The organism is Carboxylicivirga caseinilyticus (genome assembly GCF_050589785.1).
Classification (GTDB): domain Bacteria; phylum Bacteroidota; class Bacteroidia; order Bacteroidales; family Marinilabiliaceae; genus Carboxylicivirga; species Carboxylicivirga caseinilyticus.
The window spans coordinates 57,672-105,010 of the sequence record NZ_JBNGOX010000016.1 but is presented as its reverse complement, the minus strand read 5'-3'; the positions used below and the strand labels follow the sequence as shown (position 1 = coordinate 105,010).

The window sequence follows — 47,339 nt, the reverse complement described above, 5'->3', positions numbered from 1 at the left end:
TCCCTTTTAGGGGAGGTTTGGTGGGGTATAATGAAAGTAAAGTTACAATTTGAAAGATTCCTTATTTGCAGAATCACTTTTTGGACACCCTCTTAAATGTTTATTGTAAAGTAGTATTAGAAAAATATGGCAAATCCACCACTAAGAGCTACTCCACTAATTATTGTTTTATCTTTACTATTATCACCATCAGACATAGTTATTGATCCATAGCCTAATCCAAGGTCAAGTGAAATAAAATCATTCAGGAAAAACCCAAGGCCAACACCCAGGTCCCATGCAGAAACATTGTTTTTAGATTCACCACTCATATTTACTCCTGAATAATCATACTTTGATTTTTGATTGCCAAACAGAAAATCCCCTTGTATATATGGTTTTATATTTCCGGATCCAACATAATAACGTGCGAATGGACCAAATAAGAGTGAATTGGATGTATAAGAGTCAGAAGAAACTTTTTGTTTTGTGCTTTCAAAGTCAATTGACAATCCTAATGCCAGATTGTCAATTACGAAGTAGCCCAAGGAAGGAGTTATGTTGAATTGTGTGGATTTAATATCATCACTATATGACTCTCCATCATATTCAAATTTAGTTGTTGTTGATGATAACCCCAAGTCAGATGTGCCTGACATAATGATTTTTCCTTTCTCAGTTTGAGCGAATGAACTTAAGTTAATAGCTAAAAACGCTACAATAAAAAATACTTTTTTCATATGTGTTCTAGTTTATAATTAAAAAGGTTATTCAAAAATAGATTAAATTAATTAAATAGTAAGATAGTTTATGATTAATTAAGTCAATTTAATCAGAAAATGAATAAACAATGTTCTATCTTGCTTATTCATTTGATGTTATAATATTGTTTTGATTGAAAGTCTAATCACGCAGATAAAATTCTATTAAAAAAATAGTATTACTTTTGAAGGAATAAAAAACTGGGCAACCTGATCTTATAATGGACATTGAACAAATCTATAAGTTAATTACCTTAATTGCTTTGGTATTTTTAAGCTCTAATGAAATGAGGGCTGATGATGGGGAATTGGCAATTGCGGAAGATTCAATTGTTGGAAAAGCCATTGAACTAATTCAACTTGCCTCTGAAAATCCTGATAGCTGTAAGGAATTGGCTTATGATCTGTTAAATAATCCCTCTTCAAAAAAGTTGAAAGCCAATGCCTATTCTAATGAGGCGCTTGCCGAGGCTTATTTTTATTTGCAAGAGTTTGACTCAGCTAAAGTATATTATCAAAGAGCTTTATCCAGCTACCAGGGAATAGGGGATAAGGAACAACAAGCTACCTCTTACAATAATATAGGATTGGTGTTTTATTATCTGGGGCAGTACGCTGTAGCGTTAGAGAATTTCAATTCTGCTTTGGAAATTCAAAAAGTGTTAGGTGATGAATTAGGAATAGCCCGTGCTCATCATAATATAGGCATGGTTTATGGAAAGTGGGAAAGGTATGATCAGCAGTTTGAGCACTATAATATTGCATTAAAGCTATATGAAAAGAACAAAGATCAGGAGAGTATAGCGGGTTTAACCAATAACATGGGAATCACTTATGCAATGCTGCATCATTACGATAAAGCCTTGGAGAGTTACCGGAAGGCTTATTTTGCCTATAACGAATTAGGCAATAAGGATAGAATGGCGGCGATTTCAACAAATCTTGGATGTTTATTTGTTTACAAAGGTGAAAGTCAACGAGCCCTGGATTATTTTAACGAAGCCATCAATCACTTTCGTGAAACGAATAATTATATGCTGTTGATATCGACCTATTCAAGTACTGGTGATGCATACAAAGAGGTTGATAATTATAAGAAAGCACTGGAGTATTACATGCTGGCTGAAGAAGTGAACGAAAAGCTGGATTTATTAACCCTGAAGAAAGATAATTACTATTCACTTTATCTCGTTTATAAAGAGATGGAGGATTATCAGAAGGCATTGGATACTTACGAACGATATAACAGTATTGCTGATTCAATTTTTACAGCGGAGAAATATGAACGACTAATTGAATTGGAAAAAAAATATCACTCTGAGAAAAGTGAAAAAGAGTTGTTGGAGTTGAAAGCCAAAGATCATCAGCATGAACTTTTATTATGGGGTTTATCTATCTTTTTTATGTTCTCGGCAGTACTTGTTTTAATTGGAGTTTATATTCTGAAAATTAAAGAAAAGCAGCGACGTCAGATAATGGAGCATAAGGTGCTGCGCACACAGATGAATCCTCACTTTATATTTAACTCACTTTCGGCATTGCAATGTTTTATTATTGAAGGAAATCAGGATGAAGCCATTGATTTTGTAGCTGATTTTTCATCTTTAATGCGTCTGGTGTTGCAGTATGCTAAAGAAGAAAATATTACACTCAAGAAAGAGAAAGAAATACTGGAGAAATATATGAGTTTGCAGAATCGAAGGTTTGAAAATAAGATAAACTTTTCGTTGCAAATAGATGAACAGTTACAAATAGAAAAAGTAATGGTTCCTCCCATGTTATCGCAACCATTTGTTGAAAATGCCATTGAACATGCCGGATTATCCATGAAGGAAGATGGATTTATTAAAGTTACTTTTAGTAAGGATAAGAATAAGCTCGCAATATCAATAGAAGATAACGGTATTGGTATAAAGATGGCTCAGCAAAAGAAAAAGTTAATCACACATAAATCTGTAGCCATGCAATTAACAAAAGATCGTATCAGTCTTCTTTATGAACATCAGGGGAAGAAAGCAGAAGCGTTGGAGATTGAAGATCTGTCTGATTATGACTTATGTGGAACAAGAATCACTTTCCGGATCCCATACATGGAAATTAACTAACTACTTTCTGCCAAAGTCAGCAGGAATCTCACCCCAGTTTTTTGTGTCCCATTTTAGTATTTTGGTTGAGTAGGTATTATTTTTCAGCCATGCTTCAGCCCTTCTTACAAAATCAAAAAGCTCTTTGGTTTTGGCAGTCTCTTCCAATTTTGATTTACATTCTTTTTTTTCAACCCAACCCATGGCAATTTTCGAGTCGGTATAAATTGGAATAGGCAGGTTATGTTTTTTTAGATATGACAGTCCATGAACAATCCCTAAAAACTCACCAATATTATTGGTTCCAATGGGATATTTCATATGAAAAAGTTGTTCCTTGGTCTGAGTGTTTACCCCCTGATATTCCATCACTCCCGGGTTTCCACTGCAAGCAGCATCAACCGAAATGCTTGGGATGATAATATTACTTTTGGGATTAAATTTAGGAGTGGAAGAGGTCTTACTGCCTTGTCCTATGAATTTATGTGGCGGACTTTTAAAAGCTTTTATTGCTTCACTTTGCGATTCAAATCCTTTGTATAGGGCACCGGCAAATCCTTTTATCTGAGCCTGGCATTCGGCCCATGATCCATAAATACCCGGTTTCGCACCTTTCCAAACTACATAGAATTTATTCTTCGCCATATTTCCTTTTTAATTCAATTGTAAAACTACAGCATTGACATGATTAAACAAAAAAAAGCCGACTCGTAAGCCGGCTTTATCGATATGATTAAAAGAGTTTATTCTTTAACCAGGGTCATTTCGTCAATCAGGTTGGTTGCACCAGCGTATTTCTCAATAACAAAAAGCACGTAGCGGATATCAACATTGATACACTTCTGTAATTCAGGTTCAAAAGCAATATCTCCACTCATAGCCTCCCAGTTACCGTCGAAAGCCAGACCAAATAATTCGCCGTTGGCATTTATCACAGGACTTCCGCTGTTACCTCCGGTAATATCATTGTTTGTAGTGAAGCAAACATGTAGTTTACCATCTTTATCAGCATATTGGCCATAATCTTTTGCTTTCCAAAGATCTTTTAATTTTTGAGGTACAATAAACTCATAATTATTCGGATCTTCTTTCTCCATAATACCATCGATGGTTGTGTAATACTTATATTTTACACCATCGCGTGGCTCATAGTCACCTACAGTACCATAACTTAAACGCATTGAGAAATTGGCATCTGAGTAGTAAACTTTATCAGGATGCATTTCCATCAGTCCGGCCATAAATAATCGGTTAGCTTTAGAAATGGTGCTGGTAGTTTCTTTTAACTGTGCCACTATGTTTTTATACGTTTCACTTATTTCAAGTCCAGCTGAAAATGCTAAATCAGCATTTAACTTCTTCAATGAAGGTTTTGCAAGGAAGGCATTGAATTTATCTTCACTTGAAAAAATCGATTTGCTGAAAACAGTATTCGCATATTTCTCGAAATCTCCCTTGAATTTCTTATTGATAGTTTGATAAAATTCAGGATGAAATTGTTTGTCAATTGTATTATAATATAAGTCGGTTAAAGCTGCTAATACTTTACGATCTGTTTCAGGATAATAATCTTTATAAAACCCTTTGCCAGCTTCAGTTAATTTCTTTACCGCAGCATCTATTTCCTCCTGATTGTCATTTTCTAAAGCTGTTTGAAGTTCACGTGCACGCAAAGAGAAACTATAGATTTCAGTTCCACGCAACAAACATTCAAGAACATAACTGCGGGCTTTTCTGTATGGAGCCTGTGCTTCATAAGCTTTTTCAAGGTCGGAAAGTACTTCGCCATATTTTGCTTTACGCTCATCAGATCCGGCAGCCCATTCAGCAAATTCAGCTTCCAGAGCACGTTTTTTCTCCAGTACATTCAATTTCTCCAGACCACGGTTCATACCGATACTGTTTTTCCAGTAGTTTGAACTTCTTGAGAATTTTGAAGCATACTGAATACGTACTTTTTCGCTGGCCATCATATCTTCGTTCCAGATGTCCTGCTTGATACCACGTGGAGTAATCATTGCTTCGTTGGTGATATTCATTCGTTCTTCAATACCCCATGAAGTTAAATAACGTTCAGTGCTTCCCGGGAATCCGATAGTCATGGCAAAATCATCCATTTCCACACCCTTTAATGAAACAGGTAAGTGGTGTTTAGGCTGATAAGGTACATTGTCTTTTGAGTAATCAGCTGGTTTGCCATCAGGTCCGCAATATACACGGAACATGCTGAAGTCACCAGTATGACGAGGCCACATCCAGTTGTCAGTATCGTGACCAAATTTACCAATTGATGAAGGAGGTGCACCTACGAAGCGAACATCAGTAAAGATTTCATATACGATCAGAAAAAACTGGTTTCCTTCGAAATAGTCTTTTACAATGGCTCTGTAATTATTACCTTCAGTTGCTTCTTTTGAAATATTAGAAGAAACTTCCCAGATTTTTGCCTGGCGTTCTGTTTCGCTCATATCATCCGAAAGTTCTGCATTAATCCGCTCAGTAACATCTTCCATGTATTTCATGAAAGTAACCTTCAAGCCTTCAGCAGGTAACTCTTCTTCTTTTGTTTTGGCCCAGAATCCATCTTCAAGATAATTGTGTTCAATAGAACTCAATGCCTGAATGCTACCATATCCACAATGATGGTTGGTTAAAATTAAACCCTGGTCAGAAATTAATTCTCCCGTACAACCTCCGCCAAAAATCACAATAGCATCTTTTAAACTTGAATTGTTAATGCTATAAATATCTTCGGCTGACAATTTCAATCCAAGCTCATTCATCTTATTCATGTTAAGCTTGTTCAATAATGGGAGTAGCCACATCCCCTCATCAGCTTTTGCTAATTGAGCAAAGCCGATGCATACTATAAAAAATAGTGATGCAATTCTTTTCATAAATTACTATTATTTGGTGTTCATATTGATTGTATTCCCTTCTACTTATCTAAACATAGGAAATCAACATTGATGGATACAATTTGTTTAGTATCATCAGCTTGTTTAAATCAGGTAACAAAGATATAATTTTCCAAATAACAATAAAGTGAGCAAACATACATAAAGAAAAACCGGATAATGTCTTATCCGGTTCGCTTTCCTGACAGCAGGAGTTGTTTTCCTACTTGTCCCCTATTTTGTATTACCGACCAGTCAGGCCAGTTGTTTTTTATTAATAAATAATCCTTTTGGACTGCTATTCATGTACCCGTTTGAGTTATTACGTTTAGCTTTAACTAAAGCAGGATAGTTAAGAAATGTTTCGTAAAACTTCACCTGTTCGAAATAGTTGAGTTTTAACTTAGTTGGGCTCATTAAATATTTACGAGTCCAAAAACTAACCGGATCATAAAAGTTTATTACTTGTAATCCTTTTATTTTTAAAAAGTAATCCAATAGTTCTTCATTGGTATATTTCTCTTTGGTAATTTCCTTCATAGAAGAAATGATGGTTTCCTTTTGTTTGGCACCATTACTAAAAAGTATCGATTCCAGATCACCAACAGCATAATGTTCTGCCAGGATAAAAATTCCTTTTTTCCATAACCAGAAACCTGCAGCAGCAAGTGGGATTAATATGAGAAATATGGTTGTCATTAAAATCTATTTTAGTGTTGTGTTGCTTTGTTTAATTATGTTGTTGGCGATCATACGTTCATCTTATTAAAATGGTTATGCTTGTTTGCATTTTTTAATACTTAACTACTTAATGTTTAGTTAGCCGGATTTGATGAATTCAATAAAATGCCTGACAAAATAATTGAGTTCAGCCTTTAATGAAGATGAGACTATAACTTGTTAAGTGGGGGTAATTGGAAAGAATTGGCATAACTGTTTGCCGTGGCTTTATAGGTATTGATTCCAAAGGCCAGCCGTGAGGTTTTAAGGATCTTTTTTTGTGTTACAACCGTGAAATGGAAATGTTTTTTCATGTGCATGGCCAGGTATTCCTGCTCATATTGCCCGGGTGTGGGAATTAAAATAGCTTTACGGTTAACATGGAACAGATCCATTAAAGTAGAATAGCCCGAACGACATACAATTTGTTTACTTTTGTTTAAAAGGTAGTGATATGTGTTGATATCACAATGCTCAATAAAGGTTACTGATCCATGCTTTCGGGGCTTTATAATACTGTCGGGTCTGCCGCGAAGTAAAATTACATTCAGGTCACTGTTGATATAACGTCTAACAATTAATTTTTCGAAAATCGATCGTTGAGGTTCTGGTCCGGATAGAATGATTAGTACATCCGGATTTTTTAAATAACCAGGGACTTCTGTTGGATTGTTTGCCAGCTTAAGTCGTGATGTTAACCCTATTCGATGGGTGGAGCGATGCATTACTTTATTACCCAGTTGACCTGCAATGGAAGGGGTATCTTTTATATCAGGAATCCAGCACGAATCAAAACGTCTGATCCAATATTGTAAGGTAAGCTGAACGATGGGTTTTGACCAGCACATTAACCGACCTGTTCTGATATTAGTTTGATGTGTTATAAGTACCGATGTAATTTTGCGATGACGAAAACCATAGCGATTGTCGGAAATGATAAAATCAATATTGAAACGATTTACCAGTTCTTTTACTGTTCTTTTATCTCTGTTTAACGATTTTAAAAATCCTGGAAGTTGCCAGGTGAGTTTTAAAAGTTGATTGTTAGAGCCGGATAACTTGATTTGAAAATCTTTCAGGATAATAAAAGTCAGATTTGGAAAGGTCTGTTGAATAACGTTAATGGATGGTTTTTCTCCGGCTACATAGCATTGATGTCCATCTTTGATTAAATTATCAATAATTGGTAATAAACGTGTGGCATGACCCAAACCCCAGTTTAATGGGCTTATAAGAATTCGTTTTTTGTGGGTAGCCTTTTCTTTCATATCCGTTTATCCTGAAACAGATACCTCAAAGCCTTGTTGTTTAGCTTGGTCAGCAATCTGGTTCAGTAAAGGTAACGATACTTTTTTAAGATTACTATAAGGTGTATCTCTCTCGATGGTGTAAATCATTACCTTAGATGGTCTGATCTTTTGTAATGCCTGAATCCACGAGTCAATATCCTTTTGAGTGGTATTGTCAATAGTTACCCCATCAATTTCTCCTTCCACAAACATGGTTTGAATAATTACTTTGCCTTTAAAGGCCTTTAATTGGTTGATTGTTTGATCCAGATCAAAAGGATAGTTGGGTTGATCCAATCGAAGGATAGTTTCTTTTAGGCCTGAATCAAGTTTTTGTATGTTATCATCAACCTTTAAAAGAGCTGAAACAACTTCAGGTTTGTATAAGCGCGATGCATTGGAAAGAACTGCAATTCGGGCTTCCGGACAGTGAGCATTTCGTATTTCAATAGTGTCATCAATTACCCCTGCAAAATCGGGGTGAAGAGTAGGTTCACCATTGCCTGCAAAGGTGATAACATCAGGCTTCAAATTTTCGTTAAGCATATCTTCCAACTTCTGTTTTAATGCTTCTTTAACCTGCTGGCGAGTAGGCATCTGACTTGTTTTGTCACCTAATTCACCATTTAAACCACACTCGCAATAAATACAATCGAATGAACAGAGTTTTCGATTATTGGGTAATAGATTAATTCCCAGTGAAACACCTAAACGGCGACTCCTGACAGGTCCGAAAACAGTTTTGTCGAATAAAAAGGTTGACATGCTTAAAAATTTTGTCAAAGGTAGTTTTTTGTATTAAAACACCCTTATTCATGGCAGATCTGCTTAAATTATTCTCGTTTGAACAACCAACTAATTTGTTATCTTTGAACTTGATTTTTTCTGACCTTGAAAGAAGGCAGAAAACTTGCTGAGAGAATAATTTGATCAGGAAAAAACTGATCAGAAGTGAATTGATTTAATATGAAGTTTGCAGAGGTTATAGGCCACGATCATATAAAAAAACATTTGATTAACATGGTGAACGAAGAGCGTGTCAGCCATGCTCAAATGTTTACCGGACCAGAAGGTAATGGTAAGTTAAATATGGCATTGGCTTTTGCTCAATACCTCAATTGTCATAACCGGCAGGAAAATGACTCGTGTGGAGTTTGTCCGTCATGTGTTAAATACAATAAACTGGTTCATCCTGATTTGCATTTTGTGTTTCCGGTTGTTAAGAGTCCGAAACATAAAAATCCGGTGAGTGATTCTTATTTGCAGGAATGGCGTCAGATTATTCTGGAAAAAAGGTACTTTAACCTTGGGCAGTGGTATACATTTCTTGAATCAGACAAACAAGGTTTAATTTACAGTGAAGAGAGTCAAAATATCATCAAAAAACTAAGCCTTAAGACATTTGAGGCCAAGTATAAAGTGATGATCATTTGGTTGCCGGAAAAAATGCATGTGGCAGCATCCAATAAATTATTAAAACTGTTGGAAGAGCCACCACAAGGAACGGTTTTTCTATTGGTGTCGGATAATCCGGCCGATGTACTGGGAACAATTCAGAGTCGAACACAGATGTTAAAAATTCCGGGGATCAGTAACGAAGACATTGCCACATCTTTGGTTAAAGAGTTTGGTATTGGTTCCGATGAAGCCGGCCAGTTAGCCAAATTGGCTGTTGGGAATTATGTGGCTGCACGCGAATTATTGGATCAGAGTGATGAACGAAGGTTCTTCTTCGATAAATTTGTGGCATTAATGCGTCAGGCCTATCAGCGAAAATTATTTGATCTGATTGAATGGTGCGATGAAATGAACAGCCAGCCTAAGGAACAATTGAAAAGTTTTCTGGATTTTTCGCTTCGGTTAATCCGCGAAAACTTCATAATGAATATACAGGAAGAAGATTTATTGTATCTTACGGCAGAAGAAAGAAATTTCTCAACACGTTTTTCGCCATTTATAAACGATAATAACGTATTACAATTGAGCGAAGAGATCAGTTTAGCCCATTCTCATCTTGAACAAAATGGGAATGCTCGAATTATATTAATGGATTTGTGTCTGAAAATTATCATGCTGTTAAAACAGTAAGGGTGATTTAGCGAATTCACAAGGTCAGTGAGCCTTTTATTTATTGAAATTATGGAAGAAGTTAAGGAACAGGAAAAAACGGGTTGTACCAACTGTACCAGTCGTTGCGGAAAACTAAATGTTTTCGACTGGTTGGGCGATTTACCCGAAAGCATAAATAGCACAAGTATAGTTGAGGTTCAGTTTAAGAACACACGTAAAGGTTTTTTCAACAATAGCAACGGATTAAAACTCTCGAAGGGAGATATTATTGCAGTGGAGGCTTCTCCGGGTCACGATATTGGCACCGTAACCTTGACAGGCGAATTGGTTTTACTTCAGATGAAGAAAAACAATATCTCACCAGATACCTACGAGTTTAAGCGTGTTTATCGAAAAGCAAAACCTGCTGATATTGAGAAGTGGGAAGAAGCTAAAAATCTGGAGCATGAAACCATGCTGGAGTCCAGGAGGATTTCGGAACGTTTGAAACTGGATATGAAAATTGGTGATGTTGAGTATCAGGGTGATCGTACAAAAGCGATATTCTACTACATTGCCGATGAGCGGGTTGATTTTCGTGAACTGATAAAAGTGTTGGCCGATCGTTTTAAGGTGCGTATTGAGATGCGTCAGATCGGAGCCCGTCAGGAAGCTGGTAGAATTGGTGGTATCGGGCCTTGTGGTCGTGAATTGTGTTGTTCAACCTGGATGACCAATTTTGTTTCGGTTACAACTAATGCTGCACGTTATCAGGAGATTTCATTAAATCCGCAGAAGCTGGCTGGTCAGTGTGGAAAACTTAAATGTTGTCTTAACTACGAACTGGACGCCTACCTTGATGCACAGGCTGATTTTCCGAATACGAATACTGTTTTGGAAACGGATGAAGGTCCTTATTATCACTTTAAAACAGATATCTTCAAGCGTATCATGTGGTACAGTACCGAAAAAGAATTTCCGGCCGGAATAGTGGAGGTGCCTGTTGATCGTGTGAAAGAAGTAATTAAGATTAACCGCAGGGGTAAAAAGATTGATAAACTGGTATCTGACGAATTCAAACGTACGGCTATTCATGCTGAACCAAGTTACGAAAATGTTGTAGGTCAGGATGATCTTACCCGTTTTGATGAAGATAAAAAGAAAAAGAAACGTCGTCCGGCCCCTAATAAAAATGGAGCAAAAGGATCACGAAATCAGAATAATAACAGACGACGGAGACCTAATAATCAAAACAACCCGAACAGTCAGAATAGTCAAAACCAGCCAAAGAAAAATGAAGGTAATAAGCCAAAATAGCATTCTATTGGCTATTTTCTTAGCCATTGGATTTGTTAGTTGTGATAAAAACGCTGTCTTCGATCAATATGTTACCATACCCGACGCAGGATGGAACAAAGATTCGATGGCTGTTTTTATGGTTGACATTGATAATGCCCAAATGAATTATAATGTTTACCTGAATATCCGTAACCGGTCGGAATATCCCAATAGTAATTTATGGTTGTTTGTGGATGTGATGAGTCCATCGGGTAAGACAATGCAGCAAAAAGTGGATTGTATACTTGCCGACGATAACGGACGATGGCTGGGATCTGGTTGGGGCGATCTGTTTCATGTAACCGTTCCTTATCAGATGGGTGTGAAGTTTGCCGAAGAAGGTGAATATACCTTCAGAATAGTTCAGGGGATGCGAACCGATGATTTAACAGGGATACACAATATTGGTTTACGAATAGAAGAAGCTGAATAGTTGTCAAAGTACATAAAGTGGGAAAGAATAAGTTGAAAAAGTTCGCCGAGATGGCAACTTACGATCATGTGTTTCAGGCTAATTACGATGATTTAAAAGAAGAACCTTTTGCACTGAAAGGTAAGTGGAACAAAGACTTTTTTAAAAACGATAACCCTGTAGTCCTCGAATTAGGCTGTGGTAAGGGTGAATATACCGTAGGATTGGGAGAACTTTATCCTGATAAAAATTTCATAGGAATCGATATCAAAGGTGCCCGAATGCACAGGGGTGCTACCGATTCGAAAAATAAAGGAATGACCAATGTGGCTTTTATAAGAACACGAATTGAATTAATTACCAAATTTTTTGAAGCGGATGAAGTGGATGAAATCTGGCTTACCTTTAGCGATCCACAAATGAAACGGGTTAATAAACGACTGTCATCAACACGTTTTATGAAGTTGTATCTAAGAATAATGAAGCCCGGAGGCATCATACATCTCAAAACAGATTCTAACTTTTTGCATACCTACACCGAAGCTATGGTGAAGGAAAATAATCTGCCTGTTTTGGTTAATGAGAATGATTTGTATGGTTCGGGTTATGATGATGAGATACTGAGTATTCAAACGCATTACGAATCGAAATGGATTGCTCATGGTTTAAATATCAAATACCTTAAATATAAACTGGAGCCAAGAGAAGAGTGGATTGAGCCTGAAATTGACATTGATTATGACTCTTACCACAGTGGTGGTCGTGGTGTGGTAAAAGAGCGCGAACCCCGAAATCAAAACAATGCCAAAAAATGATTTCTTCGAACAGGTTTACCAGGTTGCGGAGCTGATACCCTACGGCAGAGTTACCAGCTACGGTGCTATTGCCAGATACCTTGGTGCTGTAAGAAGTGCCAGAATGGTGGGGTGGGCCATGAATAAATGCGGATCGTGGCACAATTATATTCCGGCTCACCGAGTGGTTAATCGTAATGGATTATTAACAGGTAAACAGCATTTCCCAGGTGGAGAAACCATGAAGGAATTGTTAGCAAATGAAGGGGTGAAAGTTGAAGAGAACCAAATCGTCAATTTTAAAGAAGTCTTCTGGGATCCTTCGGTTGAGTTGATGTAAATTCATGATAAATGACACGATAATCAACGGTTGAGAACATAGTTTCTCAATTTTTTTTACCTTTGATATAATTTTTAAAAAGTTTAAATAAAGATAATATGGAATATTATCCTAACTTAATATTAGATGCACTTAAACATGTGGTGCATCCCGGAAAAGGGAAGGACATCGTTTCGTTGGGGATGGTTGAAGATGATTTGCGAATTGATGGAAAAAGAATCAGTTTCAGTTTACTATTCGATCGGGCCAACGATCCTTTAATTGGGTCTTTAAAAAAGGCATGTGTAAAGGCAATTCATTCATATGTTGATGAAGAGGCTGATATTGAAGGGAATATTTATGTTAAGGTTAAGCCAAAAGCGAAACCTGTTGAAACCAAAGCTCTGCCGAGTGTAAAGAATATTATTGCGGTTGCTTCGGGTAAAGGAGGAGTTGGTAAATCTACCATTACATCAAATCTTGCTGTGGCATTGGCTAAGGCCGGTTATACGGTTGGTTTGCTCGATGCCGATATTTTTGGACCGTCGGTACCTATTATGTTTCAAACAGAGGATGCTCGACCGGTTTTAGAAAAGATTGAAGGAAAAGATAAAATTATTCCGGTTGAGAAATACGGAGTAAAGATGTTAAGCATTGGTTACTTTGTTAATCCGGATGATGCCTTGATATGGAGGGGATCTATGGCTACCAATGCCATTCGTCAGCTTATCAACGATGGAAACTGGGGCGAACTCGATTATTTATTATTGGATTTACCTCCTGGAACCAGTGATATACATCTTACGCTTGTTCAAACCATAAGTATTACAGGTGCTGTGGTGGTAACCACACCGCAGAATGTGGCGCTGGCTGATGCAGTAAAAGGAGTCAGCATGTTTAAGAGTAAGAATATTAATGTGCCTGTATTAGGGCTAGTTGAAAATATGGCCTGGTTTACACCTGCTGAATTACCTGAAAATAAATATTACATTTTTGGAAAAGATGGAGGAAAGACCTTAGCAGAAAAACTTCAGGTGCCTTTATTAGGACAAATACCAATTGTTCAGAGCATACGCGAAGGTGGCGATAATGGAGAACCGGCTGCACTGAACGAAGCTTCCATTATAGGTTTAGCTTTTGCTGATTTGGCACAAAAGGTGGTTGAACGTGTTGAACTACGTAATGCTGCAATGCCTGAAACTAAAATTGTAGAAATTAAAAAGTAAGCCATGGGAGGAGAGGAGAAAGCAAAATTGCTTAACGAAGTTGAAGAAGCTCTGGAGTCAATTCGACCATATCTGCAGGGTGATGGTGGTAATATTACTCTTCTTGATATTACCGACGACTTTGTGGTACAGGTTCGCCTTGAAGGATCGTGTCATGGCTGCCATTTGAGCATGCAAACACTGAAAGGCGGAGTTGAGATGGTGGTAAAAAAATCGGTTCCGCAAATTGTTGAGGTGGTTGCAGTTGATTAATCGCAGTTATCTTTATTGGATATCAGGTGGTGCATTTTGCTTTTAATTTTTAAATTTGCGCACCTGAATAATAAAATGTCTTGTTAATAAAGGCATTTTAGTTTTTTGAACTGGTCCCATAGTTCAATGGATAGAATATCAGATTCCGGTTCTGACGATATGGGTTCGAATCCCGTTGGGATCACAGATTGAATATTGATTTCAGTTCAAAAGCACTTAAAGTTAACACTTTAGGTGCTTTTTGTTTTTTGTGAAGGTGTCAAATTTAGCCATAAAAACACATGCTAAACGAGACTAAATCGAGACCCTTCTATCAATAAGCATGATCCCTCCTATAGGTCTCGATTAAATAGATTAACACTCTGATATTTTGAAATTTAAATTAGCGTGTTTTGATGCGATTTGGGTTTTAAAAATAGTAATTCTTCTGCATAACTTAGATACCATCAGAACACAGAATCTTTAACTTTTAAAACTGTGTGTTATGAGAATTACAACAAACTTCCTTTTAAAAAAGGCAAAAAGAAGAAGTGATGGAACCTACCCTATTTACATTAGAGCTACTTTGGATGGCAGGCGTATCGAATTGTCAACAGGAGTCTTTGTTTCTGATGAAAGCTGGAATAAAACAGAACAGAAAATCATTAACAAATATCCTAATGCAAAATTGTTAAATAACCGACTTTCTAAAGTTGTTAATAAACTAATCGAAATCTATTATCAGTTGGAAGCGCTGGGCGATGAATACGATATTCAATCCATAAAAGAACATTTTAGCGGAACACCCAAATTTTATTTGGTTAATACCTTTCAAATAGTAATTGACTCTATCGAAAAGAAAGTTGGGTTTGGCTATTCATACGGAACCTACAAACACTATAAAACCACACTCAAACGTCTGAAGTTATTTTTAAATGATTCATACAATAAACAAGATATTTCGCTTAACAAGATTGATTATAACTTCCTTAATTCTTTTGATACCTGGCTGAAAGTGAAACATCAGGTTTCGGGACATACCGTTGGGAAATATCACAAACAGCTTAAGAAAGTGCTTAATGATGCTATAGCCCTAAAATTATTGGACAAAAATCCGTATACCAACTTTAGAATTAAGAGTTATCAAGGAAAGCGGGATTTTCTAACCATGGAAGAAGTCAATACCATTGAAGGAAAACAATTTGAGTTCGCCAGAATAAATGTAGTAAGGGACATTTTTATTTTTGCATGCTATACCGGATTATCTTATTCAGATATAGCCAATCTCACACTAAAGCACATTATGCGAGGTGATGATAATGAAGAATGGATTGTAGTTGATCGCAAGAAAACAGATAATCGTTGTCGTATACCCTTATTACCCAAAGCTAAGTGTATCATTGAGAAGTATAAGGATTATCCGGTCAGTAATAATAAAGGCAGACTTTTACCTGTTAATTCCAATCAAAAAATGAACGCCTATTTAAAAGAGATCGCAGATATCTGTAAAATCAATAAGAACTTATCTATGCATGTTGCCAGACATACTTTTGCAACTTCTGTTACATTAGCTAATGGTGTACCTATTGAGACAGTCTCCAAAATGCTTGGGCATGATTCGCTTAAGACAACTCAGATTTATGGAAAAATCATTGATTCTAAAATCAGTAAGGATATGAAAAAGTTGAAAGCACTTTTGTAACTTACTAGATATTTTGAATAATTAGCTCCTCGCTTTGATTATAACTTAAGAGTTTTTTTATAGACTCTCGGAGAGCAAGATTTTCGTTTTCAGGTACTGAAAAACACATCTTGCATTTGTTTTTAAGCAGGTAACTTTTCAGAATTAGTTAGCTAAACTCTTTTTCTTTTTATTCCGGTTTCTATCTTTAAATACATACATCATTGCTTTTTTACATGCGTAAGCCACCCATCAATTAAGGGTATGGTTTGGCAAAAGGAAGCGGAATAAAAAGCCCTTGCGTTGGCAGGAGAAATCAATTCAAATATATTTTGAGCGGTCAAAGCAAAGGGCTTGTATTATGAGGAACGAGATAATAACAAGCTTTTTGCTGTCGGGGTTGTGTGTTGGGTAAGAAAATTTTTTTGATTGATTTTGGCGGGTTTATGCCGAACACTTTTGTCAGAACCATGACCGAAAACATTTTTGCTGAAGCATGGATAAAAAGCGTGTCTAAAAATAAGATTTTCGATAATTATTAAATGTAATTTAAACCTGTGTATTTTGAAGCAATTATCAACTTTACACTTAATTCTTTAATTAACAATGGTAATTAAACAAATCCTTTCTATACCAATAATCAAACACCTTTGAAACATATGCATTCGAGCGAGGGGGGGGGAAATCCCTCACTTGTGAATAATATGCCTAGAGGTTGTACCAAAAATTTTAGTCCATTCCAATGCAAAAATGACTCAAAGTTATGCAAGAACAACCGAGAGTTTGATTAAAAAGAATATGGATAAGATTATGGATTTATACTAACAAACAACTGGCTCCTAGTTATTAGACTTGGGAGCCTTTATTAGATAATCAAATTTGCTATAATTACTTTCAACACCCACAGAAAATACAATAATATGGAGATTACTAAATGAATGTTCTACCGTCTGTAATTAAATTCATCTTATTGAATAGCAAATTACAAGGGTCAATAATGGATAATAAAAATTAGTGCTTATTCTAGACATTTAATAACACACTATTTTTCCTTTTCATTGAATAAATGCCTAATACCATAAGAAGTATCTTTATTGGCCTTTTTTTCTCTTTTATCAGCCCTCTTCTCCTTTGCACTTTTCTTAGGCTCTTTCTTCACATTTTTAAGTGTTTCATGAAACTTTGACATGGCTTATCAATTTATAATGAATATAGTAACTCACGAATACAACTTGTAAATTTACATTAAAACAATTCATATAATAAAAAAAGAATGAAAAAATATAGATGTTATTATCCAACTAAATCTTTACCTTTTTCTAATCTTTAAAACATTGATCAACCATACAATTTTAGTTTTAAAAATCATTCTGGTGTTTTGAAATTTCATACATTCGCAACTGTCAATTCCCGTTTTATTTATTGCAGATTAGAAGCTAGCATTTGTGTTTATTTTTGTATACGGTTTATGACAGACAAATTTAGAAATGGTAATACTGTTTTACCTCCTATTGCAAATCGTTATGATAGAACATTATTGGAACACGGCCATAATCGTAATGATCCATATTATTGGATGAGGCTTACTGATGACCAAAAACACAATAATGAACCTGACGCACAAACAACTGATGTTCTTAATTACTTAAATGGCGAAAATTCATATTGTGAGCAAATATTAAAACCTACCGAGCAATTGCGTGACGACCTCTATATCGAATTATCAGAACGTATTCAAGTGGATGTTGAATCCATTCCTGTTTTTGAAAATGAATATTGGTATTACACGAGATACAACGAAGGTTCTGAATATCCTATTTATTGCAGAAAGCATAAGACAATGGAGGCAGAAGAACAAATTCTACTTGACGCCAATATTAGAGCCAAAGATGTTTCTTTTTACAACGTGGTAGGACTTACTGTAACCTCTGACAATAGAATTTTAGCCTTTGGTGAAGACACAATTGGACGACGAATATATACCATTCGTTTTATCAATCTAGTAACCGGAGAAATATTACCTGATAAAATAAAAAACTCCACTGGCATTGGTGTTTGGGCTAATGACAATAAAACTTTCTTTTACACCACTAAAAACAGTGTTTCTCTGCTTTCCAATAAGATATGGCGACACAAATTGGGTACGGTAAAAAAGGATGAAAATCTGGTATTGCATGAGAAAGATTCCTCTTTCTACATAGGTGTCAGTAAATCTAAATCGGGCGAATATATTTTTATTCACGAACAAAGTACACTATCAAGTAATTTCTATTTTATCAATGCCAATACTCCCGATGAAACATTTACACCATTAACTCCATTACTTAAAAACCACAAATATTACATTGACCATTATCATGATAGGTTCTATATCAGAACCAATCTGAATGCAGAAAATTTCAGGTTAATGTCAACCGACATACATAATCATACTATCGAAAACTGGAAAGAAATTATACCTCATGATCCGGAGGTCTTTATTCAATGTGTTGAGATTTTCGAAGATTTTTTGGTACTAGAAGAACGATGTGATGCTCTACCCCAAATTCGAATCATTAATCAGCGAACAGGAAAAAAACATTATATTAAATTTAATGAAGAAGCATACAAAATAAGAATCGAAACCAATCCGGATTATTTTACTCATACATTGCGATTTAAATACTCTTCAATGACAACACCTGATACAATCATTGATTATGATATGGAAAGTCGCGAGCAAACCTTTCGTAAATCGACCCGGATTCCAGGACATAATTCAAATGACTTTATTACTCGCAGACTTTATGCCAAAGCCCGAGATGGTGAATTAATACCAATTAGTTTGGTTTACAAAAAAGGATTAAGTAAAAGTGAAAATAATCCCTGCTTGATGTATTCCTACGGAGCTTATGGCGAGTCCGTGGAAGCCTCCTTTAATGCTAATATATTAAGTTTACTAAACCGAGGTTTTATATATGCTGTAGCCCATGTACGGGGAGGACAAACCAAAGGGAGGATCTGGTATGAAAACGGAAAACTATTAAATAAAAAAAATACATTTTACGATTTTCAGGATTGCGCCCGTTTTTTGATTACAGAAAGATATACATCCCCCGATCATCTGTATGCTACTGGAGAAAGTGCAGGAGGATTATTAATGGGTGTGACAGCCAATATGGCCGACTGTCTTTTTAACGGTATAATTGCTGAAGTTCCGTTTGTTGATGTGGTAACAACAATGTTAGATGAAACTATTCCACTCACCACAAATGAATTTCATGAATGGGGTAACCCAAAAATTCTGGAATACTATAAATACATGCTTTCATATTCTCCTTATGATCAGGTGAAAGCTAAACCTTATCCTAATTTATTGGTTACAACTGGTTTCCACGACTCTCAAGTACAATACTGGGAACCTGCCAAATGGGTCGCCAAATTAAGACATTATAAAACAGATAATAACCTTTTACTATTATCAACCAATATGGAAACTGGTCATTTTGGTGCTTCCGGAAGATTTGAACGGATGAAAGAACTTGCTATGAATTATAGTTTTATTCTGATGCTTGAGCAAAAAAATAAAATTACATCTGATTGCATGAAATCTGAATAATCAGAAAAGGAGATCTAATCAACTGGAATTTCTTTACGAATTGTATTTAGTTGAAAGGGAAAACAACGAACAAGCACAGCTATTCCAAAAATGATAAATAAATTGAAATTACCCAATACAAGATTCACATGATTAAAAATATTTTAGAATGCATACAGCTTATAATCAGGTATCATACTGATACTGCAAGGCTAAATGTACAAGACCAATGATTAAATCAGAAATCTTAAAACGTAAAGCTTAGTGTTTCAATTTTCTAACCAGGTAACCCTAAATTTTATTTCAATTGCTATACAATTACAGGTTCTTCTACTAATTCAGGAGGATTTAATAATGTATCATTATTAAGAGTATCCAAATGTTCTTCTATTAATTTGGTTTGTTGAGATTTGCCAATATGAAATAATGCCTCACCTTCGTAGATTAATGGAATATTAGTTCTACCGATAATAATACCATTAGTTGTTGCTTCCACAATGGTGTCCGATTTACTTGCAGGATTGGAAATATACCCGATGACATCTCCTTTTTTCACCAAGTCACCTAAAGTTACAACTGCCCTTAAAATACCACTAGTAGTAGCTCTTACCCATGTACTCGAACGTAAAATAACTGGAGGCTTTTGTTTTCTATGTATTGATTTTGAATGCATTTCAAGTTCATTCATTACATTTAAAACACCTCTTACACCAACTCTTATCGATAATTCATCAAACCTAAGCGCTTCACCTGATTCATAAACCATAACAGGAACATTAACCTGATTAGCTGCAGCTCTTAACGAACCAGATGGAGGAGCAGAATGTAAGATAATCGGAGAACCAAACTTATTTGACATAGTATTCAACTTTTCATTATTTAAGTCTGCTCGTATTTGAGGCAGGTTATCGCGATGTATCGATGCCGTATGAATGTCAATACACATATCAGCAAGAGCAACAACTTCTGTCAAAAAAATATGCGCTAGTCTACCTGCTAGAGAGCCAGAACCCGCCCCAGGAAAAGACCGATTCAAGTCACGTCTGTCAGGTAAATATCTTGAATGAGAATTAAATCCATAAATATTAACAATAGGAACTGCCAGCAATGTTCCTTTCATACGCTTCATAGCATCCAAGGATAAAAGTCGTCTGATGATTTCCACTCCATTAATTTCATCTCCATGAATAGCTGCACTAACCAACAATACAGGACCATCTTTTTTTCCATGAACTACGTGTACGGGCATTGTCACCATCGTTTCTGAGTGCAAAGCTGGCAAAGAGAAATGAACCACTTTACTTTCTCCAGCTTTTACAATCTCATTATTTATTCTAAAATCTTTTCTCATACATATATAATTAGCACAACCAAGGCTTTATATCCCCAAAACACTCACAATATCAGTATTGGCTTTTAGCCTAACACCAGTCAGACCTTTGGGGCTATAATCTATGTTTTCCAGCACATATCTCATGGCCTCTTTTCTGGCATTATCTTTATTATTTCCTTTAACAACAATCCAAGGGCAAGTTTTTGTTCCTGTTTTTGCAAACATCAATTCCTTATATCTGGTGAAATCATCCCATTTTAATTGAGCTTGCATATCAACAGTACTTAATTTCCATTGTATCAGAGGATTACTCTTCCTTTCTTCCAACCGCTTTTTTTGTTCATTAATATCGATACTAAACCAAAACTTAATAATGATAATTCCATCTTCCACTAACATGCGCTCGAGTTGTGTTACCTGCTGTAAAAACAAGTTATATTGGTCTTCCGTGCAAAAATTCATTACAGGCTCAACCACTGCTCTATTATACCAACTGCGATCAAAGAATACAATCTCACCTGCATTTGGAAGTTTGTCAATATATCTTTGAAAGTACCATTGTCCAGCTTCTGATTCTGTTGGTTTAGCCAAGGCTACAACTCTGTAATACCTGGGATTTAAAAATCGTATAAATCGCATTATGGCACCCCCCTTACCGGCAGCATCTCTTCCTTCAAAAATAACAAGCAGTCTTTTGTTTGAATCTTTAATCCACTGTTGCATTTTTACCATTTCTGCCTGAAGATTAATGTATTCCGGATCATTTTCAATTGTATGCAATACCATCTTTACAATACTTTTTTAAAAAATTAATCTAAAACTCATTTCTAATTCTATCAGATACTGATTTATATTTCATTTGATTTTTCTTTAAATACTCTTAACAAAGTCCTTAGTTAAAATTGAAACTAAATTTTTAATGTGATTTTCAATCAAGGAGAACTATCTAAAAAATCTGTTTACAATCGTCCCAAAGTCAACTATTTGTATTTAAATACATATTACAATTGAAGATCAATCCTTATTTTTATTATCATTTTACACTAGTCAAATGTAAATCAAAAAAGTATGCTAATTGTATTATAATAATAAAAAAAGACATAATATAGCCACTCAATAAACACAGTTCAAAAATGTATTAATTCAAAACTTAACAACCTAATATTCTCAACATTGTATGCAAAATAGAATCAACAGAATTATAGTAATTATTATACTTCTCTTCCCTGCCTACTCTGTCTTAATTTCTCAAAAACATGATGATATTAAGATTAAGATTCAAGAATTCAAGAGTGATCCACGAGGACCATATAAAGATATCAGATGGTTCTGCCCGGATGGTTCCGTTGTTCCTCCTCAAGAAAGATGTCCCGACAAAGGAGGTGTGCAAAGAGCCAGATATAAAGATTATATTATAGAGCTACAAAATTCAGAACATTTATTTTTGGGCCAAATCCTATCTACAACGTCATTTATAGATTTCTGGGATGCAGATCACAACAACTCAAGGTTAAAGCAATATCAGATTGAAAAATATTTGAGAAGTATTGATAATGGGTGGATTAACCGAAAAGCTCAGTTTTACAGAGGAGCTTATCAAGCAGAGGATGAAGATACCTGGGGAATTTTGTTCTTTCAAAATATTCTTGCGGATCAATCCATAATCAACCAACAATTTTTTCTGATTCGACAAGCAGCAAAAGATATTCCACATAGAACTGATGATAATTTGTCGCAAAACATACGATTACTTTCAAAAGAAATATCAGATTCTATTCCTGAATTTCTAAACATAAGGGTAAAAATTCATGGTCAACCTGATAATAATGATTTAAATCTCGTTAAAAACTTTATCTCTTCAAGAAAAAACAAGTTAAATCAATCAATGACCCAAAAACTGGATTTACTTATAAAAAACCTAAATATACTGTACAAGCAGGACCAATTTGAATCAATAAAAATCTATTTATCAAAGTTAAAATCACAAAAACTTAATGAAAAAGGAAAGACCTTTGATTTAGCCAATATCAATAACTTGTCAATAAACGAGAAAATTAAATTAATTTCTGAAATACTTGTCTGGACTCGTAAAGAAATTCAAAATTCAAATGCTGCAAATGATAAACTAATCCTCATTGATATATCAATAAAACTTGAAGAAATAATTAGGGTAGAATCCTCTCAATTGAATGCAAAGACATTAAATGATGCTATCCAGAACGTTAGAATATTAATGAATACTATATATGGCTGCGGTTATCTGGAAGAATGGGAATGGGCATATTTAGCTGAAAACGATAACATTACATTAAATGATTCTATTTCAATCAATGAGGTTTCACAATTTTATAAAAACGCATTAGCCTCCATTGAATGGAGCAGTAACCAATTTCTGGCCAACTATGATGACATTGTTAATAAATTTATTGATTTTGAACCTCTAACTCATGGATTTATTGATGAAAAGGTAAGAAATAGTTGTTTATTAATTTTGGGACAGCAATTAGAACCAATCAACCAAATACTTTCTGTAAAACAAAACAAGACCAATTCAATTTTCAACTTAAATACTGAGTCTAACGCCCGTGGTCTAAATACCGGTTATGCAAAAGGAAAACTTGTTATTATAGATAACAATAATGATTTAAAAGAAGTAAACAGTAAGGATATTTACATTTTTAACCGCCCGCCAGCTGATCTCAAACCTGTAGCCGGTATTATGACCGTAACAGAAGGGAATATGGTATCTCATGTTCAATTACTGGCACGAAATCTGGGAATTCCAAATGCAATTCTGGCGCCGCAGTTAATGAATGATTTAAAACAATTTAACGGCAGTGATATTTTTTATGCGGTGAAAAAAGATGGATCGATTATTATGAAACCTGCCATTGAAATGACAGAAGAAGAAAACAATTTATTTAAAAAAGCCAATACAAGGGGCAAAGAGGATAAATTATTGGTACCTGTTGATAAAATGAATTTATCTGAAACTTCTGTTTTGAATTTGAAAAATCTGAATGCTACTCACTCTGGTGTATATTGTGGTCCCAAAGCTGCTAATCTGGCACAGCTCAAGCACATTTTTCCCGAAAATGTTGTAGAAGGAATTGTTATTCCCTTTGGAATATTTAAGATGCACATGGATCAGATAATTCCGAAGAGAAATATATCGTATTGGCAATATTTAAATAATATTTTTCAACATGCAGCAGAATTGAAAAATAATGAAGTATCAGAATCTGAAATAGAAAATTATGTTTTAAGAGAACTTGATCAATTTAGAGATTTAATTAAAAACATGACTTTTATTCCAACTTTTGAGACTGATTTAAAAAACATGTTTCAAAATACATTCAATAAAGAGCTGGGACAAGTACCTGTTTTTCTTAGAAGTGATACAAATATGGAAGACTTAAAGGAATTTACCGGCGCTGGATTAAATCTGACTCTTTTCAATATTCTTGATTCAAAATCCATAATGGAAGGTATTTTGCAAGTTTGGGCATCTCCTTATACCGAAAGAAGCTATAAATGGAGACAGAAATTCCTTTTGAACCCTGAAAATGTATTTCCTTCAATACTTATCATACCAAGTGTTAATGCTGATTGTTCGGGCGTTGTCATTACAAAAAATATTCTTAACGGCAATTCGGATTCAAATACGATCGCGTTCAGTAAAGGAGTTGGCGGTGCTGTAGAAGGGCAAATTTCAGAAACATGGATCGTAAATGATCAGAATGCGCAACTGGTATCTGTTGCCCGAGAACCTGAAATGACTTTTTTGCCAGAGAATGGGGGTATACAGAAAATATTTACGGCCTTTAACGAACCTGTTTTAAATGCAAAAAAAATTTCGATGGTTATGAATATTGCAAATACAGTTACTAAGGAACTTAACAATGCAGGAAAAACTGAAAAAGATATGGCTTATGATATCGAATTAGGAATTAAAGATGACAAAATATGGTTATTTCAAGTCCGCCCATTTGTTGAGAATAAAAAAGCTAATGCTACTGAATACCTTATTAAATCCTCAGTGTCCAATAACAACTTGAAATTACCACTGAACGAAATTATCAAATGAGTATATTCAAATAAATTAACTTAATGTGATGAAATCCTTAAGACATATCTTTATATTTTTTGTTTGTTTTTTATTAACAACAGCTTCGACCAACCCCTATCCCATTGACGGTTATGATAGTACCGGAATCAGAAGATTAAAAAGATTACAGCTAATAATTGATGGGACTATAAAAGAGGCTAAACCCATTAGTGGTGCTCTAAAAACGTCAGCAAGTATTCAATTAAATTTATTGGGTATAAAAGGTGATAGCTTAAATAGTATTCCTAATACAAACCCTCCACTTCAAAAAGCCATATCTTCTTTATTTCCATTGCTGGATGAAAGTTATTCAATAGCTGTTTTAGATATCACAAAAAACAAACCGATTAGATATGCCTGCCTTAAAGAACACAGACAATATCAACCGGGAAGTGTTGGAAAAATTGCTGTTGCAACAGGTTTCTTTAATGAATTAGCTCGCTTATATCCTAACTCAGTTGAAAACAGAATAAAACTTCTAAAATCAAAAAAAGTAATAGCGGGCAAATGGGCACTTTATGACGAGCATACAGTTCCTTTTTTTAATATTGAAAACCAAACTTTTCTGAAAAGAACAGTAAAAGCTGACGATGTTTTCACATTGTATGAATGGCTCGACCATATGTTATCAGTTAGCAATAATGGAGCAGCAAGTGTTATATGGAGAGAAACAATATTACTTCATGTATTTGGGTCTGATTATGCGACCTTGACTCAAGAACAGGCTGAACTATATTTTACCAGCACACCAAAACAAAGTTTAAGTGACCTCGCTAATGGTGTTGTCAATAATCCATTGCGAGAGATTGGAATTGATAAGAACGAATGGCGCCTGGGTACTTTTTTTACAAAAGGAGCAAGCTCATATATTTTTGGACAAGGAGGTAGTACTGCGACACCATATGCTTTAATGAAGTACCTAATCTCGCTGGAAAGAGGAATCGTAATTGATGAATTCTCCAGCCTTGAAATTAAAAAGTTACTATATATGACTGACAGAAGGATTAGATATGCGTCTTCACCAGCACTCACCAATGCTGCAGTTTATTTCAAATCAGGCAGTTTATATAAATGCAAACCAGAAGAGGGGTATGAATGTGCAAAATACAAAGGTAATGTTGATAATTATATGAATTCTGTTTGTATAGTTGAACATCCGGATGGCACTACCTATTTGGTAGTACTAATGTCTAATGTATTAAAGAAAAACTCAAATATTGATCACCAAACACTTGCTACATATATAGATCGAATAATGAGAAAAAAATTGTAATCTTTTACTTTAAATTATATTTCGTTAAAAGTGATTGGTATGAATCATCCTCACTTAAGCTGATTATTTGTCTAAGTATTTGAATTATTTCGCCATCAAAACGGCTTAAAATCATATCATAACATTCATATTCAGTAAGTTTATTAAGACTCAACGATTTAACTATTTGATCAGTATAATTTTCTAATACTGCCATTTCAAGTAGTGGCAACAGTACTCTTTTGAGATTATTATTTAATGTACCTTCAAGATACTCAATGGCCAGATACCTCTGTTCTTTATTCTTACTTTGTATTCCGTTATATATAGTGTAGATATCGTTGGGTGGATAATGTAAACCTAATAATTTAAATATGTGCTCTAAAGTATCATCCAACATATTCTCCAATAATCCTATTAACCTGATTCTTAATTCATCTATCTTATTTTGCTCTGTTTGTTTGGTATTTGATTCCTTCTGTTGCAAATATAAAACAGTTAAGATTTCCTGTAAAAGCTGGGTTTGATCTGAAACGAGATTAACAACCGTTTTCTGATTAACCATCAAATGAGGATAATTTAATCTGAGCTTATTAAGTGAGTTAAGCGATACTTTGTGAAGATATGGATCAATTAAAAGATTCATTAAAAACCGGACTGAACTAACTGAATTAATATTCTCCACAACGATTAGTATCAGTTCTTTCTCTTTAAGACTTACAGTTGAGTTTTCACATACTTTCTGAAGATCGGATAATATTGCCGGACCATAATTTGCTAAAGCAAGTGCTGAGACATGTGAATAGGCCGAGTTTTGCAGAAATGATAATAAGATTGGAATAAAGTAATCATTGATTGTATTCCCGGCTGACTTTATGGCTTCCTTAACAATTACAATATCTTTCTCATCATGTAAGCACGAAATAATAAAAGTATAATATTGAGAAAGGTTTCCAGCCCCTATAGACCTTAATATCATTATTTTATACAATTCACACTCTTTATTATCCTTAATTAACTTCAAATAATCAATTTTATCCTGAATAAGATTATTTATTTGAAAAAGTCTTTTCATTTCTGCATTATCTCGCGACTCTGTAGCCAAAGCAACTAATGCAGTATTACTAATTAACGGATCCTCATTTTGTAAATAGCGTTGAATAAATTCAACTCTTCCTTCAGTAGAGTATCTTAACAGAATATCAAAAGTCAGGAGCCTGATGTCAATATTATCGTCCTTTAAAAACCTAAATAAAGTTGACTCATTAAAAATCATTGGCATAAAATAAAGACAACGCATGGCTGCAATCCGTACTTCATCATTATCACTATCCAATAAATCAATAACTTGTTTTGAAAAACGAATATCTTTTAGTTCATCAACTTTCCTTAAAACAAAAAGCTTCTGCTGCTCATCGCCATGCTCTAATACCTTTTGCAAACCCGCAACGACCGACTTTTTGCTAAAATCAATATCTAATTTTGTTATTTTCTTATTCGTTTTAATTAGTTTTTGTTTAAATGCAAGTAAATACTCAAACCGGACTTTTTTAGCAACATAAATCCATATCACAACTATGACACAAATCAACAAGCTAACCGCAATCAATGATAAATCAAGTCCTTGAATAACAAAAATTAATAATAAACCACTGATACCTGTTGCTGCTGTATCCACAAAAATATCAATGAAGCTTTTAGTTTGAGTCTTAATACCAGATGGTATGGGTAACGCCAATAACTCTGTTGCGGCTTTGTTGATACTCTGTTTTATTGATACATCAAACATTTTTAATAAAACAGCGACAGCTAAAACCGGAAATATAAAAAAGAGCGAGATTGAAAAAAGAAGAAATGAAGGCAATATAAACAGTGATGTGCCAACTCCAAAAGTTCCAACTACACGCCTTGTTATAAACAACTGAATAACAAGCGATATTAAGTTAAAATTAGAAAACCAAAACCCAAAAAATGCAGCCAATTGATCTGGTTCAGTGTAATAATCAGACGCTAATGCACTAAACTGATAATCAACCAACTTTGAAACTACAACCCCTAATCCCACTATTATTGCTAGATAAGTTAAATGTTTTGATTGGCGAATGATCTGCAAAGGATGCTTTCCTTCAAGCTCAATTCTTTTATGTTGTTGATAAACATTTAACTTTTCAATAAATAAATGCCATATTTTACTATTCAACCTTACATTAAACAGTAAGATTATAGCTGATAGATACAACATATTTTCAGCAGAAATGATGGGTGTTAAGATGGTTGTTAAATACCCACCAAAAATTCCACCAGCAATTGCACCGGCACCTACAATACCAAATAATCTTTTTGCCTGACGAGCATTAAAAACAAGATTAGATAAAATCCAAAATTGCGAGGTTGTAATTAAACCAAAAATAGCAACTCCAATATAAAAAAGATAAAGAATCCATGTTTCAAGAAAATCGAAAGATAAAAAAACAGAAATGAGAATTAAAATAAGTGCCGAAACAATAAATGTACGGTTAATAACTTTGATAAATGATTTTCGAACAATGGTTGATGAATACAATTTAGATAAAAGAAGTGCAGCAATAGCAACCAATACAAAGCTGTATGGCAATTTTTCCACACCCACATTTGCAAGAAAAAGTGCATTAGCAACAGGTTTAATCATTAACAAAGTAGTAACAGTAATAAAGATATTCAACTGCATCATGAAAACCTTCTTTACCTCTCCAGGCTTAATATCAAAAAAAGCATTTACAAAATAATCAAGGTACTTTCTTCCTTCTGTTCTTAACTCCATTAATTTCCTAAATTGGTTGTGCTCAAAAATTATTTATTTGGGCATCATCATATTATCAATCTCTGCAATTAACTCTCTTAAAATATTTTCACCTTCTGCATCATGTACTAATGCAACTACAATATACCTTCGCCATTGAGGCCCCCAAACAAGTACTGAATCAGAATGATACTCCTTCCAGGAACCTGACTTACGAAATAATTTGGCTTTGGGTGCTATTCGATCTAAAGTATTGACAAATTTATGATGTAATTCTGGATCTGACATATACCACAACATTTCTTTAGATCTTTCAAAATTTACCAACTTACCATAGGCCAACATATAATAAAATCTACAAACCTGAGTCGCCGTAGCACCATGGCTGATCCCCTCTAAAGGATCTGGTATTCGCTGACCTGTTTTGGCATATCTTTTACCTACCCAAATACCACCTCCTCTTTCTTCATCATACAAATTATATTTCGGATCCTGTAATACATTAGCTATTTTATTAAAACCAATTAAATCAATTAGGCGAGTGGTTGATTGATTATTCGACTTACTCATCATAAGTCTCATATCTCTTCTTATTGAATCATTTTCTTCAATTTCTCCATTCTCTAATGCATCTTCCATAGCTAACAGAACTGCAATTTTTGGTAAGCTGGCAGCATACATCATATGATTACCATTAATCCGTGCGAATCTTGGATTAAGAGGTGAGCTTAAATCCACCACTCCAATAGATAATTGTTGTGCACTTATTAATCTGTTCCATTTTTTATTAGCGGAAACAATATCTTGTAACTGTTCCTGAAATTCCTCATCAATTTGATTCCTTAAAGGTTTAAAAAGAGAGTCACTTATTACAATTGGTAATCCAAAAGGTTGAATTGGTAAAGGTAAATTATACGGCAATATCTCACCTTCCTCTCTCTCATATGCTGAACTTTCAGTATTTATTCCAATACATGTTAGTAAATAAATAAAAACTGCTATTACTATGAACTTCCTACTCCGCATTTCTTCTTTAAAATATTGCTTAACAACTTAAATCTATTTCAAACTTTGAAGGATTACTGCAATAATAATACTCACAACAAGACCTATGTTAACTTTGTATAAATCCTTAAAAAGTTTTTTATAAGTTTCATTTATGGCACCTTTATTTAGTAAATAAGTGATTGCATATTCTCTCCCGGCTAAAATTCCAACAAATGTCCAGGTGGTACTCATCGGGATGGGATTTAAAACCGTAAATACATACAGAACTACACCATATGTTAAATCAATGAGGGTTGCTGACCTTATATTAGCAGAATTTGTTTTTTGCTTCACTACATCCTGTATTTTTCCTCCACGTTTTCTAAATACATAGGCAAGTAAAATTAAAATAAAGGACAACGAAAGTAACAAAGATGATAAGTCAAGTGAACGTGGTAAATACACATAAATATTTGCAAAATCCTGTATTAACCATTGCGACCATAAAAAACCAGTTGAAAACCATTGAGCGATCATCCAATATTTTTCTTGCTTTTTAACATGATCTTTATCCAATTCCGACTTTGACTCAAACTTCTTTGCAATCAATAAATAAATACCAAATGCAAAAGCGAAAGCAACGGCATAACCTGTAACAGACTTAATTACCATTTTTTCAATTACCTGACTTGAAGAAAAGACACTAAGAATCATAAAAGTTGTACTTACAGGTAATCCAAATTGAGTAATTAACATCAAAATTAGAGGAGGCAAAATATACCACCATGTTATTTCTTCAGGTAAAGGTATTTTTGATAATCTACCATAAGTAACATCACCATCATTTAGTTGCCAGCCAATTATTAAGGTAATACTTAAAATAAGAGCTGCATACAACCATAAGTAGAACCAATTTCTCTTCGAATTTGAAGATAAAAACGTTCCTAATGTTTGAATAACATCATTGGCTATTACGGAATATGCAGCCAGCATAAACCCAATAATAGAAACTACAAGAGACAAGTTCATAAAATTTTTATTGAAGATAAATTGACTTATTTGGGACTCGTTATTTGCTTTAAAATAACTGGTTAAAGTTTCTTTTCATCTTTTATTACTCCTATTTCAGAAAATAACACTAGATACCTTTTTAGCGATTGGTCTTTAAGAATAATTTCATATTCAATATTATTCCCTTTGTTTTTCAATACCGAATTCATGATTTCTCCTTTAGATTGAGCAATTGTTTTAATTTGTTCTGGAAGAAAATCCTTAGGTATATTTTGTCTATATTCTAATAGGTTTCCATTCCTATCAATTAAGGCAATATGTTCAATGTTATTTTTATAAAAAATAGCTTCATAATACTCTTCTTTATTAATCCATTCAACATTTATTGCTTCTGTAAAATTTTCTTTAAGTGCTTGTTCACACAAACCGGGAGGTGTAAAACTGCTACCTTGTACAATTTTTTTTAAAAAGTTTTCCATAATTTAAAATTGCTCAATCATTTTGACGAGATTAATTAATAAAGTAACAACATCATTATAAAAGAAATTTTTGGGTGTATAAAAACAGAACTCTGGCTCTGGCCCTTTTTAATCTCATTTTAGCTGCATCTTCACTTATTCTTAATGCAGTCGCTATCTGTTTCATTGATAAATCATCCTTATATTTCATTAATAACAAAGCTTCTTCTTCAGGATGAATAAGCTTCAACACTACAAGCAGATTTTCATAATTAATATCTTCAATAATTTCATCGGTATCATCAATTATTTCAGGAATTTCATTCTCTTTATCCCAACTGGGATAGTGCAACTTCTTTTTTTCTCTAAGATAATCTATGCAATGATTGTATGTTATTGAATAAAGCCAGGAAGAAAAAGAAGAGCGATTCTTAAAGGAGGCTAATTTTTCATAAACCTTAGAAAAAATATCTTCTGTTATCTCTTCTGCTAATTGCTTGTTTTTTACAAATGAATAGCATTTATCTAAAACTTTTGAATAATACCTTTTATACAATATTCCAAAATATTTAGAAGAATTTTCATCTATAATTAAAGTGATTATTTCATCATCTTTTAAATTAGATAATTTATCCATATTCTAAGATTTATATTACTCAAATCATTGTAGGCTATATAAAGGTAAGATAAAAACACCTTTATATAACACTCAATATTAACACGATAGAAAATATTTTAAAATTTCCTGTTACTTAATTTCAATTGCGCGTCATAATATCGAATTAAAAACAAAACAGTATGTTTTCTAACAATAAGAAGACACTTTTAAGATTAAACAAATAAAAACAATTAACAATTAAAAAAATGAAAAACAGATTCTTTTTTGGTATTACATTAGTAGGTTTATCAAGCATTATTTTATCAAGTTGTTCAAGTGTTCCTCAAGCCGAAATTGACACAACCAAAGAAGCTATAGAGCAAGCAAAAGCTGCTGGAGCAGAAGTGTATGTTCATGAAAATTTCATTGCATTACAAGACTCAATGGATCACGTAATGATTAATGTAGAATCGGAAAAAACAAAACTATTCAAAAACTACACAGCTGTTAAAGAGCAATTAGCAAATGTCGCACTTTACGCTGTTGAAGTAAAGAATCTTTCTGAAGTTCGAAAAGAAGAATTGAACGTAGAAATACAGAAAACTATAACAGAAGTAAAAGGTCTTATTGAATCAAACAGAAACTTGATACTTGAAGCACCTAAAGGTAAAGAAGGAACAACTGCATTGATTGCAATTAAAGGTGAGATTGATGCGATTGAAATATCACTAAATGACGCAACAACTCAATTAGCCTCTGGCGATTACATTGCTACATTAGATAAAACAAAAGCAATCAAAGAGAAGGCATCAGCTATCAATACCGAGCTTTCTGAAGTAATTGCTAAATACAATAAAGGTAAAAAGTCATAATCGGGGAAAATTAAACCTGCAGAACCCCGATTCCAATAACGGAATCGGGGTTTTATTTACACTAAATTGTCAATGAGAACTAAACATTTTCTTCTTTTATTCATGCTGACAGGTATTTTGCTTCTACTTGTTTTGATTAAAATTTATTCCATAAAAACACCAGAATCAGAACTTATGAGGGCAGGCACTTTGTTATCACAAGCCCGATATGAAAAATGTTCTGAGTATGCCACCATTGCATTTGAGAAATCGGAAAACTATTATGATTCTGCTATGATTGAATGGAAGTATCAAAATGCAAAGTTTTTCTTACTTAGAAAATATGACAAAGTTTTTGAGTTATCCTTCAAATCAATCGAAACCTCCAATATAGCTATCGAAAATTCAAAAAACATAAAAGCTGATTTTGAACAATATCTAAGAAAGAGATTAGCACAAATACATTTTAAAATTAATGAATTCGAGAAAAAGTTTGGAAATTTTCCTCTACTTCAAGATCATAGGGAAGAATTGGTTAAATGTAAGCTACTAACTTTTGAAAGTGACCTTACATACAAGAACAATAATTACCAATTATGTAATCAACAACTTGACTCTGTTGATTTAGCTTTAGACAAAATACTTGATTACTACACCATTAAGCTAAATATTTATTTTCATGATTATCCACAGTGGCAGAGATTAACAGAACAAACCATCTCTCACTCCAGAAGGAATAACAGTTATGCTATAGTTATAGATAAAATTGCGAGAGAGTTGCTTATTTATAAGAATGGTAACGAAATAAACAGCTACACAATTGAACTAGGACTTAATTGGATTGGAGATAAAAAACATCAAGGCGACAAAACCACTCCTGAAGGATTATATAAAGTATTGCAGAAAAAACAAAAAGGTGAAACAAAATACTATAAAGCCTTTCTCATAGATTACCCTAATGCAGAAGATAAGGTTCGATTCTTTCTCAATAAACAAAATGGTACTATAAAAAGTGATGCAAAGATTGGAAACCTAATCGAGATTCATGGAAATGGAGGAAAAGGAATTGATTGGACAGATGGTTGCATAGCCTTAAAAGACGCTGATATGGATAAAATATTTAATATATGTCCAGTTGGGACAAGAGTTGTAATCGTCGGTTCTGTTAACGCTTTAAATAAACTATCTATCTATTCAAAATGAAAACAAATAAGCCTCTGAACTTAAAATTATTAAAGAATATTCATAACTCAATTACATTATCCAAGTATAATCGATTGATATTCTATACAATAAGCCGTCATACAAAACAATACAATTTATATATTTTAAGTTTAGTACTCCTAATTTTAATTCCACTTTCAATAAGAGGAATAGTATGGATGACAATTACCAATAACAATAAAACACTTCAGGTAGAAGAGATACAATTAACCTCAGTAAAACAGATGCTTACTAAAGAAATTTTAATGCTTGATAAAAAACTTGCAAATAAAAAACCAAAATCAAATTACCTGGTAATCAATAGTTCATCTAATATTTTCAGGTTGTATAAAAATAATGAATTAGTAAAGGAAGATAAATGCTCAACGGGAAGCTATATTCTTCTTAAAAACGGAGAAGATCAACAATGGATGTTTAAAACACCAAAAGGAGAATTTAAAATACTTGGTAAAACAACTTCACCGGTATGGAAAAAACCTGATTGGGCTTTTATTGAAGAAGGTTTACCTGTTCCTTCTCTAAATCATCACTCTCGATATGAATCTGGTGTTCTAGGAGACTATGCCTTAAGCCTTGGAAACGGATATCTCATTCATGGAACTCTTTATCAAAGATTTCTGGGTCTTCCAGTAACACATGGATGTATCAGGCTCAATGACGAAAACTTAGAACTTGTTTATAGATCATTAACAACAGGTTCCAGGGTTTATATATACTAGCTTAATTATTAAAAAAATAACAAATCCTAAAATGAAAAATATAAAAATAAAAACATTGAAATTTATTTTCCTTTTTTCAGCAGTTATACTTTTAATTTGGCTCATAAGTATCGCTGTCGCTCCATACCATAAATTAAATGAAATACAAAAGATAACGAATCAGGACTCTTCTCTTAATGATAAATTCGACAATATATACTACCATAATGAATTAGAAAGCCTGATAAAAGATAAAATCTATAAAGAGTCATTATTAAAGCTGTCTGAAAATGACTCAATACATTTGGCTATTAATCTAGTTGATAGCACTGTTAACTTAAGTATTAAAGGAATTTTTATTCATCAGGCAAAAATTGCTAATCTGAAAACAGATAAATTCTGGAACTCACTTTCAATTAAAGAAGAACTAAAACTATTTTCAAGGCCGTTAATGGTCCAATCAATATATACTACAATTGTGAAAGAACCTGTAGTTGTAAGGGAAGCTCCTAAAGATACATTAGAAGCATCTCTAAATGCATGGAAACCTGATACATTAATTCAAAACCCGGCTTATATAATGCTTCAAACTGAATATAACTTCAGAATAATTATTGAACAATTTGAGAATGAACCTTCTTTTTTTAATCGTGTGAAATTAAAGTTTCGTAATCATTTAAGATTTGAGAATCTCAAAGAATCAGCATCGAATTTTTTAACTTTTAGAAGACAGGAATATATTCCAACAATAATTATAGAATTACCTACTGAAGATATCAGATCCATATACAGAGCTATACCAACTAATACTTTAATAGCTATTAAGATGTGATACAATAAATCTTTTATTAAATTTATAAACATAGTGAAATAATTATAGCTAATCCCATGACAATCGCCATAGCTAATGGTTTCTCTTGGTCGGAACCTGTGATTTCATTCATGGTTCTATTTGGAGCTATTTTCCTTTTTCCTCAAATATTAAAATTTATAAAAATACCAGATATTGCTTCCTACATTATTGCAGGAATCTTATTGGGTCCACATGTATTAAAACTTATACCTCAAGATTCAAGTATTGAACTTCTTGGGACAATTGGGTTGCTCTATATTATGTTTTTAGCAGGCATTGATCTAGACACTAAAAAATTCAATTCAAACAGAAAGAATAGTATAATATTCGGATCATTTACTTTTTTAATACCTTTTATACTTGGATTTTTAATTTCCCATTTTTTTTTAAAATTAAGCATAAAAGGAACATTATTGGTTTCATTAATGTTTTCTACACATACATTGATTTCATATCCAATTGTAAGAAAACTTGGAATAAATAAAGATATTAGTATTATTACAGCAGTTGGAGGAACAATAATTACCGATACACTGGTACTTATACTTATCTCATTTATTACAAGTGACGGTTTACAATCCAATATTATTGAGCAACTTCTCAATCCGTTATATTTCATTGTTTTTATCCTCTTAACATTTTTTTTTATCCCTAGAATTGCAAAGTGGTTTTTCCAATATGTAAAACAAGAAAATTCAGTTCAATTTGTATTTCTTCTTTTTTTGGTCTCAAGTGCATCAGTTATTGCCAAATTAATAAATATAGAACCTATAATCGGGGCGTTTATCGCAGGTTTATCATTAAGTAGAAGCATACCAAAAAATTCATTACTGATGAATAGACTTGAATTCATCGGTAATACCATTTTCATACCATTTTTTCTAGTGCAGATAGGTCTGATGATTAATGTTAAACTAATTTTTACTGATAATCAAACCTGGATAATTGCGTTAATTTTAACATCAACGGCTATCATTAGCAAATGGATCGCTGCAATTATTACAAAATACACTTTAAACTTCAATCCAACTCAAAGTAAAGTATTATTTGGATTAACAACCTCTCACGCTGCTGCAACAATTGCTATCATTCTTTTAGGATTAAATAACCAAATTATTAATCAAACAATATTTAATTCAACCATACTAGTTATATTCTGTAGTACCATTATTTCTTCAATCATCACTTCAAAATTTGGTAAGGAACTAGCAAAAACAATTCAAGACTTTAGCCATGTAAACAAACCTATCAACACATTACTACCGGTTTCGAATTCCAACAACATTTCAAAACTTGTTCGAATCGCTGGCATTTTACATCAAGAGTCTGATTTCAATTCATTGTATATTTTAAGTGTCATTAAAGATGATAGTAATACACAAAATAATATTACCACCTTAAAACAAGCACTAACAAAAATATCTGCAACTAATTTTACAGAGGGAGCCTCAATTCTAACAAGAGTTGATGTGAATATAGCTAACGGTATTATCAGAACAGCAAAAGAACATTTCACAACACAGATAATTATTGGATGGAGTTCAAAATCTAACACTTCGAAAAGAATATTCGGAACTATCTTTGAACAAATTTTGGATAGTCCTTTTACCATATACTCTTGTAACCTAAAAGAAGATTTTTATTTATGCCATTCAATTAAAGTTGCTTTACCACAACATATAGAATCCGAATCTAATTTTCAGAACATTATTTCAAACATTACAAAATTATCTGAGAAATTGAAAATGCCACTTGAATTAGAATACAGTTCTACCGAATTATTAGAAAAAATAAAAGAATTAATGAAAGATAAAAAAAGAAATATGGTAAGATATGTTTATTGTGATCCTCAATCTATACCAAGCATGAATTCCAGTATCCTAAATGTATTTTTTATGTTAAAAAAACAATCCTATTATTATTCTTATGCAAACAATAATAAAATTAGAAAACTTGCCGATCTTAATTTAAATACTAACTTCATTTTAATTGTACCCTAGTTTATTAATTATTTCTAATACAGACTATTTCTATAATTAACTGTACTTTATAAGCAATTAAATTACAATAGAAAACTCTGATTTATTCTAATCATTTAAAACAACAAATTCACTATTATCAATTTTTGTCTTATTTAAATCTTTAAAAAATGATAATGTCAATTCTTTTTGTATTCCTTGGTTTTGCAGCCTTAATATTTGGGGCGAATTGGTTGGTTGACGGAGCTTCTTCGTTAGCAAAAAAGTATAACGTTTCTGATTTAGTAATTGGGCTTACAATAGTTGCTTTTGGTACCTCTGCTCCGGAGCTTGTTGTCAATTCTATTGCATCAGCTCAAGGTTATTCCGATATTGTTTTAGGCAACGTGATTGGTAGCAACAATTTCAATCTATTTATTATACTTGGTATTGCCGGGTTAATCTATCCAATTAAAGTTCAATCATCAACAGCATGGAAAGAAATACCTCTATCCTTATTAGCTTCTGTATTGGTAATACTATTTGCCAACAACTACTTCATTGGTTCAGATAATTTGCTTATCAGCAGGCTGGATGGGATTTTATTGCTTTTAACATTTGCGGCTTTTCTCTATTACGTATTTTGGCAAATGAGAAAAGAACAAAGCAACACCTTAGATACTAGCAAACCAGAAATTACTTCCAATTTAAAAATTTGGGGATTTATAATTATTGGACTAGCAGGTTTAATTTTGGGTGGTCAATTAGTAGTTGATAACAGTGTAAAAATTGCAAGTCTTATAGGTGTTAGCGAAAAAATAATTGGATTAACCATTGTCGCAGCCGGTACTTCATTACCCGAACTTGTAACTTCAGTTGTGGCGGCATTAAAACGAAATAGTGATATTGCAATTGGTAATGTTATAGGTTCAAATATATTTAACCTTTTACTCATTCTTTCAGTTAGTTCTTTTATTAATCCCATTAGTTTTAAACCCAACTTTAATCTCGACCTAGTCGTCTTGATTTCAGGTACAGTTTTTCTTTTACTAGCAATGTTTACAGGCATTAGAAAGAAACTTGATAGATGGGAGGCAGCTATATTACTTGTACTGTACCTGTCGTATTTGTTTTACCTAATAAAAAACTAAAATTGTATTTTTTAAATACTAACAGCCAACTTAAAAATTAATTATATCATTTAGTTAATATTTATTTTATTCATATCGGTCATAAAAGTATCTTATTGGATATTTTTGAATTATAAAATAGAATAATATTAGATGATCATTGCACATAGAGGTGAATCTTTTGACACTCCGGAAAATTCACTAAAGGCTATAAATAAGGCATGGAATGAAGGAGCTGAAGCAGTTGAAATTGATGTCCATTTGACATCTGATAATCATATTGCTGTTATCCATGATGCAAACACTCACCGCACTGGCAATAGAAAAATAAAAATTTCGGAGTCCACCTTAAAAGAAATTAAAACAATTGATATCGGAATCAAATATTCCAAAAAATATGTTGGAGAAAGAATCCCTAGTCTTGAAGAAGTTTTCAATACTATACCCAAAAATGGCAAACTAATTATTGAAATTAAGTGTGACAAAAAAATAATTCCACATATTGTTGAACTCCTAAAAAAACATGAGAACACCGAAAAGAAAATTGAGTTTATTGCATTCAATTTAAACACTTTATCAAAACTTAAAGAAAAATTACCAAATTATAAAATGCTTTGGCTTCTTGATTTGGATTATTATTGGCCATCGTGGTTAGTAATAGGAAATAAAGGGAGAATTTTAAGAAAATTAAAAAAGAATAATCTTGATGGGATTAATTGTTGGGCTGGCAAAAAACTGAATAAAAGATTTATCTTTTTTTTTAAGAATCACAACTATGCTGTTTATTCTTGGACTGTAAATGATCCACTTAAAGCCAAAGAATTATTAAACAATGGTATTGATGCAATAACAACTGACAGGGCTGCATGGTTAAAACAGCAACTTAATAAAATATGAAAAAAATAATAATCGGCATCCACGGTTTAGGAAACAAACCACCAAAATATTTACTTGAAAAATGGTGGCTTGAAGCAATGGAAGAAGGTTTAATCAATTCTGAATATAAATCACAAATCCCAACTTTTGAACTTGTTTACTGGGCAGATATTTTATACGAAATGCCTTTAGATTATTGGATGAAAGATATTAGTAGTTCGTATTACCTTGACGAACCATATATTAAATCATCTGGTAATAAACATTTTAAAGATACATTGCATAGGAAAAATTTGAACGCAAGAATTTTGGAATTCTTTAATTCAGTTTTTTTAAAAAAAGATAAAACACAAAAGCATCGATTTATTTCTGATTTTATCATTCAGAAATACTTCTTTGAACTTGAAGTTTATTATTCTGAAAAAAACAATGAAGGTTCTGATTTTAATTTCAAGGCAAAAAGATTAATACAAAAGAGGCTGTATTCTATCTTACATAAATATAAAGGCTATGATATAATGTTGGTTGCTCATTCAATGGGATCTATAATAGCCTTTGATGTTTTAAGTAAGATACATCCTATAACAATTAACACATTTATAACAATAGGTTCTCCTTTGGGTTTTCCTATTGTAATTAGCGAAATTGCAAAAGAAAAAGAACGTATAAACCTTGAGTCAAACTTGATTAAATCACCTGATTGTATTCAAAACAAATGGTATAATCAAGCTGACTTATTGGACAAAGTTGCAATAAACCACAATTTATCTGAAATATACGAACCTAATAAAAGTGGAATAAAACCTATTGACATCTTAGTTTCTAATGATTATCAGGTAAACGGACAATTAAATCCCCATAAATCATTCGGTTATCTTAGAACTCCTGAGTTTTCATCTGTTTTAAGAAATTTCATTAGTGATAATTCTAATGAATTGAAGAATCAAATAATTGGAACAGATAACCAAATAAAATTTAAAGCAGATAAATCCAACTCTAATATTAAATTGGTATGAATAGGGAAAAAATGATTTCTGACCTGATTAATAATCAAACACTTTGGGACATCGTCATTATAGGTGGTGGAGCTACGGGTATGGGTATAGCTGTTGATGCCTCTTCCAGAGGATACAAGGTATTGTTAGTTGAACAATCTGATTTCGGAAAAGGAACTTCGAGTAGAAGCACCAAACTTGTTCACGGCGGTGTTAGATATTTACAACAAGGCAATATTTCACTTGTTCTTGAGGCATTAAAAGAGAGAGGCATTATGCACAAGAATGCACCTCACCTTGTACATGACTTATCATTTATTGTTCCGGTCTACGATTGGTGGGAAGGTCCATTTTATGGAGTAGGACTTAAACTGTACGATATGTTGGCAGGGAAACTTGGGTTAGGCCCTTCTAAATTACTTACCAAAGAAGAGACTATCGATAAATTACCAACAATCGAACAAGAGGGATTAAAGGGAGGAGTAATTTATCACGATGGACAGTTTGACGATGCAAGAATGTTAATAAATCTGGCACAGACAGCTTATAAACAAGGAGCAACCGTAATTAATTATATGAAAGCTATTTCTTTGATAAAAAAGAATGACATTATTCAGGGCATTGAATTAGAGGATTTAGAAAACGAAAAGAAATATAAAATAAATACAAAAGTAGTGATTAACGCTACCGGAGTATTTGTTGATACAATACGCAAAATGGATAATATCAATGCTGATCAAATAATGACAAGCAGCCAAGGTGTACATATTGTATTAGATAAATCATTCCTGCCTGGCGAAAGCGCAATCATGGTTCCACATACTGATGATGGTAGAGTTTTATTTGCTGTTCCCTGGCATGATAAAATAATTGTTGGTACAACCGATACTCCTGTCGATGAGTTTAAACTTGAACCCAGGGCTCAAAAAGAGGAAGTTGATTTTTTACTCCAACATATTGGTCGATATCTAGTAAAAGATCCAAAACAAGAAGATATAATGAGTGTATTTACAGGGTTAAGACCACTTGTAAATGATAATGAAAAATCCAACACATCAGCAATATCAAGAGAACATACTATTAATATTTCAAATAGTGGGCTTGTTACTATTGCCGGAGGAAAATGGACAACATACAGAAAAATGGCAGAAGATGTAATAGAGCAAGCAATTGCACTTGCTGACTTAGACTACAAACCGTGTGTTACAGAAAATCTACAAATTCACGGTTATCATTCTAACTCCGAGGTATTTGGTAATCTATCTCAATATGGAAGTGATGCACCCGAAATACAACAACTTTTTAACGAAAACGACAGTCTAAAAAATTTACTTCACAATGATTACTCAATAACAGAAGCAGAAGTTCTTTGGGCAGTTCGATATGAAATGGCCAGAACAACTGAAGACTTTTTGGCACGAAGAACCAGAATGTTGTTTTTAGACTCAAAAGCAAGTCTTGAAATGGCAGAAAAAGTTACTCGGATTATTGCTCTTGAATTACATAAAGATGATAATTGGATGAATCAACAACTTGAAAATCTCAAAGAAGTTTCATCCAATTATATTTGTTAATATACAACTAATTACAAACCAGAATTCATCTTGAAATAATTATCAACCGCAGATTTTACATCTTCGACATAAACCAGATCAATTAAAAAAACAGCCACCTCTATAGTTAATGTTCCTTCTGTTATTTGGGAGCTTTCAATTATCGGAGGTTGTGATACTGCTGTCCAAGGTGTATTCATTAATTCACGTTTCAACTTTGAAAGCACTTCATTTTTACTTACAAAAGTAGAAAAAGAAAAAGTTAATGTTGTTTTAATAAGATTATGATTATTACTAGGTTTAGAAATAGTTTTTTGATTGATTTTTGTGTACAACACATTATAAATATCTCCATGATTATCTTCAATTTCCATATTTAAATGCCCGGCCTTTTTTACAAAACCTACTATCTCATCAGCTTCAATAAATACACCCTCCGTTATTTTATTCTGCCATTTAAAAATAATTCCGGAAATTAAATTTTTCAATAATGGAAATAGTAGAATTATTAATAAAAGAAAAACACTCAGAATAGATGCTAGTGCAAAATAATTTTGCACTTCATAATAATCCTTGGCAATCCAAACCAACAGTGAGAACCATATCATTAACTCAGAGATCATTAAAATTTCTTTTAAATGATATTTTATTTTAAGCTTACGGGATGATTTGCTTAAAACTAAATTTAGTAACCTATAAAAGCCAAAAATAACCGCTGATACTATTACAAAACTGACTATCATTTTCACAAAGAATTAAATTAAACCTTTCGTTTTACAAACTTCCACCACAAACGGTTCGATATTTCGACCTATTGTATAAACCACCTCTGACTTTTTAACAATTAAACCCGAATTCTCCAAGGCGAAAATTATATGTTTTGCTTTATCAGAAGTATAATTAGTAATTCTAGCTAACTTCTCAATTCCAATGTTTTTGTGATGTATCATTATTGCCAAAACAATCATCCACTCTTTTGGCATATCAAACAACACATCATAGTTGATCTTCTGCGGTTTTCTTATTTCAATATTATCATTGTTAAGACTTCTAATGTTAGCTTTCCAAATATTAATTGCAACTCCAGGAATACCATCACTCATTGTAAAATAACGATTGTATAAAAGCGAGTATGTTAATTGAGAAATAGATTGCTCTTGCTTTCCCATATAAGTTAAATTTATGCCGCTTGATTTATGTCTCTGTAAGATCATTTGTTGTATCTCAGCAGAGTTAAATGGAACACACTTAACGTTTGCCAAACTATATTCTTCAATAGGGTAAATTTGCTTCAGAATATCATACGCATAAGTATTAATATTAAGTATGAAAAATATTTTTTGACTATAAAGTTTTATTAATTCAATTATCTGATCAATGACTTCTCCTCCTCCGTTTCTTCGTTCCCACCATAGTTCAAGATCATTAAATACAATTACTGTCTCATAAGGAAGATTATTGAATATGCCGGAAAAATCTTCTAATTCACCTGTATGCTTTTTAATCTCATTCAATAAAACTTCAGAGTTACTTGAACCTTCAATCGGTGCATTAATCCAGATTACATTATGCGACTTAAACAATCGGTTAACAGCGTAACGTGAGATTGTAGATTTGCCAGCTCCATGAACACCTGTAATAAACACAGCTCCACCATATCCCTTTCTATGTCTATTTAATGAGTCCTTAATAATTTTCATTTCTTCTTCTCTGGTAATCCAAAATTCATCGCTAATTTTTGCACTGCTACTCATTAGGTTTCTATAAAATACAGGAATAGAATTATAATATTTACGATCAGGGACTAATTGGTCTATCAAATCAAGTATTTCCTTAGTTTGAATTCCAGAACTTGTTTTTTCCTCCAGATATTTCTTTGACAAAATAATTCCTCTGCTACTTCTGTTTAAAATAAAGACTAAAACACTTTTCACATGCCTGTTAATGAATTCTTTAATCTTATTTCTATATAACCTTACACCACTTTGGCTTCTCATATAATCAGAGTGCCCATCCTTATCTAGGTCAACAATAGAATGTGAAAATATCTTAGAAAAAGCATCGCTCAAATAGTTGTCTGTTGAACGATTAATTCGCTCTATTAATTTTTCTATTTTTGTATTATCTTGTTCTAGTTGTTTTAAAAATTTTTGAAATATTTTTTTGTCTATCTCTCTGTCATAATCAATTGAATCTTCCTGAGTATTATTACTATGAAACAATTGCATACTATTAGCTTCTTTTGATTCAATAATCGCATTTCGAATAGCAAATTCCAACTCTTCAATTTCTCGATAAAGAGATTCATGAAAATAAACATCTATGTTATACCTAGATGATTTATACAAGTCTACATTAACCTGTGAAAAATCATTAAAAGGAATAAATTTACCATCCTTATAAACCTTTTCTGGCAAAAAGTATTCCTCTGGTAAATCATCAAAAACAGATACCGCCTTTTCGTAAGATTCATTTAAGAGAGATTTAAGGTTTGAATTCTCTTCAAAAAGTACAGGTTCTGTTACACTTTTAGGGTCATTTATTATTTTTCTAATATTTTCGATAAGTATTCTTTGCTTATTAAAGAATTGCTCATTTACAATTTTAGAAAGCTTAATACTTCCTTTACTAATAATATTACTAAAAACAATTTTTTTTGAAAGAACTAAAATATCGAAATAGAATGAATTGTTTAAAAGGTGAATTCCAAGGCTCCAATTTTCAGTAAAACTGTCTATATTTTCGTCAGCTAAAATTGGTCTTTGCTTGTATTTCTTTTTAGCATGTTTAATATTTTCTTGCGATTGGAGGTCATTTGCTAAACTTATAACTATCTCACGAATTTCATTTTGAAGTTCCTTTAACAAACTGATTTCATTAAATTCTATTTTTGATTTAACTGAATTGAATCCTTCGAGCAATTGAGCAATTTCAGAAACTTGCTCATTATTTCCGACTATTTGATCTAAATCAACCTTTTCAAAAATATCGTTCGTTGCAAAAATCAACTTACGCAATTCTTCATGAATGTCTTTTGATTGTTCCTCAAATGAAAATAATATGTCATTAATTTTAGATTTTAAATCGTACTCGAAATAAAATGATATTGCTTTTCTTAACGGGAAATTTACAAGCTTTTGTTTTTTATTTATTGATGAAGAAAAAGGTATTGAGATATTCTCAGGTGATTCATAAACAAAATTTCCAAGTTTAGTCAATAAATCACTTAATCCTCTTTGTAAAATACTTTCAGTTTCTTTCATATACTGAAGACTTTCATTCCTCAATACATCTAAAGTGTTTTTTAAGAAGGCAGTTTGAAATCTACTCACAACTTTTTCATACTCATAGCTTTTTGCAATACTCAAATCTTTGCGATATGATTTAAGAACCTGAGTTACTAAATCCTTTAATGTTGTTAAATAAGTATTAAATTGCTGCAAAGATCCAACGAATGTTTTGCTATAAAAATCCTGACCAATAGACATCAACTCAATATCAAGATTCTCAATCTTATTTTTTAAAAGACTAACATCAATTGAGGGAAGTTCTCTCAATTCCAAATTTTCATAAGAAATTAATGAAGGACTATTTTTAGATTTGTCAACAATATTTGTTTCCTCAAACTCTGGAGATGGACTTAGAATTAATACACTGCAGGGTAACTGACATATTGAATTAATTTTTTCAATATACTCTGGTTTGTATGATTTTTCTTTAGGAGATAAACCTAAAAATAATAAATCAGTATTAGCCGACTCAGTTTGTATTATTTCTTCAAGCTTTCTAGTTCCAAAATCGTTACTTAAAACCTTTACTTCCGCTTGCATACGTTTATCTTGAAGTAAGGCATAAGTGTTTCGATAAATAGAATCTTCAAGAGCAGTGTCATTATTTATGATAATTATTCGAACAAATGCGTCTCTCCATTGATAATCTGACAACAAAAATCGTAGAATATTAAGAGATAATGACAGGTGAGAACCTTTACCGTTCCACCAAATATCAATTGTTTCTTTATTGCCAAACCCTTTATTTATATCATAATCAAGAAATAAGCCATTCAACATTTTCTTCCTTAGATCTTTTAGTATCTCAGTTAGAAAAACTGTATTATCGAGGTTCTTAGTCCAACCCAGTAAAACGGTATTAGGTTCAAATCCACTAAAACCATAAATACTGGTTACAGTTTTTATTCCATCTGGTAAATCTGTGCATTTTAATTCTCGTTCAAAATATCCTTTGCTTTTATTCTTTTTTTGAGAGTCTTTTTTAATATCTGTAACGTTAACTCTTTTACCGGTTGATAAATTAAAGTCAGTTAATGCTCCTAATTTACCGGTTAATGCCATACCTAATTCAACTAAGTGAGGTCTAGCCTTCTCTCCACCACTAAATAGAATAATGTTTGGCCTCCAATTTCTCTTATTATCCTTTCTATAACTAAGTTTAAGTAAAGACCTTTTTGCCATATTAGTCCAAAAACTGCTCCACGCATCACCACTTTCAAGAATTAATTCTTTTCGCTGAAGATAAAAATACAACAAGCCTAATACAATGGTTGCCCCAGCCAGAGCCAGAAAATCCAATAGGATCATAACGATAAAGGCTGATAAAGCTCCAATTAAGCTAATAAATCGGGGGATTTTAAATGCAGGACGAAAGTCAGAACTAGACCAACTTTCGATTGCAGAAGCCAAATTTAGGAAGCCGTATGTAGTAATAAAAAACATTGATACAATACGCGCTATAAGATCAAGTTCTCCAATTAAAATACCTGCTTCTGCTATTACAAAAGCAAGTAGTAGAGCATTTCTAGGTTCATTCGTTTTACCTGTTCCTTTTGATAAAAAACGAGGTGCAATTTTATCCATTGCAATAGCTTGAAGTATTCTTGGAGCCCCCAATATACTTCCTAACGCTGATGATAAAGTTGCTCCCCATATTCCTGCAATTACTAATGAAGGAACCAATGAAATCTTAAATAGGATTTGAGGATCGTTTACGAGAGCATTAGCATCTACTGTAAATGAATAAAATAATGCCAAACCAAGATATACAACAAACCCAATTCCTACTGCCAACATTGCACCCACGGGCAATGATTTTTTCGGATCTTTTAAATCACCTGACATAGAAACCCCTGCTTCAAAGCCTGTAACAGCAGGGAAGAATATACCGAATAAGACCATAAAAGGAGCAGCGCTATCCAATGGAGTCAAGTGTACTGCTTCAGGAACGAACTCATGTTTCCCTAAAAAAATAGACAATAATGACAGACCAATTGCTGCCATAATAAAATATTGGGATTTAATTGC

Annotated in this window: 37 protein-coding genes and 1 tRNA gene (1 of these 38 only partly in view); 22 read left to right on the top strand and 16 right to left on the bottom strand. The window is 33.1% G+C overall.

Annotated features, from left to right (window positions below; genetic code table 11):
• Positions 1-116 precede the first annotated feature (116 nt).
• Positions 117-719, bottom strand: coding sequence for an outer membrane beta-barrel protein (locus ACRD62_RS10445; RefSeq protein WP_430820055.1), 603 nt, complete (start codon positions 717-719; stop codon positions 117-119).
• 242 nt (positions 720-961) lie between these two features.
• Here ACRD62_RS10445 and ACRD62_RS10440 point away from each other — a divergent pair, with 242 nt between their 5' ends.
• Positions 962-2,845: a tetratricopeptide repeat-containing sensor histidine kinase gene (locus ACRD62_RS10440; RefSeq protein WP_430820054.1), complete on the top strand. Its 1,884-nt coding sequence runs from the start codon at positions 962-964 to the stop codon at positions 2,843-2,845.
• Here ACRD62_RS10440 and ACRD62_RS10435 read toward each other — a convergent pair whose 3' ends face one another.
• The 5 genes from ACRD62_RS10435 to ACRD62_RS10415 all read right to left on the bottom strand — a co-directional run bounded on the left by ACRD62_RS10435 (position 2,846) and on the right by ACRD62_RS10415 (position 8,495).
• The gene (locus ACRD62_RS10435) at positions 2,846-3,469 is read right to left on the bottom strand and encodes a ribonuclease H1 domain-containing protein (RefSeq protein WP_430820053.1); all 624 of its coding nucleotides are present in this window, start codon (positions 3,467-3,469) and stop codon (positions 2,846-2,848) included.
• Between the two features lie 98 nt (positions 3,470-3,567).
• Positions 3,568-5,721 carry a S46 family peptidase gene (locus ACRD62_RS10430; protein WP_430820052.1) on the bottom strand — a complete coding sequence of 718 codons (2,154 nt, stop codon included), beginning with the start codon at positions 5,719-5,721 and terminating at the stop codon, positions 3,568-3,570.
• A gap of 255 nt (positions 5,722-5,976) precedes the next feature.
• On the bottom strand, positions 5,977-6,420 hold the full coding sequence (locus ACRD62_RS10425; RefSeq protein ID WP_430820051.1) for a hypothetical protein: 444 nt from the start codon (positions 6,418-6,420) through the stop codon (positions 5,977-5,979).
• Between the two features lie 191 nt (positions 6,421-6,611).
• Positions 6,612-7,709, bottom strand: coding sequence for a glycosyltransferase (locus ACRD62_RS10420; protein ID WP_430820050.1), 1,098 nt, complete (start codon positions 7,707-7,709; stop codon positions 6,612-6,614).
• Between the two features lie 6 nt (positions 7,710-7,715).
• On the bottom strand, positions 7,716-8,495 hold the full coding sequence (locus ACRD62_RS10415) for a radical SAM protein (protein ID WP_430820049.1): 780 nt from the start codon (positions 8,493-8,495) through the stop codon (positions 7,716-7,718).
• 201 nt (positions 8,496-8,696) lie between these two features.
• Here ACRD62_RS10415 and ACRD62_RS10410 point away from each other — a divergent pair, with 201 nt between their 5' ends.
• The 9 genes from ACRD62_RS10410 (at position 8,697) to ACRD62_RS10370 (ending at position 15,801) form a co-directional block, all read left to right on the top strand.
• Positions 8,697-9,818 (top strand): DNA polymerase III subunit, encoded by a 1,122-nt coding sequence (locus ACRD62_RS10410; protein ID WP_430820048.1) that lies wholly within the window; start codon positions 8,697-8,699, stop codon positions 9,816-9,818.
• A gap of 51 nt (positions 9,819-9,869) precedes the next feature.
• On the top strand, positions 9,870-11,096 hold the full coding sequence (locus tag ACRD62_RS10405) for a PSP1 domain-containing protein (protein WP_430820047.1): 1,227 nt from the start codon (positions 9,870-9,872) through the stop codon (positions 11,094-11,096).
• Positions 11,074-11,550, top strand: coding sequence for a gliding motility lipoprotein GldH (locus ACRD62_RS10400; protein ID WP_430820046.1), 477 nt, complete (start codon positions 11,074-11,076; stop codon positions 11,548-11,550). Before ACRD62_RS10405 ends, ACRD62_RS10400 begins: the two co-directional genes overlap by 23 nt.
• Before the next feature lie 17 nt (positions 11,551-11,567).
• Positions 11,568-12,344 (top strand): tRNA (guanosine(46)-N7)-methyltransferase TrmB, encoded by a 777-nt coding sequence (trmB, locus tag ACRD62_RS10395; RefSeq protein WP_430820045.1) that lies wholly within the window; start codon positions 11,568-11,570, stop codon positions 12,342-12,344.
• Positions 12,331-12,663 carry an MGMT family protein gene (locus ACRD62_RS10390; protein ID WP_430820044.1) on the top strand — a complete coding sequence of 111 codons (333 nt, stop codon included), beginning with the start codon at positions 12,331-12,333 and terminating at the stop codon, positions 12,661-12,663. The genes trmB and ACRD62_RS10390 overlap by 14 nt, the downstream gene beginning before the upstream one ends.
• 98 nt (positions 12,664-12,761) lie before the next feature.
• Positions 12,762-13,868, top strand: a complete 1,107-nt coding sequence (locus tag ACRD62_RS10385; protein ID WP_430820043.1) for an Mrp/NBP35 family ATP-binding protein — start codon at positions 12,762-12,764, stop codon at positions 13,866-13,868.
• A 3-nt stretch (positions 13,869-13,871) separates the two neighbouring features.
• Complete coding sequence (locus ACRD62_RS10380; protein ID WP_321405776.1) at positions 13,872-14,120, top strand: NifU family protein; 249 nt, start codon at positions 13,872-13,874, stop codon at positions 14,118-14,120.
• A gap of 112 nt (positions 14,121-14,232) precedes the next feature.
• Positions 14,233-14,304 (top strand) — tRNA-Arg (locus tag ACRD62_RS10375).
• A 300-nt stretch (positions 14,305-14,604) separates the two neighbouring features.
• A complete protein-coding gene (locus ACRD62_RS10370) occupies positions 14,605-15,801 on the top strand; it encodes a site-specific integrase (RefSeq protein WP_430820042.1) in 1,197 nt (398 codons plus the stop codon).
• Positions 15,802-16,822: 1,021 nt separating this feature from the next.
• Here ACRD62_RS10370 and ACRD62_RS10365 read toward each other — a convergent pair.
• Positions 16,823-16,969, bottom strand: a complete 147-nt coding sequence (locus ACRD62_RS10365) for a hypothetical protein (protein ID WP_430820041.1) — start codon at positions 16,967-16,969, stop codon at positions 16,823-16,825.
• Between the two features lie 279 nt (positions 16,970-17,248).
• Here ACRD62_RS10365 and ACRD62_RS10360 point away from each other — a divergent pair, with 279 nt between their 5' ends.
• Complete coding sequence (locus ACRD62_RS10360; protein ID WP_430820040.1) at positions 17,249-19,378, top strand: S9 family peptidase; 2,130 nt, start codon at positions 17,249-17,251, stop codon at positions 19,376-19,378.
• 289 nt (positions 19,379-19,667) lie between these two features.
• Here ACRD62_RS10360 and ACRD62_RS10355 read toward each other — a convergent pair whose 3' ends face one another.
• Both ACRD62_RS10355 and ppk2 read right to left on the bottom strand, forming a co-directional pair.
• Positions 19,668-20,606 carry a succinylglutamate desuccinylase/aspartoacylase family protein gene (locus ACRD62_RS10355; RefSeq protein ID WP_430820039.1) on the bottom strand — a complete coding sequence of 313 codons (939 nt, stop codon included), beginning with the start codon at positions 20,604-20,606 and terminating at the stop codon, positions 19,668-19,670.
• A gap of 129 nt (positions 20,607-20,735) precedes the next feature.
• On the bottom strand, positions 20,736-21,476 hold the full coding sequence (gene ppk2, locus ACRD62_RS10350; RefSeq protein ID WP_321411913.1) for a polyphosphate kinase 2: 741 nt from the start codon (positions 21,474-21,476) through the stop codon (positions 20,736-20,738).
• Positions 21,477-21,867: 391 nt separating this feature from the next.
• Between ppk2 and ACRD62_RS10345 the strand changes: the two genes are divergently transcribed.
• Together ACRD62_RS10345 and ACRD62_RS10340 are read left to right on the top strand one after the other, a co-directional pair.
• Positions 21,868-24,777: a PEP/pyruvate-binding domain-containing protein gene (locus tag ACRD62_RS10345; RefSeq protein ID WP_430820038.1), complete on the top strand. Its 2,910-nt coding sequence runs from the start codon at positions 21,868-21,870 to the stop codon at positions 24,775-24,777.
• A gap of 28 nt (positions 24,778-24,805) precedes the next feature.
• Positions 24,806-26,071, top strand: coding sequence for a serine hydrolase (locus ACRD62_RS10340; RefSeq protein ID WP_430820037.1), 1,266 nt, complete (start codon positions 24,806-24,808; stop codon positions 26,069-26,071).
• Positions 26,072-26,075: 4 nt separating this feature from the next.
• On the opposite strand, the gene ACRD62_RS10335 is transcribed toward ACRD62_RS10340, so the two are convergent.
• The 5 genes from ACRD62_RS10335 to ACRD62_RS10315 form a co-directional block, all read right to left on the bottom strand.
• Positions 26,076-28,850, bottom strand: coding sequence for a hypothetical protein (locus tag ACRD62_RS10335; RefSeq protein WP_430820036.1), 2,775 nt, complete (start codon positions 28,848-28,850; stop codon positions 26,076-26,078).
• Positions 28,851-28,883: 33 nt separating this feature from the next.
• The gene (locus ACRD62_RS10330; protein WP_430820035.1) at positions 28,884-29,855 is read right to left on the bottom strand and encodes a serine hydrolase; all 972 of its coding nucleotides are present in this window, start codon (positions 29,853-29,855) and stop codon (positions 28,884-28,886) included.
• 33 nt (positions 29,856-29,888) lie between these two features.
• On the bottom strand, positions 29,889-30,845 hold the full coding sequence (locus ACRD62_RS10325) for a hypothetical protein (protein ID WP_430820034.1): 957 nt from the start codon (positions 30,843-30,845) through the stop codon (positions 29,889-29,891).
• A gap of 62 nt (positions 30,846-30,907) precedes the next feature.
• Positions 30,908-31,306, bottom strand: coding sequence for a hypothetical protein (locus ACRD62_RS10320; RefSeq protein ID WP_430820032.1), 399 nt, complete (start codon positions 31,304-31,306; stop codon positions 30,908-30,910).
• A gap of 55 nt (positions 31,307-31,361) precedes the next feature.
• Positions 31,362-31,922 (bottom strand): RNA polymerase sigma factor, encoded by a 561-nt coding sequence (locus ACRD62_RS10315; protein ID WP_321411928.1) that lies wholly within the window; start codon positions 31,920-31,922, stop codon positions 31,362-31,364.
• Positions 31,923-32,149: 227 nt separating this feature from the next.
• Between ACRD62_RS10315 and ACRD62_RS10310 the strand changes: the two genes are divergently transcribed.
• The 9 genes from ACRD62_RS10310 (at position 32,150) to ACRD62_RS10270 (ending at position 42,042) form a co-directional block, all read left to right on the top strand.
• Positions 32,150-32,755: a hypothetical protein gene (locus ACRD62_RS10310; RefSeq protein WP_430820031.1), complete on the top strand. Its 606-nt coding sequence runs from the start codon at positions 32,150-32,152 to the stop codon at positions 32,753-32,755.
• 72 nt (positions 32,756-32,827) lie between these two features.
• Positions 32,828-33,937, top strand: coding sequence for a L,D-transpeptidase family protein (locus ACRD62_RS10305; RefSeq protein WP_430820030.1), 1,110 nt, complete (start codon positions 32,828-32,830; stop codon positions 33,935-33,937).
• On the top strand, positions 33,934-34,677 hold the full coding sequence (locus ACRD62_RS10300) for a L,D-transpeptidase (RefSeq protein ID WP_430820029.1): 744 nt from the start codon (positions 33,934-33,936) through the stop codon (positions 34,675-34,677). The genes ACRD62_RS10305 and ACRD62_RS10300 overlap by 4 nt, the downstream gene beginning before the upstream one ends.
• A 31-nt stretch (positions 34,678-34,708) precedes the next feature.
• A complete protein-coding gene (locus ACRD62_RS10295) occupies positions 34,709-35,488 on the top strand; it encodes a hypothetical protein (RefSeq protein WP_430820028.1) in 780 nt (259 codons plus the stop codon).
• Between the two features lie 56 nt (positions 35,489-35,544).
• Complete coding sequence (locus ACRD62_RS10290; protein WP_430820027.1) at positions 35,545-37,509, top strand: cation:proton antiporter domain-containing protein; 1,965 nt, start codon at positions 35,545-35,547, stop codon at positions 37,507-37,509.
• A 155-nt stretch (positions 37,510-37,664) separates the two neighbouring features.
• Positions 37,665-38,618 (top strand): calcium/sodium antiporter, encoded by a 954-nt coding sequence (locus ACRD62_RS10285; RefSeq protein ID WP_430820026.1) that lies wholly within the window; start codon positions 37,665-37,667, stop codon positions 38,616-38,618.
• Positions 38,619-38,750: 132 nt separating this feature from the next.
• Entirely contained in the window at positions 38,751-39,494 is a 744-nt protein-coding gene (locus tag ACRD62_RS10280; RefSeq protein WP_430820025.1) for a glycerophosphodiester phosphodiesterase, read from the top strand.
• Positions 39,491-40,489, top strand: coding sequence for a PGAP1-like alpha/beta domain-containing protein (locus ACRD62_RS10275; RefSeq protein WP_430820023.1), 999 nt, complete (start codon positions 39,491-39,493; stop codon positions 40,487-40,489). The genes ACRD62_RS10280 and ACRD62_RS10275 overlap by 4 nt, the downstream gene beginning before the upstream one ends.
• The gene (locus ACRD62_RS10270; RefSeq protein WP_430820021.1) at positions 40,486-42,042 is read left to right on the top strand and encodes a glycerol-3-phosphate dehydrogenase/oxidase; all 1,557 of its coding nucleotides are present in this window, start codon (positions 40,486-40,488) and stop codon (positions 42,040-42,042) included. Before ACRD62_RS10275 ends, ACRD62_RS10270 begins: the two co-directional genes overlap by 4 nt.
• Before the next feature lie 11 nt (positions 42,043-42,053).
• Here ACRD62_RS10270 and ACRD62_RS10265 read toward each other — a convergent pair whose 3' ends face one another.
• Together ACRD62_RS10265 and ACRD62_RS10260 are read right to left on the bottom strand one after the other, a co-directional pair.
• The gene (locus tag ACRD62_RS10265) at positions 42,054-42,764 is read right to left on the bottom strand and encodes a hypothetical protein (RefSeq protein ID WP_430820020.1); all 711 of its coding nucleotides are present in this window, start codon (positions 42,762-42,764) and stop codon (positions 42,054-42,056) included.
• A 12-nt stretch (positions 42,765-42,776) separates the two neighbouring features.
• On the bottom strand, positions 42,777-47,339 hold the 3' portion of the coding sequence (locus tag ACRD62_RS10260; RefSeq protein ID WP_430820019.1) for a hypothetical protein. 441 nt of this gene lie beyond the right edge of the window; only the last 4,563 of its 5,004 coding nucleotides appear in the window; the start codon falls outside the window, past its right edge; the stop codon is at positions 42,777-42,779.

What these genes read in the sequence shown, in the direction of transcription:
- ACRD62_RS10360 (WP_430820040.1), top strand. Translation starts at nt 17,249, where the DNA reads ATGACAGACAAATTTAGAAATGGTAATACTGTTTTACCTCCTATTGCA.
- ACRD62_RS10430 (WP_430820052.1), bottom strand. Translation starts at nt 5,721, where the DNA reads ATGAAAAGAATTGCATCACTATTTTTTATAGTATGCATCGGCTTTGCT.
- ACRD62_RS10370 (WP_430820042.1), top strand. Translation starts at nt 14,605, where the DNA reads ATGAGAATTACAACAAACTTCCTTTTAAAAAAGGCAAAAAGAAGAAGT.
- ACRD62_RS10390 (WP_430820044.1), top strand. Translation starts at nt 12,331, where the DNA reads ATGCCAAAAAATGATTTCTTCGAACAGGTTTACCAGGTTGCGGAGCTG.
- ACRD62_RS10435 (WP_430820053.1), bottom strand. Translation starts at nt 3,469, where the DNA reads ATGGCGAAGAATAAATTCTATGTAGTTTGGAAAGGTGCGAAACCGGGT.
- ACRD62_RS10310 (WP_430820031.1), top strand. Translation starts at nt 32,150, where the DNA reads ATGAAAAACAGATTCTTTTTTGGTATTACATTAGTAGGTTTATCAAGC.
- ACRD62_RS10420 (WP_430820050.1), bottom strand. Translation starts at nt 7,709, where the DNA reads ATGAAAGAAAAGGCTACCCACAAAAAACGAATTCTTATAAGCCCATTA.
- ACRD62_RS10275 (WP_430820023.1), top strand. Translation starts at nt 39,491, where the DNA reads ATGAAAAAAATAATAATCGGCATCCACGGTTTAGGAAACAAACCACCA.
- ACRD62_RS10280 (WP_430820025.1), top strand. Translation starts at nt 38,751, where the DNA reads ATGATCATTGCACATAGAGGTGAATCTTTTGACACTCCGGAAAATTCA.
- ACRD62_RS10365 (WP_430820041.1), bottom strand. Translation starts at nt 16,969, where the DNA reads ATGTCAAAGTTTCATGAAACACTTAAAAATGTGAAGAAAGAGCCTAAG.
- ACRD62_RS10320 (WP_430820032.1), bottom strand. Translation starts at nt 31,306, where the DNA reads ATGGAAAACTTTTTAAAAAAAATTGTACAAGGTAGCAGTTTTACACCT.
- ACRD62_RS10445 (WP_430820055.1), bottom strand. Translation starts at nt 719, where the DNA reads ATGAAAAAAGTATTTTTTATTGTAGCGTTTTTAGCTATTAACTTAAGT.
- ACRD62_RS10385 (WP_430820043.1), top strand. Translation starts at nt 12,762, where the DNA reads ATGGAATATTATCCTAACTTAATATTAGATGCACTTAAACATGTGGTG.
- ACRD62_RS10405 (WP_430820047.1), top strand. Translation starts at nt 9,870, where the DNA reads ATGGAAGAAGTTAAGGAACAGGAAAAAACGGGTTGTACCAACTGTACC.
- ppk2 (WP_321411913.1), bottom strand. Translation starts at nt 21,476, where the DNA reads ATGGTATTGCATACAATTGAAAATGATCCGGAATACATTAATCTTCAG.
- ACRD62_RS10305 (WP_430820030.1), top strand. Translation starts at nt 32,828, where the DNA reads ATGAGAACTAAACATTTTCTTCTTTTATTCATGCTGACAGGTATTTTG.
- ACRD62_RS10315 (WP_321411928.1), bottom strand. Translation starts at nt 31,922, where the DNA reads ATGGATAAATTATCTAATTTAAAAGATGATGAAATAATCACTTTAATT.
- ACRD62_RS10380 (WP_321405776.1), top strand. Translation starts at nt 13,872, where the DNA reads ATGGGAGGAGAGGAGAAAGCAAAATTGCTTAACGAAGTTGAAGAAGCT.
- ACRD62_RS10415 (WP_430820049.1), bottom strand. Translation starts at nt 8,495, where the DNA reads ATGTCAACCTTTTTATTCGACAAAACTGTTTTCGGACCTGTCAGGAGT.
- ACRD62_RS10425 (WP_430820051.1), bottom strand. Translation starts at nt 6,420, where the DNA reads ATGACAACCATATTTCTCATATTAATCCCACTTGCTGCTGCAGGTTTC.
- ACRD62_RS10295 (WP_430820028.1), top strand. Translation starts at nt 34,709, where the DNA reads ATGAAAAATATAAAAATAAAAACATTGAAATTTATTTTCCTTTTTTCA.
- ACRD62_RS10265 (WP_430820020.1), bottom strand. Translation starts at nt 42,764, where the DNA reads ATGATAGTCAGTTTTGTAATAGTATCAGCGGTTATTTTTGGCTTTTAT.
- ACRD62_RS10270 (WP_430820021.1), top strand. Translation starts at nt 40,486, where the DNA reads ATGAATAGGGAAAAAATGATTTCTGACCTGATTAATAATCAAACACTT.
- ACRD62_RS10300 (WP_430820029.1), top strand. Translation starts at nt 33,934, where the DNA reads ATGAAAACAAATAAGCCTCTGAACTTAAAATTATTAAAGAATATTCAT.
- ACRD62_RS10335 (WP_430820036.1), bottom strand. Translation starts at nt 28,850, where the DNA reads ATGGAGTTAAGAACAGAAGGAAGAAAGTACCTTGATTATTTTGTAAAT.
- ACRD62_RS10400 (WP_430820046.1), top strand. Translation starts at nt 11,074, where the DNA reads ATGAAGGTAATAAGCCAAAATAGCATTCTATTGGCTATTTTCTTAGCC.
- ACRD62_RS10410 (WP_430820048.1), top strand. Translation starts at nt 8,697, where the DNA reads ATGAAGTTTGCAGAGGTTATAGGCCACGATCATATAAAAAAACATTTG.
- ACRD62_RS10355 (WP_430820039.1), bottom strand. Translation starts at nt 20,606, where the DNA reads ATGCCCGTACACGTAGTTCATGGAAAAAAAGATGGTCCTGTATTGTTG.
- ACRD62_RS10290 (WP_430820027.1), top strand. Translation starts at nt 35,545, where the DNA reads ATGACAATCGCCATAGCTAATGGTTTCTCTTGGTCGGAACCTGTGATT.
- ACRD62_RS10345 (WP_430820038.1), top strand. Translation starts at nt 21,868, where the DNA reads ATGCAAAATAGAATCAACAGAATTATAGTAATTATTATACTTCTCTTC.
- ACRD62_RS10440 (WP_430820054.1), top strand. Translation starts at nt 962, where the DNA reads ATGGACATTGAACAAATCTATAAGTTAATTACCTTAATTGCTTTGGTA.
- ACRD62_RS10285 (WP_430820026.1), top strand. Translation starts at nt 37,665, where the DNA reads ATGTCAATTCTTTTTGTATTCCTTGGTTTTGCAGCCTTAATATTTGGG.
- ACRD62_RS10325 (WP_430820034.1), bottom strand. Translation starts at nt 30,845, where the DNA reads ATGAACTTGTCTCTTGTAGTTTCTATTATTGGGTTTATGCTGGCTGCA.
- ACRD62_RS10330 (WP_430820035.1), bottom strand. Translation starts at nt 29,855, where the DNA reads ATGCGGAGTAGGAAGTTCATAGTAATAGCAGTTTTTATTTATTTACTA.
- ACRD62_RS10340 (WP_430820037.1), top strand. Translation starts at nt 24,806, where the DNA reads ATGAAATCCTTAAGACATATCTTTATATTTTTTGTTTGTTTTTTATTA.